Raw genomic sequence first — 56565 nt, 5'->3', positions numbered from 1 at the left:
GCTGGAGGAGACCGGGCTCCGCATCGAAGGGCTCGTCCCCTACACGGTCTTCCAGAACGACATCACGGTGTTCCTGGGCCGCTGGGACGGCGATCCCTCGCGGCTGCCGGTGACCGAGGGCATCATGTTCGCCTTCTTCGACGCCGCGACCACCGCACAGCTGACCATGGCGCCCTGGGCGGCGGAGGTCATCGCCCGGCACCGGGCCGACGCTGCGGTGCCCGCTCCCGCGTCTTTCGTCGGCAGTGGTGGGCAGACCGTGCCAAACGTCCTCGGTGTGCACCTGTATCTGGAGCGCGACGGCAAGGTGCTGCTCGGGCTGCGCCACCCCGACTCGGCCTTCGCGCCGCTGGAGCACCACTTCCTGGCCGGTCACTGCGAGCAGGAGTCGGCCGTCGCCTGTCTGATCCGGGAGGCGAAGGAGGAGGCGGGCCTGGTCCTGGACGCCCGCGACGTCGAGTTCGCGCACGCCGTCCATCTGTCCCAGGGCCCGGGCACACGGCCGCGGATCCAGCTCGTCTTCAGGGCCCGGCGCTGGCAGGGCGAGCCACGTGTGATGGAGCCGGACAAGTGCGTCGGCTGGGACTGGTGGCCCGCCGACGCGCTGCCGGAGCCGACGGTGGCGTACACCCGGGCGGCGATCGAGGGGATCCGCTGCGGGCGGCCGTATACCGAGATGGGCTGGGACTGGGGCTGGGACTGAGCCGGGACCTCTGACGCGCGCTCCGCCAGAGCCCGGGTGCGTACGCCGGCCCCGGGCGGGGACCGTGCTCCGGGCCGAGGATCACGTTCCGGGCCAGGGACCGCGCTCCGGTGCCCCGTGTGCCCCCTCAGCCCCCTTCAGCCCCCTCCGCAGCCCGCTGTCTGCGGGCCGCGACCTTGCGGTACAGGTCGACCGCTTCCGCGCCGCGGCCGAGTTGTTCCAGGCAGTGGGCCTCGTCGTTGCGGCTGGAGAGGGTGTCGGGGTGGTCGGGGCCGAGGACGCGTTCGCGGGCTGTGGCGACGCGGCGGTACTCGGTGAGGGCGTCAGCCCAGCGGCCCAGCCAGCCGAGGCCGACGGCGACCTCACGTCGGCTGACGAGGGTGTCGGGGTGGTCGGCGCCCAGGACGCGTTCGCGGATCGCGCACACGTCGCGGGACTCGGCGAGGGCCTCCTCCCAGCGGCCGAGGCGGCCGAGGTTGACGCCGAGGCCGTGGCGGGCGCGGAGGGTCTCGGAGTGGGCGGGGCCGTGGACGCGGGTGCGGTCGTCGATCAGTTCGCGGTACAGCCGGAGTGCCTCCGCGCTGCGGCCGAGCCGGCCGAGGCTGATGCCGATCTCGTAGCGGGCGGCGAGGGTGTCCGGGTGGTCGGGGCCCAGGGCCTGGGCACGGGCCGCGGCGACCTCGCGGTAGGTCCGCAGCGCCTCCTGCCAGCGACCCAACTGGCCCAGCGCGTAAGCCACTTCGTAGCGGGTGACCAGCGTGTCCGGGTGTTCGGGGCCCAGGACCCGGGCGCGGGCCGCAGCCACCTCGCACGCCATGCGGTACGACTCCTCGTGGCGGCCGAGCCTGCTGAGGTTGAAGGCGAGGTTGTGCCGGCAGCGCAGAGTGTCGGGGTGGTCGGGCCCCATCAGGTTCTCCCGGGCCGCCAGCACCGACACGTACACCTTGTGGGCGTCCTCGTGGCGGCCCAACTGGCCGAGTACGTAGGCCATTTCCTGGCGGACGGCGAGGGTGTCCGGGTGGTCGGCGCCCAGCGCCCGGATGCGGGCGGCGGCAACGTGCTTGTACTCGCGCAGCGCGTCCGCGGCGCGACCGGTGCGGCTGAGGGTGAAGGCGACCTCGTAGCGGCTGGCGAGGGTGTCGGCGTGGTCGGGGCCGAGGAGGCGCTCGCGTTCGGCGGCGACCGCGCGGTGCACCTCGCCGGCCTCGGCCCAGCGGCCGAGCCGCCCCAGGCTGAGGCCGGCGTTGTGCCGTCCGGCCAGCGTGGTGAGTGTCTGCGGGGGCGGGGCGGTCGGTTCCTCGGGAGTGCCGGGCGGCTGGGCGCTGCCGGTCGGCGGGCGGGGGATCCACTCGCCGGTGAGGCCCGCGCCGGCGTCCGGCGGGGTGGCGGGCAGTCCGGCGCCGATCGCCTTGTGGCCGGTGGTGATGCCCCGTGTCCAGGACGGCAGGCGGGGTTCACGCGCGGCCTGTTCGGGCGGCCGGAAGTCGGGCTGGGGCGTGACCACGGTCGGCACGTACGTCGGTGCCGTACGGCCCAGTCCGATCCTGCGGCCCAGCTCGCGCCCGTCGCGCGGGCGCTCCTCGGGGAGCTTGGCCAGCAGGTCGAGGATGACCTTCTCCAGGTAGACGGGCAGCTCGGAGCGGTGGCTGCGCGGCGGACGGGGCGGGGTGTCGCGGTGGCCGAGGAGGATCGCCCAGGGGTCGTCGAGGTCGAACGGCGGTGCTCCCGTGGCGATCTCGTACAGCACGCACCCGAGCGAGTAGAGGTCGCTGCGCTGATCGACCTCGGTGCCGCTGATCTGCTCCGGTGACATGTAGTGGGGAGTGCCCATGGCGATGCCGGTGCCGGTGAGGCGGGAGGTGAAGCCGATGTCGTGGCCGAGGCGGGCGATGCCGAAGTCGCAGATCTTCACTGTGCCGTCGGTGAGCCGCATGATGTTCGCGGGCTTGAGGTCGCGGTGCACGATGCCCTGCTGGTGCGTGTAGGCGAGGGCGGCGGCGACCTGGTCGGCGATCTCGACGACGTCGGCCACGGGCAGCGGATGGTGCTTGTTGTCCTCCAGGAGCTGGCTGAGGTTGCGGCCCTCCAGCAGCTCCATCACGAGGAACAGGATGCCTTCGGACTCGCCGAAGTCGTGGACGACGGTCACTCCGCGGTGCTGGAGCGCGGCGGCCACCCGGGCCTCGCGCCGGAACCGCTCCCGCAGGACGCGGGTGAACGCCTGGTCGCGCTGCGGTCCGAGCGGCTTGAGGCACTTGACGGCGACCTGTCGGCCCAGCGACTCGTCCCGCGCGCGCCACACCTCGCCCATGCCGCCGCGCCCGATCAGATCGAGCAGCCGGTACCGGCCCTGGATCAGCCTGGTGTCCGCCATCCCCTACCGCCGCCCCGTCACCGTCGCGCCCTCCCCTGGCCGGTCCAGTATGGCGGCCTATCACCCGACTTTGTACGGTGCCGGGCGGGCCTCGGGACCCAGCCGGGCCATGGCGCGCAGGATGTGTTTGGGCGGGAGTTGCCAGCGCAGACGTGCGGGAACGCTGCGCAGCAGGGTGCCCGTGGCACGCAACTGGCGGGTGACGACGGCCGGTTGCGGTGCGGGTCTGCCGTACAGCTCGTGGGCGTACGGCGGCAGGGAGGCGTACGCCAGACGCGCCACGCGCCGCCACATCATCTCGCGCGCCGGGACGAGGAGCGGGTGGATCGGCGGGCGGCGCAGGAAGTCGTCCACCTCGCGCGCCTCGGGTCCGGCGGCGAGTTCGGGGCGTACTTTCTCGAAGTAGGCCTCCATGTCCGCCCGGTCGGCGGGGACGGCGTCGGGGTCGAGGCCCACCAGGCGGGCGCTGACGCGGTGTTCGTCGAGGTAGCGGTCGGCCTGGGCGTCGGTGAGCGGGAACCCGGAGCGGCGCAGCGTGTGCAGGTACGAGTCGATCTCGGCGCAGTGCACCCACAGCAGCAGTTCGGGTTCGTCGACCCCGTACCGCTCCCCCGTGTCGGGGTCGGTCGCCGACAGCATGCTGTGGATCTTCCGCACGCGGGCGCCCGCCTTCTCGGCGGCCTCCGTGGTGCCGTACGTCGTCGTGCCCACGAAGCTCGCCGTGCGCATGAGCCGGCCCCAGGCGTCGCGCCGGAAGTCACTGTTCTGGATGACGCCGCGCACCGCGCGCGGGTGCAGGGCCTGGAGGTAGAGGGCGCGGACACCGGCGACCCACATCATGGGATCTCCATGCGCCTGCCATGTCACTGACCCGGGGCCGAACAGCCCTGGATCATCCGTTCGGTCGCCAGTCATACCGGCAGTGTGACCAGGATCGAAAGTTGACACAAGGCAACGTTCGTGACTGCACTCCTGGCCCGCCGGCACATCGACTCCGCTCTGAGAGTGCTACCCAGCGGCCGGCCACTGGTCATCTTCGTCGACACCGAAGCATGCCGGAGCCACGATCCGAAACAACTCGCCAGCCTGGCCGCCCAGCAGTGCCGCCAGTCCCTGACCTGGGACGCACGCACCCGCCGCACCTTCCCCCGCCACGTCGACAGGGCCCCTTGGCAGCTCGAGGTCGCGAAACCGATCCGAGCACCAACGGGCCCTGTTGCCGCTGCGCCGAGCGCCCCTGCTACATGTTGATCATGTGGCCTGCGAGGGCGTGGACGGCTTCCTTTCCACCGGGGCGGCCGGCTCCCCGCGAGGGGCCGACTCGCTCCCTATCGAACAACCTGTTCACAACTCGACAGCGGCGGCATCCGCCACCGCCTGCCGCAGGGGAGCCAGTTGAGGACGAGGAAGGCGCCCATGTCGTTCACCACGTCGGCAGCGGTCCCCCGGGCATCCGCTTCAGCGCCCCGGCGCCGTGATCTATGCCAGCGCAGCCATCATCGACGGCGGGCCGACGCCCCGTCGGCTTCGTGCACTCCGGCCTCGGCGGCACCGAGCCTGAGGGTGTCGAGGCCGGAGGCGGCGACCGGGCCGTGGCCACCGGGCTTGAGGACGGCATCCGGCTGTGCCGCGTGGGCTGCGCCCCACGCCAGGAGGGATCCCGTCATCTCGTACGGATCGGGTCCGGTGAGGGCCGTCGTGGCCAGGGGCCGGCCTTGCCGTCGCGGTCGACCGCGATCACCAGGGAACGGCCGTCGGGGTGCGGCTCGCGCTGCGATCCCGGGATCCGCTCGGACCACCCCGCCAGAGCGGCCCGCACCTTCGCCGCGCGCAGCACGGGTGCCTGAAGTGCGGCGTCGATGGTCAAGGGCTTGGGTCCGGCGAAGAACCGCATGCGATTCTTCCAGCAGCAACTGCGGCGCAGGAGGTGATACCCGGTGGCGCCGGCTGAGCCCCAGGAGAACCTGCCGGCGTCGGGCTATCCCCCGAGAGCCACAGCCTGGCGCCAGGGATGTGGTGCGTCAGACGCGTTGCCAGGCGTCCAGCAGGGCCAGGGCGTTGTTTACCCCCTGATCGAGGAGCTCCTTGGCGAGTTGACTGTCGGTCAAGGCGCGGGAAAGCTGCAGCGTCCCCGCCATCTGGCCGAGGAGGCTGAGCGCCTTCACACGTGCGGAGGACGGGGCCTCGGGCGCCATGCGGGCGGCAATGCCGTCGATGAGGATCAGTACGCCGTCGGTGTACGCCTGCCTGGTTGTGTCGGTGCAGCGCCCGATCTCGTCGAGCAGAGCGGCGTTGGGGCAGCCGTCGCCAAGGCTGTCACGGTGCTGGGGCGACAGGTATCCGCGCACGATCTGCTCGAGTCCGGCACGGCCAGGCGCAGCCCGCGCGACGACACCCTCGGCCTGCGCCTTCAACTGTTCGGCGATTGCTGTGGTGACGAGGTCGTCTTTGGATTCGAAGTGAGCATAGAAGGCCCCATTGGTCAGCCCCGCGTCCTTCATGAGTGTCGAGACCCCGGAGCCGTCGATGCCGTCTTGCTTGAACCGGCGGCCCGCCGTCTCGATGATCCGCCGCCTCGTCTCCGCCTTGTGCTCTTTTCCGTACCGCATCGCAGACACGCCCCTTCGCCGGCCGGAAGGACCGGTTGCCCTCCACCTACCTCCCCAGCCTATGGTATTGCGAACGTAATCCAAAGAGTCGACAACGGCGCCCACCGGCCGCTTCGTCGCCAGTTGACCTCGCCTGCAAGGGCGACGGGCGAGCGTGGGGCTTTCACAGTGAGGGCAGGCACGACCCCAGCACCTGGACTCGCCCTCATCGGCGAGGCTCATGGCGTCGGCAAGCGGGCCGCCGCCGAGTGGAACATCGTTGCACTCCCTGCTGTCCCGGCCGCCCCTGCGGACCGTGGGCCCTGCCCTGCGGAGTCACACCCGAGGGGCGGGTACCGGGAAGAGCATGCAGCTGCTGGTGGCGTGGGCGAGGAGACGGTCCGCCTCGTCGACCAACTGGGCCTGGGCGAGGGCCGTTTGGCGGCCCTCGCTGACGACCGTGCCGATGGCGCGCACCGGGCCCGTGTCCACGGTGACCCGTCGCAGGAATTTCACCGTCAGGTCGAGCGAGGTGTACGCCATGCCCTGCGGGAGAGTGGACTGGACGGCGCAGCCCGCCGCCGAGTCGAGCAGGGTGGCGAAGATGCCGCCGTGCACGCTGCCGATCGGGTTGTAGTGCTCCTCGCCCGGTGTCATCGAGAAGACCGCCCTGCCGGGCTCCACCTCGTCCAGGGTGAAGTCGACGGTGTGGCTGATCGGTGCCCTCGGCAGCCGGCCCTCCTGCACCTCGCGCAGGAAGTCGATGCCGGCCATGCGTCCGGCGGCCTCCGCCGAGATCGCGGGATCGTCCCAGTGATACGTACGCGTTCGACCCACGGTCCAGCGCCCTTCCCTCTGGCTGTCTGCTGACTTTTCCAAGTGAAGCTAGACTTGTGTTCACCTGACTGTCAATGGCGAAGTCAGGTCCCTTACGATGGCGGGATGGAGTGGCTTGAGGCGAGCACGGAGAACTGCCCCGTCCAGCGCACGCTCGACGTGATCGGGGAGAAATGGACGCTGCTCATCCTGCGTGACGCCGTCAACGGCGTCCGCCGCTTCGACGACTTCCACCGCCACATCGGCCTGTCGGAAGCCGTCCTCAGCGACCGTCTCCGTAAGCTGACCTCGGCCGGCATCCTGAAGACCGTCCCCTATCAGGAGCCCGGCAGCCGCTCCCGCAACGAATACCGCCTGACCCGCAAGGGCTGGGACCTGTGGCCCGTCCTGATGGCGCTCAGCCAGTGGGGCGAGGCATACACCCTCGGCTCCGAGGGTCCTCTACTGGACGTCCGCCACACCGACTGCGACGCACCGGTCCGCGTCGTCGTCGAATGTTCCAAGGAACACTCCACCCTCACCCCCCGCGAAGTCACCGCCCGGCTGGGAACCGGCGCCCGCTCCCGGTCGTGAGCCATCGGCCTCGCGGTCGCGGGCCCGACAGCGGTGTGACATCTGCTGACCGCCGCGCACTGTCGTACACGTTGCGGTGATGCAGCTCCGCGCCCTTGGGCCGACCGGTCGTGCCGGAGGTGTAGAGGACCACCGCGATGTCGTCCTCGTCGCGTTCGAGCGTCCGGAACGTCACCGGCTGCTCGGTGACGACCGCTGCGTACGACTCCGGCGTCCCGTCCCCCGCCCACGGCGCGCCACCGGCCTCGATCAGGAAGAACTCGGTACAGCCCTCGGTGGCCTGGAATCCCTACCATGCGGTCTGCCCGATCGGCAGCTCCGCCGTGCCCCACGCGAAGTACGCCTTCGCGTCGGAGTCGGTGAGGTGGTAGGCGACTTCGCGGGCCCTCAGCAGCACGTTCATCGGTACCACCGCCGCCCCGGCCTTGAGAATGCCGAAGTAGACGCTGGTGAAGTGGGGCAGGTTGGGGCAGGACGGCGCGACCTTGCCACCCGGCTGGATACCGCCGAGATGAGCAGGTTCGCGACCCGGTTGGCCGCGGCGTCGAGAGCGCCGTACGTGATGCGGTCGTCACCGAAGACGATCGCGGTGCGCTCCGGGTACCGGGGCGGGGAATCCGTCAGGATGGGGGTGACACGTTACGACTCGGGCTGTGCATCGTCGTTCTCCTGGCTCTCGGGTGGACGATGGCGTGATGGGCCCCGTCCGGACGAAGCCCGGAGGCGGCACGAAGCCGTCGACTTCCCGGCCCGGCAGCGCGGCGGACTCGACGATGATGAGACCGCCCCGCTCGGGCCCATGGATGTCGACGGGAAGGCTGGACTGCGGCCTTGGCGCCGGCCGCCCGCAACAACGTGAGTACGTCGTCGACGGCTGCGGCGACGACGCGCTGTCGACCGGACGCCACGGATCCTCGGCCCGGACGGCGACCCGAAAGTCGACGATCTTGTTCGCGCGCCGCGGTGCGCGCGCGTAGCTGAAGCCGCCGTCGTGGTCGGCCGTCCCGGCCGTCGCCTGCGGGACCGGGACGAGGTCGTGTGCGTCGCGGACCTGCGCGCCGCCGCGGGCCATGTCGGTGTCCGTCCACCGTCCCGATCGTCCCGGTCCGGCTGGCGCGCGGATCTTGCGCCTGCCGCCCCGGACCGCTCGGTCAGATCTTGGTCTTCTCGCGGACCCAGGCGCCGATCTGTGCGATGGCGGCGTCGGTCTCCGGAATGCGGCCGGCTCCGTAGACGTATGAGTGGGCACACCCCGGCAGACTGAACCCACCGGCAGAATGAGCCACCACGAGCTCCTGGCGCGACGGCGCTCAGCTCACCCGGCGGGCCTCATGCGAAACGCAGGGCCGGGGACGCTCTCGATGTCCTCCGCCTGCACGGCGTGGCCCCGTTCGCAGCGGATCTGGGCGTCGACGTGCGCGCCGCATCCGCGGTGTCGGGCCAGTACGGCCGGGCCCTCCGGGTCGGCGCGGTAGCGGTCGCCCCACTGCAGGAGCCCCATCACGGCCGGGACCAGATCCATGCCCTTGGGCGTGATCACGTACTTCGGCCGGCTCCGCGAGCCCGGTTCCTTGTAGGTCTCGGTGGCCAGGATCCCTTCTCCCACGAGCATCCGGAGCCGCACCGCGAGGAGGTTGCGAGGGCAGCCGAGGACGCGTTCGAAGTCGCTGAAGCGGGACGAGCCGTACCAGACCTCGCGCAGGATCAGGATCGTCCACTTCTCACCCACGACCTCAAGGGTCCTTGCGATCGAGCAGTTCGACGTGTCCCGGTCGAGACGGGGGTCCATGCCAGCACTTTGAAGAGCTTCGGTCCTCGCATCCATGGGGGTGATCCTAACCCTAGCTGAGTTTACTTTTCTATACTCAGTCGGTAGCGTCATGACCAGCACATCAACCCGGCCGGTACGCGAGAAACGGGCGCGCAGGGGGACCTGCGCGAAGAATCACATCGACCACCGGAACACCCCCACAGAAAAGGCGGCCGGCATGAAGGCATTCGTCGTCGAGAAGTACGGCAAGGACGGCACGCGCGCCGCAGAGGTACCCGAGCCCACGGTCGGGGACCGCGACGTCCTGGTCAGAGTGAGCGCCGCCAGTATCAATCCGCTGGACAAGATGGTCCGTAACGGGGAGTTCAAGCAGCTCCTGAAGTACAAGCTTCCGTTCGTGCTCGGCCACGACGTGGCCGGCGTCGTGGCGCGGGTCGGCTCCGCCGTACGCGGCTTCAAGGTCGGCGACGAGGTCTACGCCCGTCCGCGCGACCTGCGGGTCGGCGGCTTCGCGGAGTTCATCGCGATCGACATGGACGACGTCGCGCACAAGCCGGCCTCCCTCACCCTCCCAGAGGCAGCCGCAGTGCCGCTGGTGGCCCTGGCCGCCTGGCAGGTTCTCGTCGACCGTGCCCACGTTGAGCCGGGTCAGAAGGTGCTCATCCATGCCGGTGCCGGTGGCCTCGGCTCGACCGTCATCCAGCTCGCCAAGCACCTCGGCGCCACCGTGGCGACGACCACGAACACCGACACCGAGAAGTTGGTCAGGAGCCTCGGCGCCGACATCGTCGTCGACTACACCAAGGAAGACTTCTCGAAGGTGCTGTCCGGCTACGACCTGGTGCTGGACTCCCTGGGCGGAGCGAACCTCGAGAAGTCGCTGACCGTGCTGAAGCCCGGCGGCCTGGCCATCAGTGTCGTCGGCCCGCCGGACGCCGGCTTCGCCAAGCAGCTCGGCGCCCCGTCCTTCATGGGTCTGGTCATGAACACGCTCAGTCGCAAGATCCGTAAGCAGGCCAAAGCACTGGGCGTGCGGTACCAGTTCTTCTTCATGCAGGCCAACGGCTCTCAGCTGCGCAAACTCGGCGCCCTCTACGACAGCGGGAAACTCCGCCCGATCATCGACAGCACCTTCCCGTTCGACCAGACACTCGAGGCGATGGCGCACGTCGAGCAGGGCCGCACGAAGGCCGGCAAGGTCGTGGTCTCGATGGTGCCCGACAACGACTGAGACCGTGCCGGCCACAGACCCTCCGTCCGGCACGGTCACCGGAGGGGCGACGACGCCGGCGAGCAATGGCGACTACGGTCGCGGAGAGACGCCACTGTCGGCGTCTCGGTGCCATTCCGTACGCCCTATGGCTCGCGACACAGCGCGCCACGCGCCTCTACGCCGACCCGAGCCGTGGTCAAGCCCCCGCCCCCGTTGCATGTCGGGATTGATCACTGCGGACGGACCGCCACGCCTGCGTGAGCCCGCCCAGGCAGAGAGACGAGGATTTCCCGGGTCAGGCCCGCGGGGCCCGCGCTCCCGACTCGTTGAAGCGCGCCCCTCCTGCACGACCAGCCCCTTGCGCGAGGCAACGTCCTGCTCACGGCGGACATGCTCAGGCCGACAGCGTCCGTCCGCCGAGCGACGCACGTTGCCAGTCGGGAGTGCGGTCCTTGTCGACCAGGGCCGCACGGACGCCCTCCAGGAAGTCCGGCGTGCGGATGGTCGTGCGCGTGAGGGCGAGTTCGTGGCCGAGGCACTCGCGCAACGTGTGCTGCCTGCCCCGGGCCAGCAGCGCGTGAGTGATCTCCAAACTCTGCGGCGAGGCGGACTCCAGGGCGACCAGCGCGGCTGCCGCCCAGGGGGTGTCGAGGTGGCGCAAGCGTTTCTCGATCTCGCCGAGGGTCGGCGCGCCGAACGCCCAGTCCACGTCCCCACGTACCTCCGCCAGCCTGCTCGCCCCTACCGGGGAGCGGTCGGCGAGGCGATTGAGGACGACGTCCACCGGGTCGCCGGGGTGGTCGGCCAAGGCCTCCCCCACCGCGTCGAGCCCGTCCGCGGGGACGAAGTGCGTGGCCAACCCCGTGTACAGGGCGTCGGCCGCGTCCAGCCGGTTCCCTGTCAGCCCCAAGTACATGCCGATCGCGCCGGGCAACCGCGGCAGAAAGTAGCTGGCCCCGACGTCCGGGAAGAACCCGATCCCGGTCTCGGGCATCGCCAGCACCGCGCGCTCGGTGACGACGCGGAAGCTGCCGTGGACGGACAGACCGAGACCGCCGCCCATGCACAGGCCGTCGATGAGCGACACGACCGGCACGGGATACTCGGCGATCCGGGCGTTGAGCCGGTACTCGGAGGCGAAGAACCGCTCACTGGCCTCGGCATCCCCGGCGAGACTGTGCTCGCGGATCGTACGGATGTCTCCACCGGCGCAGAACGCCTTCGTGCTGGTACTGGCAAGCACCACAGCGGACAGCGGTGTGTGCGCCCACTCAGCGAGCACACGGTCGATGGCGACGACCATGCCTGCCGTCAGGGCGTTGAGCGCCTTGGGCCGGTTCAGCAGGATCCGGCCGACGCCCCGGTGAACGTCGGCGAGAATCTCGCCCGCAGCGGTGTCACTCATGGGTCAGCACCTCGTACTCCACGTGGACCTGGCTGTCGTGGCCATCACGTTCCTCACTCTCCGACTGTCTGGCGTGGATCTGCGCGTAGAGATGCTGGATCTCGTCCACGGTGGGTACGACGGGGTTGTTGGCGGGGGGTCCGGACGCGAGCGCCTGCTCGGCCATGAGGGGCAACCGACGGAACCACTCGTCGTTGTCGATGCCGTGAGCTTGAGGGGTGGGCACCTCAAGATCCTGGCACAGGCGGACTCGGCGCAGTACGCCGGTCGGCCCGCGCTGGGCGGGCCGCAACGCGTCGGTGGACGAGAACGAAGACAACGACAAGATGCTCAGCAGGAACACCCTCGAGCTCTTCCGAGGAGCCTGGCTGCAGGATCCCGGGGTGGACTTCACCGACCCCGCGATCAGCCTCGTGAACGCCGATCTGACCGGCCTGCCGCCCACGACCGTCCACTACGGGGAGTACGAGCCCCTCGCCGACGACGTCGCCCAGGTCGGTCGCCGCCTCGCGGACTTCAAGGTCACTTCCGAGGTCCACCCGCTGCCCGAAGGGCAGCACTCGTTCGTCCTGGGCGCGGGGCGCGTACCCGAGGTGGACGAGGCGATCCAGCAGATGGGTCAATGGCTCCGTAACTACCTCGGCGCGTGAGCAGAAGCTGCGCCTGACGGCGGGCCTGTTGACCTCCGGGCCGCCGCACCACCGCCATGCCGGTGACCGGTCCGCCGGTCCCCGGCAGCTTGCTCGACCATGCCGGCCGGCATGCGGTACGTGTGTCCGACACCGTTCCGCACGCAGCCCCACCACCGTCCCTCGATGCCACAAAGGAGTGCGCGATGGGAACGTACGAGGATGTCTTCCGCGCCAGTACCGAGGACCCGGAAAGCTTCTGGCTGAAGGCGGCAGAGGGCATCGACTGGTATGTCACTCCGCAACGCGCTTTGGACTCCTCGGGCGCACCGTTCTACCGCTGGTTTCCCGACGGGCGGCTCAACGTCTGTTTCAACGCCCTCGACCGGCACATCGAAGCCGGCCGGGGCGAACAACCCGCGCTCGTCCATGACTCCCCCGTGACCGACACCCGCCGCACCTACACCTACGCGCAGCTGAGGAACGAGGTCGCGGCCTTCGCCGGAGCGCTCGCACAGCTCGGCGTGGGACACGGCGACCGCGTAGTGATCTACATGCCGATGGTCCCCGAGGCCGCCGTCGCGATGCTGGCCTGCGCACGGATCGGCGCGGTCCACTCGGTCGTCTTCGGCGGGTTCGCCCCGCACGAACTCGCCCTGCGCATCGACGACGCCGCCCCCAAGGTGGTCGTCTCCGCCTCCTGCGGCATCGAGGGCAAGCGGGTCATCGCATACAAGCCCCTCCTCGACCGGGCCATCGAACTCGCCGTCCACAAGCCGGAGAAGAGCGTGATCCTGCAACGCCCGCAGGAGCCGGCCGCGCTGGGGCCGGACGATCTCGACTGGGCCGATCTGGTCGCCGCCGCGCCGCCGGCCGACTGCGTTCCCGTCGCCGCCACCGATCCCCTGTACATCCTCTACACGTCCGGAACGACCGGAAAACCCAAGGGAGTCGTACGTGACTGCGGCGGCCACGCGGTCGCCCTGCACTGGTCGATGGGCGCCGTGTACGACGTGGGCCCGGGCGAGACGATGTTCACCGGCTCCGACGTCGGCTGGGTCGTCGGGCACTCGTACATCGTCTACGCGCCCCTGCTGGCGGGCGCGACGACGGTCCTGTACGAGGGCAAGCCGGTCGGCACCCCGGACGCGGGCCAGTTCTGGCGCGTCGCCGCCGAGTACCGGGTCAAGACCATGTTCACGGCGCCCACCGCCTTCCGGGCGATCAGGAAGGAGGACCCGAAGGGGGCGCTCACCGCCGGCTACGACCTCTCCCACCTGCGCTATCTCTTCCTGGCCGGTGAGCGCCTCGACCCCGAGACGTATCACTGGGCGAGCGAGCTGCTGGGCGTCCCGGTGATCGACCACTGGTGGCAGACCGAGACCGGCTGGCCCATCGTCGCCAACCCGGTCGGCATCGAAGCCGCTCCCCTCAAGCCCGGCTCCCCGACCCGCCCGCTGCCGGGCTGGGACGTCCGCGTCCTCGACCCCTCGGGCGAGCCGGTGCCCGCGGGCGTCGACGGGGCGATCGTCGTGAGGCTTCCTTTGCCGCCCGGCGCACTCCCCACGCTCTGGAACGACGACGACCGCTACGTCGCCTCCTACCTCTCCGCCTACGACGGCTACTACCTCACCGGCGACAGCGGACACCTCGACGACGACGGCTACGTCTTCGTCATGGGCCGCACCGACGACGTCATCAACGTCGCCGGACACCGGCTGTCCACCGGCAGCATGGAAGAGGCCCTGGCCGCCCACCCCGACGTCGCCGAATGCGCCGTCATCGGCGTCGCCGACGAACTCAAGGGACAGATCCCGCGCGGCTTCGTCGTCCTCAAAGCAGGCAGCAACCGCGACCCGAGCGAGGTCGAGGCCGAACTCGTCCAACTCGTACGCGAGCGCATCGGCGCCGTCGCCTCCCTCAAAGACGTCACGGTCGTCGCCGCCCTGCCCAAGACGCGCTCAGGAAAGATCCTGCGCAAGACCATGCGCGGCATCGCCGACGGCCGCGACGAACCCATCCCGTCCACGGTGGACGATCCCGGCGTCATCGAAATCCTGCGCCCGGTCCTCCGCCGCGCCGGTCACACCCCGTGAACGGCTGACAGCGCCCTGGCCGACGGTGGGCGAGCGCGTCCACCGGACTCCGCGCGGCACGGCCCGTCGGCCAGGCTGGGGATACCTTCTGATTATGGGAACCGACGCCCATGTCTTCCTCAGCGATCTCGCTCGCCGGATCAAGGAGAAGACCGGCCTCTTGCGGTGAACCCGCGCCGGCCGCCCGCGCTCCGGTGCGGGCCTTCGCCTTCTGCCACCGCGCCATACGGCCCCCTCCCGGCAGCGGCAATCCCGCGCGGCAGAAGACTCACCCGGCGCTACGAGGTTCACGGCGCCGGTACGGCACCGATCTGCTGCATCACCCCGAGGAGATCGGGCTGGCCCCGTTCGCCGACGATCCGGCCGTCGGCCAGGTAGTAGATGTTCATGGCCTGCACCGAGATCTTGTTGCCGCTCGCCGGTATCCCGAAGAATTCACCGTCGTGGGTTCCCCGCATGGTGAACCGCGCGGCCACGGTGTCGCCTTCGGTGACCGTCTCCTCCAGCGTCCACTGGACGTCGGGGAAGGCGCTGCGCATCATCCCGATGACTTCCATGTACCCATCGGGCCCCCGCAGTGGTTCCGGGTGGCTTGGCGCGTGGAACACCGCGTCCGGAGAAATGACCTCGCGGGCGAGATCCTCGTTGGCCGTGTTGATGAACTCGACGAAACGGTTCATCACTGACTCGGTGGACTGCGATGGCATCTTGCTGTGCCTCTCCAGAGACGTTTGGGCGGGTACCTGCGAGCGTAACATCGAATCGATGTTCACATCGATTCGATGTTCGCGTGCGAAGATGGACTCATGCTGGAACTCGCGATACTCGGCTTCCTCGCCGAGGGACCCCTGCCTGGACACGAGCTGCGCCGCCGCATCTCACAGCTGACCGGCTATACGCGGCCGGTCAGTGACGGCAGCCTGTATCCGGCGATCAATCGCCTGACCAGGGCGGGCTTGATCGAGCGGCGCGCAGACCCGGCCGCGGGGGCGGCCCGGTACGTGCTCAGCCTGACCGCGGCCGGACGGGCCGACATGCTTCAGCGCCTGCGCAAGCCCGCCGACCACGAGATCACCGACTTCACCCGGTTCTACGTCGTCCTGGCCTTCCTCTCCCACCTGCCCGACGTGGCCGAACAGCACGCGGTGCTGCGCAGACGGCTGGAGTTCCTGGAAGAACCGGCGAGCTTCTTCTACGACAACGAGCGGCCCCTGCGTGCCGAGGAGATCGCCGACCCCTACCGGCGGGGCATGCTGCTCACCGCCCGCGCCACCAGCCGCGCCGAACGGACCTGGCTGCGCGAGACCCTCGGGGAGGAACCGCCCGCATTCGACAACTAAAAATCCTCGTCACATCAAATGTGACCAGGATGGATATTGACACTAGGGAACGTTCGTGACCTGCCCTGATGCCAACTAGGTTCAGCAGCCGGATGCCCGTAATCAGAGAGATAGTTGGCACTTTGGTACATCGCAGGTCACGGGGTGTTTCGCTGGGAGCAAGGCCCATACGTGCCTTGGGTCGATCGACGGAGAAGTTCCTGACCCCGGACCAGGCCACATGCAGCGGCAGATCGACGACGCCCTGAGAGGGGGCGCGAGTTCGTCCAACGCTTTTGGGAGGCGGCTGCGGTAGCGACCTCACAGTATGCGTCCGGTGCAGGAGGCTTTTCCGTCTCCGACGTCCTGCATGAGGTGACCTTTCTGGAAGCCGCGCGAGTCCGAGGACAAGCGGGCTTCGGCTCAGGTAGCCAGGCAGAAGCGCATCTCGGGCTCACCGCTGTCGCGCGGTCGGGTCGTCGACCTCACCATCTGCCGGGAGATGGCCGTACTACTGATACGGCATCTCATCGGACCGGGCACTTCCGCGATACATACCGCCGCCGAATGGAGTGCCGCCGAGTCGACCGCGCAGGACGAAGTCAGCTTGCACGGCTACGCCGGACTGGAGCAGCTTTTGGTCCACTACCGGTGTTTGCCCGGAAGACGAGACCACAACGCTGATGTACCCCTCTGGCAGCCCGGTCACGGCGTACTCTCCCTCCGCGTTTGTCGTAGTCCGAACCAACTGCCGGCCGCGCGTGTCGATGACAGTTACTGCGGCATGGCGCACGGGTCGCTGCTGCTTTCGATGCTGGCGGGTCTAGGTGCGTTTTGACTGTCCGATCGGTACGCGTAGGCTCCACGAGGTATTGATGTTCCGATCGGTACAGTAACGAACGTGTGCAATGGCGGCTGAGCCCGCCCGCCGAGATCCTCGGCACCACCAAACGCCGCCTGCGCGCCGGGCGGTGGCCGTGACGGTAGCGCCCTGATCAGCCGGGACACCGACACTCCTCACGACCGCGGCACCCGTCCCTCTGTACTCGCTGACGCAATCGCCTGATCAACGTACCGACTGGAACGTCAACACTGTGCGACCCTACGCGTACCGACCGGTACAGTCCGGGGCATGCCCCGACCAGTCAATGTCGAAAAGCGCGCCGAGTTGCTGCGGGAAGTGGTGGCGCACCTTCAAGATCACGGACTCGCGCAGATGTCGCTGAGCCCGCTCGCCGAATCCATCGGCACCACCAAGCGCATGCTTCTGTACTACTTCGGCAGTCGTGAGAATCTACTGGCGCAGGCACTGAACGCCAACCGCCCCGATGCCCGTGCGATGTTCGACGACGTCCACGACACCGCAGGCCTGCGTCGGGCCGCCCGCACGTTGTGGGAGGCGATGACCGTCGGGGAGCAGTCCGGACCAATTCGCATGCTCTTGCAGCTGTTGAGCCTGGCCGTCACGGACCCGCAGCAGTACGGCGAGCTGGCCGCCGACACCGTTGAGGTCGTGATCGGGCCGATCGCCGACGCGTACGTCCGGCTGGGCCACCCACCGGAGCAGGCACGAGCCGCAGCCACGCTGCTCGTTTCGGGCCTGCGCGGATTGTGCCAGGATCGCCTGGTGACCCACGACGTCGTCCGCACCGACGCGGCAGCCGATCGTCTCATCGACGGAGCCACCTCAGCGCCTGGCTGACCCACGGCGCTGATCACCCACCGCTCCCGAAACTCGTCTCCCGTCGGAAGCGGATAAAGGCAGACTTCGGCATGCCGACATGCCGACATGCCGACATGCCGACGTGGACGCCATGAGTGCCGCGGCGGGTGCAGCTCAGTTCGCATCATTCGGCTCGGGTCGCGAGGTCGTGCCCGACCCGGTGGCCATGTCTTCGGGGGCCGCCGCCGCGGAACCCTCGTGCCGCGGCGGAGCGATCACGAGACGGGACGGTGCGGCGACGAACCACGCCTCGGGTGCCGGGGCTTTCTCGCGGCCCCCGTTGGCGATGACGACGGCGATGCAGGGCAGGCCGATACCAAGGACCAGCGCGACAAGCGCAACGGACCGTTCGACGTTCCACAGAGTGGCAGCCAGGATCACCGACACCGTACGCACCGACATGGCGATGACGTAGCGTCGCTGCCGGGCGCGGACGTCCTCGTTCAGCCCCTTCCGCGCCGCGGTGATCCGGAAGACCTGGACGTTGTTCTGCTTGCTGATCACGCTTCATCGCCTGCCTGTCTTGGCACTTCCTGGTCACTGGGGATCCTGTGCTGCGCACGGTGCCGAAAGGCCGACGCGCAGCCGCGACTACCTGAAAGACCCGGCACGCTTCAACCCGCGTCTCGCGCAGGAGAACGTCGTCGACGAAGAAAGTGCCGATAACGGAGGCACTTCATCGAGACGGTCGAGCGCATAGCTATGGGTTGAGCTTGCTGTCGACGAGGACATACCTGCTGTACGTATTGACAGCATCGCCGCCGCATCTGTGACAGCAGTCCCCTCGAAGGTCCTCGTCACATGCCAACGCGCTGTCTGGTCGGCGTGATGTCAAGGTGAAGAGAGTCGTGGTCACCACGGGGCGGGCCGGGTTGACCGAACTCGCCGTCCCCTCCGCGATGGGCAGCGAAGACAGGAGTTGCAGGTTGGTGTGGCTCTCCGTGCCCGGTACTGCTGTGTAGACCACGAGCCGCTGCGACTGCTCTGGGTCCACGAGCGTCTGGCAGTGCAGTTCAAGCGCCCCGACCTGTGAGTGCAGAAAGCGTTTGGAGGCGCAGTGGGGCCCCAGGAAGACGTGCTCGTGCCACAGTGCGGCGAATTCGGGGCTCTCCTGCTTGAGTGCGTCGACGAGCTTCGCGGCACGGGACTTCTCGCCATGGTGTGTGTAGGCACCATGGAGGTCCGCTGCCATCAGACGGCTCTGCGCGGCGTGGTCGCTCTCGGGATGTACGAGCCGGGAGGCCGGGTCGGTGAACCAGCGGTAGTGGGCGCTGCGCGCCAAGCCCGTGTAGGCGGTCTCGTCGCCCAGCAGCGCGACCACGGGCCGCGTTTGCTTCAGGGTTTCGCCAAGGTGGTTCATCAGCTGGGCGGGGGTGTTTTCCAGGCGGTCCAGGATGCGCATCATCTGTATGCGGCGATCCGGCGGGACCACCGGGTCGGCATGACGATGCGGGAGCTGGAGCGCAAGTACAACGTCGCCTGGCGGAGGGTGCGTAAGGCCCTGGACTCGGCCTGGCCGGAGTCACGCAAGCCGCTGCCGCCGCGGCCGTCGGCGCTGGATCCGTACAAGGCGGTGATCGACGAGATCCTGCGGGCGGACCTGCACGCGCCGCGCAAGCAGCGGCACACGGTCACCCGGATCTTCCACCGGCTGCTTGAGGAACATGGCGCCGACGTGTCCTATCCGATGGTCAGGCGCTATGTCGCCGACCTGAAGCCGCGGATCGCGGTGGAGGCGGGCAAAGCACCCATCGAGGCGTTCATCCCGCAGCCCCACCCGCCCGGCATGGAGGCGGAGAAGGACAGCGCCGCCATCGCCTCTAACGAGTCGTTCGGCGGCTGGACGAAGACCTTCACCGATCCGCGGCTCTGCGCGGCCATCGTCGACCGCCTGACCTTCAACGGCACCATCATCGAGACCGGCACCGACTCCTGCCGGCTCGCCAGCACCCGGGCTCGAGCCGAAGAGCCCGCCAAGGCCAGCTGATCTCTGCACATGCCGCCTCGACGGCCCTTGGCCTTCAATCTTTTTCTGATCTCGAAGGGGCAGATCAAACCGCGCCGGCCGGGAAAACGAGGGTTATGGGAGCGTTGGTGGAACGGGTCACTGTGACTGTTCCACGAACGGAGCCCCCAGAGGGCTGTGGGACGTGCGAGGAGGAGACCTCAAGCGGGCAGTTTCGTGTCGATGACGAAGCTGATTTCGATGACCTGGCCGGGCAAGGTCAGTTCAGTGATGCCCAAAACCGTGCTGGCCGGGCGGTGGTCGCCGAAGTACCCCAGGTTGCCCTCCGCCGTCGCCGCGGCATTCTGCCGCAGGTTCACCACGTACAGGGTCTGCGAAACGACCTGGTTCCGGGTGGCGCCGTAGTGGTCCAGGACCTTGTCCATGTTGGCGTAGGTCTGCTTGAGCTGGGCGGCGAAGTCGCCCGCGTAGAGGAACTCGCCTGCCTCATCGAACGAGAGCTGTCCAGAGACGTGGATCAGCTCGCCGGACTTGATCGCCTGTGAGTAGCCGAAGTCCCTCTCAGCCGGCACGTTGTAGTTGAAGACATCAATGGTGGCCACGGTGCTCGCCCTTCCGCATTGCTCTCTTGCAGTTACTCGGAAACTCTAGGAGAGTCACGGTTGACCTGGAAGAACGCACTTTTCGGTGACTGAGGAACCTGATGGTGACCAAGCAACTACTCAAGGGCCTGCCCGAGGACGCTGACCTGCGGCGCGCAGACTCCCTGGCGCGGGAGATCTTCTCGGATGTCGCCAACAAGTGGGCGCTCCTGATCATCGAGGCGCTCGGCGAGCGCACCCTGCGCTTCAGTGAGCTGCGGAACGAGGTCGAGGGCGTCAGCCACAAGATGCTCACCCAGAACCTGCGCATGCTGGAGCGCAACGGCCTGGTCGAGCGAAGGGTGTACCCCACCGTGCCGCCACGGGTCGAGTACACCCTCACCGAGCCGGGCCGGGCCTTGCGCACCGCGGTCGACGCCATATGCGGCTGGACCCACCAGCACCTCGGTCACATCGAGAGTGCACGCAGCCGTTTCGACGCCTGACGGGCACGCCCACCCTCGCGTTGCGCGAGTCGGCCGTAGTAGTCGGCTGACATGTCGCACAGTGCCGCGACTTCCTCGCGGCGCAGTCCACCCGTGCGCCTGCGACGTCCGCGGGGCAGACCCACGTCCTCAGGCCGTAGTGCCTCTCGGCGCGCCCGCAGGAACGCCGCCAGTGCTGCTCGGTCTGCCATAGCTTCTCTATCTCATTCATACGGGGCCATGCTGACTTCTATGTGTCTGTCCGATTAGTGATCACTGATGCGATGTGGGACCGGATCGAGCCGCTGATGCCGGCCGATCCGGTTCGTGGACGGCGGTGGGCTGACCACCGCCGCACGCTCGAGGCCATCGCGTGGAAGTACCGCACCAACTCGCCCTGGCGGGACCTCCCGGAGGAGCTCGGCTCGTTCCAGACCGCTCACAAACGGCTGATCAGGTGGGCCGCCTCAGGCGTCCGGCGAAGCCACGCAGGGAACCAGTTTGGCAGGATTCATCACGCACAAGAGGCGTTCGATGCCGCGCGCGGACACATCGGCACACAGCAGCACCTTCGCGTTGCCGTCCTCCGGGACCAGGATGGCGGGCCCGCCGTTGGCCTCGACCCATCGGACATCCCTCCGCGGCCAGAAGCGCGGGGCGAAGGCGGCCTACCGCCCCGCCCTGACGACGGGCGCGGCGTGGGAGCCCGCGCTGGCGGGGATGCCCGCCCCGGGCCTGGTGGAATCGGGTGCCCGCGACCCGGCCTGACAGATCGAGTTCGGCGCCGGGCTCGGCCACGCTCCGGGACGACCGCTCACTCGTGTCGGAGGCCCTCCGGCCGCGTCGACCGCCACAGTGTGGGAAGGGACAGCAGGGTCACGCCGACGGCGGCGGTCACGCCGATGCCGGCCATGGCCGGCAGGGTGCTCCAGTCGTAGACCAGGGGTTTGCCGATGAGACCGAGCAGTGCGCCGCCGAGGAGCGTCCCGACCAGCTCCGCGACGAGCAGCCCCAGCGCGACGGGCAGTGCGGTCTGCCAGAGGACGGATGCGCCGAGCGTGCGCCGCCCGGTACCGAAGGCGACCAGCACGGCCATGATGCGTGCACGGTCTCGGAGTTGTTCCAGCGCGCCGAGCAGCATGCTCGCGGCGATCAGCATCAGGACGGCCGTCACCCCGGCCAGCAAGGCCCGCTTGATCCCGTCGAGGGCCGGATTGCCCTGAGGCTGTCCGGGGAAGTCGACAGTGAAGGAAGGGCCCAGCCGGGCGGCCGCGGTACGGATGCGGTCCTGCACGTCCCTGCTTGCGGCCGTGTAGGTGAGGTCGACCGTGCTGACAGCGTGTGCGATCGCGTTCGGCCCTGCTGCCCTGGGGGTGGCGAGCAGCATGCTCTCGGGGAAGTCGACTGCTGGATCGGCGCTCTTTGCGTGAGTGGTGGCTGTGATGCGCGGTACCTTCCATTCGGGGCCGTCAGCGCCGATGCGCAGCCTCATGCCCGCCTTCCACGTGGTCATGTCGTCCGCTCCGTGCGGCCCGGCCGGAGTGACGAGGAAGGCGTCCCCGTCGGAACAGGCGGGCACCACGGCCAGTCTGCGCAACCCGGCGCAGTCGGCTATGCGGACCGTCTGCGGGAACGCGCCGTCGGGCGTACTCACGGACAACTCCCCAAAACCGACGGCCTGCCGCACACCGGGAGTCGAGGCGAACACCGGGGCGTACCGCTCCTCGCCCCCCTTGCCGTCATCGAGGCGGGCGAAACCGATGTGTGTGCGGGGCGAGGAGGAACCGCCCGCCGCCTGTGGGGTGTGGTCCGCAGATTGCTGGGTGATCCCGGTGAAGAGGGTCTGCAGCGCCACGGCACCGGCCACGGCGACCGCGATCCCGTTGACCGAGCGGGTGGCAGCCTCGCCGTGCAACTGCATCCTCCGTACCGCCAGTTGCCAGGACAGCGGACCGAAGCCGCCGATCAGCCCGGTGAGGCGTTCCACGATCCAAGGCAGCACGGCGGTGACCCCGACGAGCAGCGCGAGCATGCCGGTGATCACCTGCACGACGGTGGTGACGTCCTGCAGGTCGGGTGCGTTACGCACGGACGTCCGCAGCAGGACCAGTCCCAGCAGGGGAAGCGCGATACGCCACCACAGGCGCCGGGTGGACCCGCCGGACCTGCGGACGACTCCGAGGGGCTCCACGGCCACCTTGTTCATCGCCATCCGCGTGACGACGAGGGAGAGTGCCAGGACGGCGACGACCGTGAGGGCCGCCAGTAGAGGCTGTGGAGTGAGATCCTCGGTGAAGACGCCCAGCCCCTGTACCTCCACCAGCCCGACGAACTGACGGCCCGCCATGAACAGGATCGCGCCCAGCACGATACCGGCCAGTGTGCTGAGCAGCGTCTCGCCCGCGGCGATGCCGGCCGTCATCCGACGGTCCGCGCCGACCAGCCGCAGGGCGGCCAGCCGCCGGTCCCGGTGCTCACCGCCGAACCGGACGGCCGCGGCGATGAAGACGCCGACCGGGGCGAGCAGCACGACGATCCCCGCGATGCTGAGCAGGGCGAGTTCGAGGGAGAGGGGCTTCTTCGGGTAGACCTTCCCGAAGTGGTCCAGTCGCCGCGTGCCCGCGACGCCGTTCACCATGTGATCTCCGCCCAGGTAGAAGACGTACTCGCCGGGGTCGAGCAGGCCCGGGTCGCCTACCTCGCCCACGACGGTGTGGGCGAGGCGCTCGCGCAGCAGCTCGCTGCCCGGTGCGGCCAGCAGCTTGTGCAGTGCTGGTGACACGACCATCTCTCCGGGGCGTGGATAACGCCGGAGTCCGGGCGGAAGCGGTGCGCCGGACCCCTCCGGCTGCACCATGCGCCCACGGATCTTCTTGTCCCTGAACACGGTGTCGATATCACTGATCAGCACAGTGCCCGCCGAGGGTTTGATGGTGCGGTCGTCGAGGTTGACGTCGATGCGGTGGTGAATGCGCTCGTCCCGGTCGTGCCTGGCGGTGGGTACCGACGCGGCGAGCAACAGCACGGCGACTCCGAGCCCGACCCCGACGGCCGTGAGGGTGGTGCGGATCTTGCCCTCCCGGCCACCGGTCAGGGCGAGCCGGGCACCGAGGCCGAGCGCGCGAAGCGCTCCGAAACGCCGTCCACCGCCCAGCACTCTCGCGGTCACGACATGGCGCTCATCTTGCGGAGCTGGGCTCACTGTCTTCCTCTCGTACGGGCGCGGGGCGCCGTCCGTACGGCCCGGCGGCTAGGGGGGAGGGGTGCCGATCACAATCGGCCGTACAGAAGGGGGCGGCATGGCGTGGAACCCGCCAGCCGGCACGCCGCACTATACACCGTAGGTATAGTCGGCGCATACTTGTACCGCAGCAACCATGGTGCACCGTGTCACAACGTCATGCGGTGGTAACCGGTCACCGGCGCGGAGCGTACGGATGGTCGCCCGCTGGATCAGGGGCGTGAGCGGAGCGGTTCCCGCCGCTGAGCCGTGGGGAGGCCGGCTTCGACCGCCGTCCACGAACCGGATCGGCCGCCATCAGCGGCTCGATCCGGTCCCACATCGCATCAGTGATCACTAATCGGACAGACACATCCGATCAACTGATGAACCCACCAAAGAGACACGCTCTAGACTAGTGGTCTTCCCAGTGCCGCGTGACGGTGGTCGCGGTGACGTCATTGGCGTAGACGAGTGCCACGCGGTGGTTGTACTGGATGGTGTACATCTTCTTGCTGCCGATGACGACCGTTCCGGATGAGGCGAAGTAGTCGTCGGTGGCCGTCGCCGGCTGGGTGGCGACGTAGGCCTGGCCCGCCGGGACCGAGTACATGCTCAACGGTGCTTGCGTCGACGCGCCCAGGCCGGCGGGGTACTCGGACTTGTCCGGGTAGCTGGATCCGTAGACGGCCACGGGTGTGGTGCCTGCGGGCTTGATGATCTTCACGCCGTAGACGGGCCGGGTGTTCTTACCTCCGGGGTTGTGAAACCAGACCTTGGCGCCGCTGTACCAGACGGCAGTCCAGTCGCCCTGAACCTCGGCGACGACGAACTGCTGACCGGCCTGTGCGGTGCTGCCCCAGTCGTTGATTCGATTCGTGCCGGCAGCGGTCCCGTGGATCGCCTGGTCGCCGAAGAGAGGCGCGTCCGCGTCGGGAGCGATGCGACCCGGCCTTCGCCGACAATGTGCAGACGGTCCAGGTCTGCCCGTCCGACGATCCGACGGGCGCCACGACAGCCTGCACGGACAAGCAGCAAGCGTCGAACTTCGTCTACTTGTCGTGGAGTAGTTGCCCGCGTGGAAGGCGATGTTCTTCGTGGGCACCATCTGCGTCACCGCGCCGTCCGAGGACCGCATCACATAGTGCGTCGAGGCGACGTTCTTCGGGTCTGCGAGTCCCGCGACCCCGGAGTCGTAGGAACCCTCCAGGTCGTGGATCACGATGGTGTCGATCCGTATGCGGTTGGCGGGCCGGTTCGAGACCTGGCCGCCGGCCGGAGAGCCGGCGACAAACGTGCAGGCCACGGTCGACGGACATTCAGTGTCGATGTCTGTCGTGGCCTTGAGGTGCAACTGGTCGATCTGCGCGTCTGCAGTCCGCACCGAAGGACTGGCTTTCAGCTGGACCTGCTGACCGTCGTCGGTGACATCGGCAGCTCCGCTGCGGATGGTGCCGTAGACGCGGTTCGTGAAGCGAACGGCGCCCTGCCTCTGGGTCGACTGGCTGTAGCGGGCCACGGCGCCGTACCACTGCGACGGGTCTGCCGGCGTGCCGTCAGTTACCTGCTTCGCATAGGAGGCAAGTAGCGCCGCACCGCCTCGAATGTTCTCTGCGGGGTCCTTCCGCAGTGTCTCCGGGCTCTGTCCGGTGAGTTTCGCGGCAGCCTGCAGCGTGTGCAGGGCCGGATTCGAGGCGAGGGAGGCAAGGTCACTGCGTCCCGCGGCACCCGCGTCACCTCCGGCGAGCATGGCCGGGGTGACGTCGGTGAGGTGCATGGGCCCAAAGCCGCCGTCGGTGCTGGGCTGTGCGCCGTGTGACTGCCACCCTGACTCCTGGTAGGCCACGCCGAGCAGGACGCTGACGGGAACGTGGTACTCAGCGGCTGCCGCCATGAAGTCCTGCTGCCGGGGGTCGCCGTGGGAGTCGCCGGCACCCTCGGCCAGCGCAGTGAACGGCAGCGTAGCAAGGCTCCCTGCTACCAGCGCGCCGATCGCAAGGGCGACCGAGGGACGGAGCCGCACTCTTCTCTTGTGCAAGATGCTGATCCTTATGCGGTTGAAAACCTTTCGAAGAAGTCACCACCGGGCGGTCGAGCAGCCCAATCGCTGGAACGGTCCGGAGGCGCCGATGCCAACATGACAGGCCAGCCAGGCGAGTTGTGACACCGATGCTACGGATCGGAACGCCTTGCGGTGCCGGGACTTCGACCCGCCGACCCAGCAGCACAGATGGCCGGCCACCCCTCAGCGATCGGGCCAGTCGGGGCGATCACTTCCCCTCCGGCGGATGCTGTACTGCTGCAGCAGTGTGTCCGCCGCAACCAGCGCCTGCTCGGCGGTGCGCACTCCGGTCATGACACACAGCGTGTACTTCGCGTCCTCCAGAGCCCGGCTGGTCCGGCCCGTGGGACAGACGTCGTACTCGATCCGCGCTTGCGCGAACCGGGCAAGCGCAATACGCACTTCCTTCTCCACAGGAACGATCACTGCGGTTCCCTCTCCCTCTTGCAGCACAATCCTTCAGGCACCGTTATTCCTCCGGCATGTTGGCCAACCGCACGCCAACTCCCCAACAGAGGGCGCAAAAATGGAGCCTGCCTTCACACGCACTGATTCGGCGAGACGGCCGCTCACTTGGCCGCCCTCACACAAGGACCACCCAGAGCACCTGTTTGTGACACCACGGCGGGAGGAACGAACTTTCACGCGCTGACCGCTCGCCAACACAGTGTCACACCTGGGACAGGCACTCGGTCTCTATGGTCGGGCTGCGCCGGTCGGAGCTCAAAGTCCCTTCCTGACCACGGATTTACTGTGGCACGACCGATACTCGACGGCAGAGACACACGGGACAACATCTCATGGTGCGTTTCATGGATAAATCAAAGGTCCAATCCAGGCGCGGGACTTTCGCGAGACGCATCTGGTTCCAGAGGCTGCCCGACCAGCCGACGATAACGACCCCCCACCTCCGGCACTCCGAGGCCTTCCTCAACGCCGAACGTGCACGCCTTGCCGCCCAGCCGGGTCTTGGATTTGCCGGGCTACTGGTAGTCGTTCCACTGGCCGCACTGCTCGCCTTCGGACCGGACGGCGCCGAGAGCGCAGTGGTCATCCTCTCGCCACTGATGACGTTCGCACTGCCGGTTCTCTCCATGGTCGCGTTCTGGTGGGAGGACTGGCCGGGTTCGACCCTGCGCCCTGGTTGGTCGGCCCTTGTGGACACGCTTCTCATTGCAGCGGCGGGTGTGGCCCTGGCGGCCGTCGGCCAGATGATCGTGGGCCATTTCGACGTGTCCGGTCTCTTCGACTCCACCCCGGAACTCGGCAGCGCACCGTTGTACCCCGCCGCAATACCGCTGGGACTCACGGTCTTCACCGCGATGCTGCAACTCACCCTCGTGGGCGAGGGCTGGCCGTTCAAACGACTGCCCAGGCTGGTCGCGGGTTTCGCAGCGCTGGCACTCTCCTGGGGACTGGCTCTCCTCGTGCAGTACACGGCGTACAAATTTCACGCGCCGACGGGCTCCGGCCTGATCAGTCAGGATGGTCCCTTCTCGCACGAGGACCTCAGTGCCGTGTTCGCACTGTGCGGGGCGTGGCAGGTTTGGTTCTTCATCGTTTGGCGTGGCTGGCCGTTGAACAAACTCGACCGGCGATGGCTTCGGATCACTCTGGGGAATCTGCTCGTTTTCGCCGGAACGGCGTTCAGCTTCGCACTGCTCGACGGTTTTTTCGGCGTGGCGGCACGTACCATCCTTGCCACCGTTACCAGTTTCAGCGCAGCCGGGCTGCTGGTGGCCATGCTCTTCGAGGGAGTCTTCCGCTCCCGGATGTCCGCGGCGTGGGAGCGGGCGACGACTCTCTTTGTCTCGGTGATTGTGGGTGCCGGGCTCTTCGGCGGGCTGATCACCTATGCGGGCACGCTCACCTGGACAACCTCGAGCGCCGAGGGATGGGTGTCGCATGTCTGCGTGAACGCCCTGGGCGCGGGCGTGCTTTTGCATGTGGGTGTCAGCCGCCGTTGGCCTCTGAAGGGTACGACTGCGCCTGTGCAGTGACCGGCTGCACAGAACCGCAGCTCACCGTGACATCATCGTTTCGGCCTTGATCGACTACGGTGTTGTTATGCTCCCGTACGGGAGTCAAGGTGAGCGGACAGGGTCGTATGCAACTGCGCGGTCGGCACCGCGAGTGCAATGCGCTTGAAGAGCTGGCGTCGAAAGTCGAGGCCGGACAGAGCTCAGCTCTTGTCCTACGCGGTGAGGCCGGCATAGGAAAGTCCGCTCTGCTCGATCATCTGGCCGGGCACGTCGCCGGATACCGCGTCGCCCGCAGTGCGGGTGCCGAGTCGGAGATGGAACTGCCGTTCGCAGGCCTGCACCAGTTGTGCGCGCCGTTCCTCGGTCACGCCGACTCCCTTCCGCTCCCGCAGCGAGAAGCGCTGACCACGGCGTTCGGGGTCAGCACCGGCCCACCACCGGACCGGTTCCTGGTCGGTCTCGCCGTGCTCGGACTGCTGACCGAGGTGGCCGCCGAAAAGCCGCTGTTCTGCCTGGTGGACGACGCGCAGTGGCTCGACCGGGTATCCGCACAGACTCTGGCCTTCGTGACACGGCGGATGCTCGCCGAACCCCTCGCACTGGTGTTCGCCACGCGTGAACTGAAGGCACGCGACGAGTTCGCCGGACTGCCTGAACTGACGATCGACGGCCTCGACAACAGCGACGCCCTCGTGCTTCTGGCTTCGGAGGCCGGCGGTCTCCTGGACGAACGAGTCCGCGACCGAATCCTCGCAGAAGCCCGCGGCATCCCCCTCGCGCTTCTGGAACTTCCGCACAGCCGGGAAGAGACGGAACCCCTTGACGGTTTCGGCCTGCCGGACCCCGGACCGGTGACCGGCCGCATCGAGCGGAGCTACCTCGAGCGGGTCCGCTCGCTCCCGCCCGCGACGCAGCGACTGCTGCTGGCAGCCGCCGCCGAACCGATCGGGGACGTGACACTCCTCAGACGCGCAGCGGCGCTCCTGGACATCGATCCTGAAGCGGCAGGCCCGGCAGTGGCAGCGGGGCTGTTCGACATCGGCGCTCTGGTGCGTTTCAAGCATCCGCTTCTGCGCTCGGCAATCTACCGGTCGGCCGGACTCGCGGAGCTGCGAGAGATCCACCGTGTCCTGGCAGAGGTGACCGACCCCGTCCACGATCCGGACCGTCGTGCATGGCACCTGGCACGATCGACTGTGCGGCCCGACGAGGCGATCGCCGCCGAACTGGAGTCATCCGCCGTGCGGGCGGTGGCGCGCGGCGGCACCGCCGCGGCCGCGGCGTTTCTCGCACACGCGGCTGTATTGACTCCGCAGCCCCGGCGGAAAGCGACGCGTGCCCTCGCGGCAGCGCAAGCGAAGCTTCGGGCCGGTGCACCAGCCGCGGCGCGTGATCTGCTGGCCCTCGCCGAGAGCGGGGTCCTGGACGAGATCGGTCGCGCTCGCGTGCACCTCACCCACGCTCAGATCGCCTTCGTCGGCAGCCGCGGCGCCGAAGCGCTCCCCCTCCTGCTGGCCGCCGCGCAGCGCTTGGTCCCGCTCGACGTCGGACTGGCTCGCGAGACGTTTCTGGACACCGTGTCAGCGGCTATGTTCGCAGGGCGGCTCGCTGTTGGGGCTACGGTGCGAGAGGTGGCGGAAGCGGCGCACAGGACGTCACCGTCCAACACACGGCCGCCACGCAACGCCGACCTTCTCATGGACGCCTTGGCCACCCGGTTCACCAGTGGGTACCGCGACGCCGTCGTCGGCGCGCGTGACGCGGTGAGCGCGCTCCGCCGGGAGACCGATCCCGAGCAGGTCCTGCGCTGGTCATGGTTGGCCTCCGCCCTCGCTGCCGAGATATGGGACGACGAAGGTTGGACTGAGCTGGCAACACTCCACGTGCGGACCACCCGCACCGTCGGCGCGCTGACAGAGTTGCCCCTCGCGCTCAACTCGCGGGTAGTCGTCCACACGTTCGCCGGTGAACTGGACGCGGCGGCACTACTCATCGCGGAGAGCCTCAGTGTCCAGGAGGCCGCCGGCGGCAACAGCTTCACGCCCTACGGAACGCTTACCCTCGCCGCCTGGCAAGGAAGGGAGCGCGAGGCCGCCATGCTTGTCAGGACCAGCCTGGACGACGCCATGAGTCGCGGTGAGGGCGTCGGCGTGTCCGTCGCCCACCGGGCCGCAGCCGTGCTCTACAACGGTTTGGGCCTATACGAGGAGGCATTCGACTCCGCCCGTCAGGCGAGCGCGCACCCGCAGGATCTCGCCGTGCACAACTGGGGATTGACTGAGCTGGTGGAGGCCGCAGTGCGCAGCGGTCACCGTGAGGCGGCCGAGGCCGCACTGGCCGAACTGACCCGGGCCACCGAAGCCGCGGGCACGGACTGGGCCTTGGGGGTTCAGGCACGCTCGCAGGCTCTGCTCGGCCAGGAGGACTCTGCCGAAGAGCTCTACCGCGAGGCTATCGAGCGACTCGAACGTACTCGGGTCAGGACGGATCTGGCACGGGCACACCTGGTGTACGGCGAATGGCTGCGCCGGCAGAACCGCCGCGTCGACGCCCGCGAGCAACTTCGCGTGGCGCACACCCTCTTCAGTCAGTTCGGCGCCGGCGCGTTCGCCGAGCGCTCCGTGCGTGAACTACGGGCCGCCGGCGAGACCGTGACCCGGCGGACCGGTGCCGCCGCGGCGACGCTGACCCCCCAGGAAACGCAGATCGCGCAGCTGGCCCGTGCGGGGCTCACCAACACCGAGATCGGCGCACAGCTGTTCCTCAGCCCGCACACCGTGGAATGGCACCTGCGCAAGGTGTACGCCAAACTCAACATCACTTCTCGCCGGCTCCTGCACACGGCGCTCTGACCGGCACGCCGCCCCGGACCCACTGATCTCGGCAGTGATGGAGCCGCTGGCCACCGACGCGAGACCAACAGTCCAGCGACTTGACGGACCAGCACCAGGGACTCTCCACGGGGTGACCACGAAGCCACCTACGGCCTGTCAAGGGCGCGACCAGGTGCCTCTCTGCGGGAACCTGATGTCAGCCGCCCTTCAAGGGGGAAATCGCTGACTCAGTCCGGTCGACACTGCAAACGCCCCGGGTCTCTAGGAAAAGGGACGGTAATCAATCCATGGGGTAGACCAGAAACGGCGCCGATGAGTCCGAACACGTTCTTACGCGGCCTGCACCCCGGCCGGCCTCGTGGCTCGACCTGTCGGGCCGGTCTCCGTCAGGAGGGCCTGCTCCAGGCGGGCCAGGTCGCCTCCCTGTGCCGCCGCGAGGAAGGCCTGCACAAGACGGCGATGGCTGATGGAATCCACCGGTTGCCGGTGACGCTTCGCACCGAGTCGCCGCTGTGCGCGAGTGACCTGCTGCCTGGCGTTGACGACGCTGAGATGCAGAAGGTCGGCAATCCGCTCGTACGGATAACCGAACCCCTCCCGGAGGACGAAGGCTGTGCGCTGCGGAGGTGTCAACGTCTCCAGAAGCAGAGAGACCGCTCGCTCCACGGTGTCTTGCTGCTCGGCTCCTGATTCCGGGCTGGGGCCCGGGTCAAATGCCTCCAGAAGCCAAGGGGTGGCGCTGCGTTCCCGGCGTCTGTACGCTGATTGGACCGAGTTGATCGCCAGCCTGACGGTGATCGTCCGCAGCAGCGCCTGAGGACGTCGCACGGCCGTTCGATCGGTGCACTGCAGTCGCAGCCATGCCTCCTGGACCACCTCTTCGGCCTCGCTCTCGTTGTCGAGGATGCGATAGGCGATCTTGAGGAGTGCCGGCCGATTCCGCAGGTATATGGACGCCGCATCCTCCAGATCATCAATGGTCGAGGGCGATGCGTGACCGCCGGCCATCGGCAATTGTCCGGCTTCGAGCAGGTACCTGTCCATGGTCGGATCCTCCGGTGGGTGGGTCGGCAACCTGGAAATTCGAGCTGCGACCAACCTCGCGCCGACACGGCGTAGCCCGCGCCTTCAAGACTCCGTGGGACCCCGTGGGGGACTGCGTGGTGATGCCGTGGTGGGTCCGTGGCCACCCCACTCGGCCTGGGCTTGGACAGGCCCTACGCCGAGCGCGGGCGACGTGTCGAACACGGTCAACGTGTGGCCGTCAGACCTTCCGGCCGCACCGAAGAGATCTCTTTGCGGGAGGAGATACCCAATTTCGCGAACACCTTGCGCAAATGCCAATCGACCGTATGAGGGCTGAGGAACAGTCGGGCGCCGATCTCCGGGTTGGTGAAACCCTCCTTGGCAAGCCGCGCGATCTCGACTTCTTTTGGCGTGAGGATCGCCGGCGCGACTGAGGCTCGTTTGCGCACCTTCGCTCCCGCAGCCTGGAGCTCACGTCGTGCGCGCTCCGCGAATGCCTCGGCACCCGCCTCGCTGAGCATCTCGTGCGCTTCGCTCAGCCTTTCACGAGCGTCCGCTGGTCGGCCTTCACTTCGCAGCCACTCACCGTACCTGAGTCGGGCGCGGGCGCTGTCCATCCGGGCCTGCGTCCTGTCGAGCAGCTCGATGGCTTCTCGGTGCAGATCCTCGGCTGCCCTTCCGTCGCTCACCAGGGCACGGGTAGCGGCCGAAATACCGAGTGCCCAGGTGGTTTTGCTGGCCTGGGCCATCTCTTCGATCATCCGCGCGGCTTCGGCCGCCCTGGTTGTTCGCCCCAACCGTACGGCGGCTTCGACGAATTCCACCCTGGACTGGAGGGACAAGCCGAGTTCCTGCGGGTTCTCGCATCCACGTTCTGCGCACGCGTAGGCCTCTTCGTATCGCCCAAGGCCGTTGTAGAGCACCGCCAAGGCCCATTGCGTGGCTGTCGTCACCTTCCCCTCGTCCTGCAGGAGACGGTCTTGCGTGAGCGCTTCGATCGCCTGATGGGTCGTGGACTCCCGCCCCTTGAAAGGTTCCAGAACCAGTGCGCCGTAGTGCGCGAAGAAAGTGCTGCCCGTCGCCTCACCGATCGCGTTCGCCTCAGCGACAAGGGAATCGGCGCCCCGCAGGTTGCCGGCGAATGCCCGATTCGACAGACGGAGCAGGAGGGATGACGGCAGAAAAGCGAGGGCTCCTGTGTCGCGGCCCATGTCGACCAGCCGGGCGGAGAGCTCTGACCAGGCGTCGAAGTCCCACGTCGTGTGTGCCATACGGCACACGAGCGGGAGCCACCCAAGACCGTCCTCCGGCGCGACCTCCTCCGTGCGGAAGGCGGCCACGGCCTCCATGAGAACCGGCGCACCAGCGGCGTAACCTTCGGTGATCACCCGTGCGACACCCTGCAAGAGGAGATCCTCACGGGTCGCGGGGTGAGTCAAGGACGGTGCGCTCAGCACCGCTTCTGCAACGTCGCGGACGCCCCCCGCGGCCAGTCGGCCTGCGGTCAATGCCGCGTAGAGGGCGTCCCGGTAGGTCTCACGGGCGAGCTTGGCGTCGAATGACTGGAGCCGCTCGGCAGCTTTGAGCAGCAGCGGTAGTCCGGCACTGGCACTCTGGGAGACAGACATGATCTGCCCGCGGAGCAGCATGGCTTGCGCGGACCTGACGTCGTCGAGGCGGCTCAGTTCCGCCGCGTCGACCAGCTCCCGCGCAACGTCGAAAGCGCCTGCTCGATACTTGGCCTGCGCCGCAGCCAACGCCCGGGGCCCCCAGCGTGCGGGGTCCGAGGTCAGTTCGGTGGCTCGCTGGAGGAAGGCTGCCGCCGTGGCGATTCCGCCGCGCAGTTGCGCGCGCCCGGCCGATCTCTCCAATTCGGCGGCCACGGCTTCGTCCGGCCCCGTCGTCGCGCTCGCCAGGTGCCAGACACGGCGTTCCGGATCGAATTGCGCGTCGATCGAGTCCGCCAGGGCCTTGTGGACCCGTCGCCGTTGTTCGAAGTCGGCGGCGCGATACGCCGCAGACCGAACCAACGGGTGGCGGAAGCGAACCCACGTACCGAATGAGATGAGTCCGGACGTTTCGGCGCTGGCCTCGGCAGTGCTCACAGCGATTCCGAGACGTTCAGCAGCCCGCCGCAGCAAGGACACATCACCGACCGGCTCTGCAGCGGCGATGAGCAGCAGTTGTTGCGTTTCCGCCGGGAGCGACTGGACGCGACGAAGGAAACCGTCCTCGATCTGGCTGGACAGTGGGCGGCGTTCGAGCCCGGCGAGCCCTCCTGCCAATTCGACTGCGGTCAGGCTCCTCGGCAGCTCCAGAAGTGCCAGCGGGTTGCCGTGCGCCTCGGCCACGATGCGGTCCCGCACCCGCCGGTCGAGCGGACCGGTGATCACCGATTCGAGGAGCCTGCGGGAATCACTGTCGCTCAACCCGCGCACGTGCAGCTCTCGCATGTCGGTGAAAGCCTCGCGAGGGCCGGACTCGCGGACGGCGAAAACGAGCAGAACCGATTCGGCAAGCAGCCGACGAGCGACGAACTCCAGCGTCTGGGCCGACACGCGGTCCAGCCATTGCGCGTCATCCACGAGACAGACGAGCGGCTCGTCACCGGCAGCGCCGGCAAGCAGACTGAGAGTGGCCAACCCCACCAGAAAACGATCAGGCGCGTCACCGGCCCGCATCCCGAAAGCCGCGCGCAGCGCGTTCTGCTGCGGTTCGGGAAGATCATCGAGGTGGGACAGCAGCGGAGCGCAGAGTTGGTGCAGTCCAGCGTAGGAGAGCTCCATTTCGGACTGGACGCCGGCCGCCCGGACGACGCGGCAACCGACGGCACGCTCGATCAGGTAGTTCAGCAGCTCGGTCTTCCCGACGCCTGCCTCACCACGCACCACCAGGACCCCGCTCTGCCCGGCCCTGGCTTCTGCCAAGAGGTGGTCGAGAAATCGGCACTCGTTCCGGCGCCCGACGAGCCCGGCCCGCGCTCCGTCTCTCCCCATGGCAGCCTCCCGGCTGTCACCATACCCTCGGCCTCGTGTACGCGCTGTCTCAAAATCTATCCCTACTCACACGACAGGACCACGAGTGTTCGCGAGCCGTATCCATCAGCTCTGGCCTGCGGTCGCCTCCATCGATCAGCTCGCCCTCCCCACGATCAGGGTGGTTCCGAGCCGCGGCCGACGGGAGGCCGGTGGTCGACCACCGCCCCCTGCGTCTCCTCGAGCAGAAGAGCCGAAACCAGAACTGGTCAGCCGCGAGTGGACCTCGGCAGCAGGACACCATCGACGTACAGGTCGACGTGCTCGTTGTAGAACGCAGTCAGCCCCGCGATGCGGTTGGCGTGAATGGTCGGAAAGTCGTAGCCCCAGGCGATGTCCTCATGGGAGGCCCTGTCGCTGTCGAAGGACCAGTAACTGCTCGTCGTCCCCTTGTAGGGACATCGGGTCACGGTGTCTGAATGCCGCAGTCGGGTCCAGTCGACGCAGTTGCGATCAAGGTAGTAACGGGTGGGGAGGCCCGTTTCGAACAGTTTCACACAATTGGGGGCATCCGCCAGCACCACACCATCCAGCTCCACCCGAACGCTGCTGGTGGAACGCAGGGCGTCCACACGGGAGTAGGGGCTCCTGGGATGAACGAAGACGGACTCGTCTTCCTCGAACCACGCGTCCAGGGCCTCCCACTCGAAGCGTACGGTGTCATGCAAGGGTCCCGGGGCGCCCTCGCCCCAGAGCCAGGCCGCGCCTGCGCGGACGTGAGGGCCTACCCGCAGAGTGTGTCGGTGCGCCGGTCCGGCACCGAGCTGTTCCGTGTGGTTGTCGTCTTGGAGCACGCCGTCCACAAGGTCCTCGAGCGGGATGCTGAACTGAGGGTAGGCCTGCCATTCCCACACGTACAGGGCACGGCGGGTGTCGAAGGCGACGTGGCCACCGATCGTGCCGCGGATACGGCGGGGCACGGGCTCGACGTGCCCGATCGGAACGATCAGGCTTGGATGCAGAACACTCTCGGTTGCCATGGTGATCACCTTGATTGATTCGCTGGCTGTGCGCCTTCCGGAGAAAGGGCCACACATCCACTCAGTTGATGCTCTGGGGTGGGCCTGGTGGTGCGTCACCAGGTTGTTGTCACATGGTGTCCCAGCTCGATGCAATCTGCTGAGTCACGTTTGCGGAGTCGAGGTCAGGCGGTGGGTCGCGGGGCGCGGAGGTGGGCGCGCTGCTTGAGTTCCTCTTCGTCGACGAGTTCGAGCATGGGCTTGCCCGGCGCGCACATCATGGTGACCACGAACTCGGTCGTCTCGTCCGCCAGGGCGTTGCCGTCCTGGTAATGGATCGCGTCACCGCCCGGCTCCCAGAACGTGCCGCCCGCCTCGACGACACGCTCCGGCTCCCCCTCCAGCTCGAAACGGACCGCACCCTTGGTGACATACCCGAACGCCGGACCGGAGTGACGATGCGGCGGAGTGCCCGGGTCCCCCGGCTCCCAGTGCACATGAATGGTCATGGCCGAGGCACCCTCGGGAACGGTGATCGGCGCGGCATCCTGAAGCAGCTTCGCCGCCCTGGTCCAACTCGGCCCGTCCTCGCCGCCATCCCCATGACCGTGCCCATGCCCGTGAGTTATCCGACACTGAGAAACACCCTCCAGTATGTCCACGAGCGGACGCCATGCCGTCCGCCCCAAGCGTGACCGCATAGTCCTCGCGACAACGGCTCGTATATCCAGACCGAGCGATGCCCAGATCTGTGACAGCGGAGCCGACGGGCTCCAGCCGATCGCGGGCTCGACGTCAGAACACGCGCATTGGCGTTGCGGTCAGAGCACCGCTTGGCTCTTCGGAGGTGGAAGGCGTCCGACGGCCAGTTCAATGTCACAACTGCGGGACGTGATTGGTCTTCACAAGTATGAGTCAAGCCTTGCAGTCGAAGACCGACATTGATGAGCCCGTCACCTTGATCAAGAACTACACAGTGCCAGCGGGGGAAGCCGAGTACTTCATCGACGTGTACCGGGAGAACGCCCGGATCATGTCGACCCAACCTGGTTTTCTTCGCTCCCGCCTGCACAGGGCGCTCGTCGACGCGCCGGAGGTGCGGTTCGTGCACATCGCCGAATGGAGTTCGGGCACCGCGCTCGACAGAGCCACCGCCAACCCCGAGTGGCTCGCCTCGCTACGGCGTATGTTCGACGATCCCGGTCTTCACATCACCTCAGAACCCGCCGGCTATCGCGTCGTGGTCGAACTTCAACCCTCCTGACTTCGGCCGCAGGGCGGTGAGTTGAGTTAGTCGTAACCATTCAAGGGTCGACGGGGCTCGGCCACCGCCAGCCGGCGCCCTTCCACGGCGTCGTCACGCACACGATGGTGTCTCGAGACCGGGCCGCCGCTCATCCCAGTGCGGGGACTTGTTCCTCGTCCGGTTGAGGGGCCGCGCCGTACGTGCTCCCCCGGAGATAGCGGAGCAGGTCTTCGTCGGTGTCCCCCGCGTCGAGTTCCCGCACGGCCTCCTCGACCGCCTGGTGGAGGAGCGGCGAACCCACCCTCAGTACGTCGTGTGCGACGGCGGTGAGTTCGGTTTCGACGCTCCGACGGTCGTGCAGCGAGGTGTGCGTGGTGATCAGGCCGCGGTCCCGCAGACGCGCCACGAGACGGCTGGTGGCGGACTGGCTCAGCCCTATCCCGTTGGCCAGGTCGTTGAGGTACAGCAAGCCCGTCCCCGCCCGCGTGCCCTCCCACAAGGCGCGAAGGGCGTAGAACTCGCTGACCCCCAGGCCCAGATGTTGATGAAGGTGTCGCTCGATCCGGGTCTCGATCCGGCGATGGACAAGGGTCAGTGTGTTCCACTGCGTGATCAACGTGGCATCGTCACTCACCGAGGATGGCCTCCATGCTGTCCGCAGCGCCCGACCGCTTCTGCCGGAACGACGTCCCAGCAGGAGGAAGCGGCGTTGAGCCGCCGCCGCTTGCCTGTACCGAGTAGACAGGCCAGCGGCCATCGTTGTGACAGCCATGTTCCCTACGCCGCTTGTCTGGCCGATGGGTGACCCGGACGAAGCGATCGAGGAGCCGGCGGCAGGCGGTGCACGTGGCCGTCGGGGGCGAGCAGTTGTATGAGGCCTCCCAGGTCACCGGTGCCGGCCGCGGTCCGGAAAGCGGCGACGAGGCGACGGTGCGACTCAGCAGGGACCGGTCGCTCGCGGCCGGATTCCAGGCGGACTTGCGCGCGGTGGACCATTACCCGTGCGTTCGGGGCGCTGATCCGAAGCAACCTCGCAAGATCGGCATAGGCGTAGTCGAAGCTCTTCCGCAGTAGGTAGGCGGCCAGACCGTCCGGCGTCAGCCTCGCCATGAGCAGGGCCAATGCCGCCTCGACGGTCGCGGCTTGCTCAGCGCGCAGCACGGGATCCTGGGCGGTCCGGTCGCCGAGGTCGGCCAGCTGCGACTCGGCCGGGATTTCGTGGCGGTGCCACGCGGACTGAATCACGTTGATCGCCAGACGAGTCGTTGCCGTGGTCAGGAACGCGGCCGGATTCTCGATCGACGGGCGGTGGGTGAGCTGCCAGCGCAGCCACACCTCCTGGACCACGTCCTCGGCTCCCGAGACGTCGCCGAGGATTTGGTAGGCGATGCGGAACAGCCGTGTCCGCTGGGCGAGAAAGTCGTCGAGGGCAAGGTCCAGGTCGTCGTCCTCGGCTGACTGGGCGACAGGCGGTTCGGCGAGCGTCGTCGCCTCCGTGCTGGGCGCGGACATCGAGGACTCCTCTTCGTGGGCGGCGCCCATCCAGGGCATTGGTTCCACCCTCGGTCCGCAGCACTGCTCACCGCGCCCTTGGTGCCCGTGGTCGAGTCCGTAGGGACCCCATGGGGTCCCCTGGGGAAACCGGAGGACCCGGGACAACCCCGGGGCCCGCGACCTCAGCCGGTTTGCGCCGCGCTCACGTCTGTCGTGTCCCTGGCCGGGGCGCTCGCGAGGGCAGCCGACAGCGCGCGTCGTGAGTTGATCCCGAGCTTCGTGTACACCTTCCGCAGGTGCCACTCCACGGTGTGTGGGCTGATGAACAGCTCCGCGCCGATCTTCGCGTTCGTCATGCCGCGGGCGGCGAGAGTCGCGATCTGCGACTCCTGTGGGGTCAGGGCGCTCGCCGGCTTTGTTTCCCGCGCCCGGACGTGCTCGCCGGTGGCGATCAGCTCGCGGCGGGCCCGCTCGGCGAACGCGTTCGCCCGCATTCCGTCGAACATCTCGTGCGCCGTGCGAAGGTGCTCTCGGGCCAGCGAACGGCGGCGTGTCCGGCGCAGCCACTCGCCGTACAGCAGGTGGGTGCGTGCCAACTCCACCTTGACGGCCACGCGGTCGCGGCCGAGCTCCTCGATCGCGATCCGGTACAGACCATCGGCCTCGTCCCCGTCGGTTAGGAGAGCATGGCTGCGTGCGGTGACGCCACGGGCCCAGCCGGTATCGGCGACGCGGGTGAGTTCGACCAGCCGGGCAAGCGAGGCACGGGCCTGGCCGAGCTCGCCGCACCGGGTCGCGGCCTCGACGTGTTCGACCAGCGACAGGCCGGTGAAGTTGAACCCGTCGTGGTCGATGCCCGAGCGAGCGGCCACCAGAGCCTGGTCGTAGCGCGCCAGGCCGTTGAACAGCACGCCTTGGACGTAGCCCGAGACGCCCAGGAGGCCCACCTCGCCGTGCAGTGAGGCGGTCGCCTTGGCGTCTTCGATGAGGCTGATGGCAGCGTCCTCGTCGCCTCGCCACCCAGACAGAACAAGCGTCGCGTATTTGTGCGGGGCGTGGCCCGTCGCGGCGGCGAGCGCGTCGGCTTCGTCCATCATCCGGGCCGCCTCGGCGAAGTCGCCGGTGTGGATGTGCACCCCGCCTGCGTAGACCAGTGCCGGTGGCAGCGCGCCGAGCGCTCCGATGTCACGAGCCAGGCGCACCGCACGAGTCGCGAGCATGTCCCACGCGGTCAGGTCCCAGGCGTGGTGAATGAACGCCTCCAGTGCGACCGGGGCCAGGAGAAGCCAACGCATCGTCGCCTCCCGGGTGCCGACGTCCTCGTGTACAAGAGGTTCCAGCGCGCGGCGCAGCGCCGCTCCACCGGTCTCGTAATCGCCTGTGAGGAGCGTGGCTACACCGTCCAGGAGCAGGTCGGCGGCCTCGGAGCCCGAGGAGGGTGCCCCGGACCCGCGGGCCGCGATCGCCGCGGCGCGGGCGCCCGTCGGACCGTGGAGCCTGCCTGCGAAGATGGTCGCGCTGATCGCCTCGAGGTAGGTCTCCCGTGCCAGTGGCGAGTCGGCGGCAGCAAACTGTGCGGCGGCGTCACGGAGCAGAGGTGCCGCCTCGTCGCTGCGGTGGCGGGCGAAGAGGATCCTGGCACGCAGGCGCGCCAGGCGGGCGCGGTCCAAGGGGCTGAGGGGACACATTTCGGCCAGCGTCGCCAGTTCCGTGGCGCGGTCGGGCGCGGCGGCCGAGAAGTACGCCTCGGCGGCCGCGAGGGCTCGGCGCCCCCGCTGCCAGGGGTCCGGCGTCACCTCGGCCGCGCGCTCCAGAAGTACCGCCTCGGCGGCCATGCCGCCGCGCTGACGCGCTCGGCCGGCGGCCTGCTCCAGCCCCGCGGCGACCTCCTCGTCCGGCCCGTCGGCGGCCTGCGCGGCATGCCAGGCACGTCGGTCGGGGTCCAGGACCGGGTCCGTGGCCTCGGCCAGCGCCCGGTGCACCGCCCGGCGTTCCTCGGGCTCGGCTCCGTGGTAGACCGCCGAACGGACCAGGGGGTGCCGAAACCGGACGGACTCACCGAACTCGATCAGGCCGGCCGCCTTGGCCGGTCCGGCATAGGGAGTGATCTTGAGAGAGGCGGCGGCGCGGACCAGCAGGCGCGCGTCACCCACCGGTTCCGCCGCGGCGATCAGGAGCAGTGTCCGGGTCTCCGGGGGCAGCGAAACGAGTCGGCTGGCGAAGTCGCGTTCGACCCGGCTCACGACCGGCCCCTGGACACTCGGAGAACTCGATGAGTCCAGGCCGTAGGCCAGCTCCGCAGCGCTGCGACCGCGGGAGAATTCGAGCAGCGCGAGCGGGTTGCCGTGCATCTCGGCCACGAACCGGTCGCGGATCCGCTTCTCCAGCCGTCCACCGACGGCGGCTTCCAGGAGCTCTCCGGCCGCGGCGCTGTCGAGACCGGCGAGCCGTAGCGCCGGCAGACCACTGAGTGCGGCCTGCCCCTCGGGGTCCCGTACCGCGAAGGCCATCGCGACCGCCTCGGCGAGCAGTCGCCGGGCCACGAACTCCAGGGTCTGCAGGGACACTTGGTCCAGCCACTGAGCGTCGTCGACCAGGACGAGCACCGGTCGGGTCTCCGAGGCCCGGGTGAGCAGGGTAAGCACGGCGAGGCCGACCAGGAAGCGGTCGGGCGGGTCGCCGGCCGCCATCCCGAACGCTACGCGGAGGGCGTCTCGCTGGGGCCCCGGTAGCTCTTCGAGCTCGTCCAGGAACGGCGCACACAGCTGATGCAGGCTCGCGTACGGCAGTTCCATGTCGGCCTCGATGCCGCGCGCCCAGGTCACCTTCACCCGTGACGCCTGCGCGGCCACGTACTCGAGGAGCACCGACTTTCCGATGCCGGCTTCGCCGCGGACCACGAGGACTCGGGAGCCACCTTCGCGCAGGCCGACCAGCAGGTCGTCGAGCGCCGCACACTCCCGATGCCGGCCGACCAGGTCGGGAAGGGGGCTGGCGATCATGCGACGCGGCTCCTTCGAGGAATCCGAGGGGGGAGTCATACACAACGTTTGTTCGGAACGAGCCTTGCAACGATACCTGAGGGGGTTCCCGCCGCGTGTGTCGGGTTGCTGTGATTGACTCCACGTCAAGAAATTCCCCTGATGCTGTCACACACGGTGCCACTATCCGGTCGACCACTGCCCATGATGTCGTCTGTCCGCTGTCGCAGGAGGTCCCATGTCTTCGCTCGGTCACCAGCTCGCCACGTCCGTCCTCGTGGTGGGGGCGGGCAAGTCAGGGCTCCGAGCGGCCATCGAGGTCGCCGAGGCCGGTGTCGCGGTCATCGCGGTACTCAAGCGCCCGGCTGACGATATCCACACTGTTACTGGATTCAGTGGTTCCGAGGGAGTACCCGCGATCCCCAGTGCCAGCCCCGGGCGCAGTGACGCGTGCGAGCGGCATGCGGCCGACACGTTGCGTGAGGGCCACCTGTTGGCCGACCCGCGCACCGCCCAGGTCGTGGCCCACTACGCCGCTCAGGGATTCCATGACATGGGGCGCTACGGCATGCGTTTCGACCGCCAGGGCGACGGCGGGCCCGCCCGGCGTCAGCTTGGCGACGGCATGTACCGCCACGCCGCGTTCACCGGCGAGTACACCGGCCTGGAGGTGCAGCGAGCGCTCCGCGACCGCGCCAAGCAGCTCGCCATTCCCGTTTTGCCTGGCGTGTACGTCACCCGGCTGCTGGTCGACGACGGGATGGTGTTCGGTGCCTACGGATTCGACGTCGTCGATGGCTCGCGCTACCTCGTGCACGCCGATGCCGTGATCCTCGCGACCGGAGGGCACACGCGCGTCTGGCGGCGTACGTCCTCGCGTCGCAACGAGAACACCGGCGACTCCTTCCGCCTCGCCGTCGAAGCCGGTGCCCGGTTGCGCGACCCGGAGCTGGTGCAGTTCCACCCCGCCGGGCTGATCACGCCGGAGAACGCGGCCGGCATGCTCGTCAGCGAGGCGGCACGCGGCGAGGGCGGTGTCCTGCTCAACAACCTCGGTGAGCGGTTCATGACGCGCTACGACGCCGAGCGCATGGAGCTTTCCAGCCGGGACAGGGTCGCGCTGGCGTCCTATACCGAGATCAGGGAGGGACGCGGCACCCAGGCCGGCGGCGTCTGGCTCGACCTGTCCCACCTGCCGCGCGAGACGGTCCTGACACGGCTGCCGCGGGTGCACCAGACCCTGTTGGACCTGCAGATGCTCGACATCACCCGCGACCCGATCGAGGTCGCGCCGACCGCCCAGTACTCCTTGGGCGGCGTCTGGGTCCGGCCCGAGGACCACAGCACGGATGTCGACGGGCTCTTTGTGATCGGAGAGGCGGCGAGCGGTCCGCATGGCGCGAACCGGTTGGAGGAGAACTCGCTGATCGAACTACTCGTCTACGGCCGGATCGCCGGCCGGGCCGCCGCGGAGTACTCGGCCGGGCTTACCAGCCAGCAGCGGTCGCCGGCAGCGATTCGCGCCGCGGAGGCGGACGTGAGCCGACTTCTGGCCGCCGACGGCGACCAGGGCGTCCGCGCGTTGCAACGGTCGGTGCGCCACCTGATGACGGAGCGCGCCGGTGTCGTGCGGGACGCGGCCGGGCTCACCGCCGGACTCGCCGGACTCGACGAGATCGAGGCCCGCATGGCGGACGTGGGTGTGCACGTCGACGTCGGCGGCTTCCAGGACCTCGCGTACGCCTATGACCTCAGGTCCACCGTTCTCGCCGCTCGCGCGACACTGGAGTGCGCCCTGGAACGGCGGGAGACGCGGGGCTGTCACCACCGGTCCGACTACCCCGATGCCGACCCGGACCTGAAGGTCAACATGGTGTGGTCCCCGACGACCGGGGTGCGCCGCGAACCCGTCCCGCCCATCCCCACTCACATCGCCGAGCTGATGTACGACGTCTCGGCCGATGCCGAGTTGCTCGAATAGGAGCCGGTCATGAGGGCCGCCGCCATCGGGGATGTCGTCGAGTTCACTGGTGCCGACGTGCACCAGGTGCCGGGCCGGTCACGTCCGCAGCGGCATACGACCGGGCCGGTGGCGCGGCCCATATGTATCGGGCGGAGCAGGCCGTAGCGGGCAAGGCGCGCAGAGTGGAGGGCACCAGGTGCAGCATGTGCGTCACGTGCGCGATGCGGGCCGGTCCTCACCGGCACCACATTTTCGCCGTACCTACGACAGCACCGCCGTCGCCAGGTTCGGCGACGGCGGTGCTGTCGTAGGCGGTTGGCGCGTCAGCATCATGCTGTGCCGCTGGACATCGCCTCCGGCGCAACCCGCAATCCGGGGTGGCCGCGAACGGCACGCGGCGCTCGACGTGCAGGGATTCCTGCCGCATCGAGCTCTCCTCCCCGGACGGGGGCTCGGGGAGGAGAGCGCTGAGTCAGGCGGTGGGTCGCGGGGCGCGGAGGTGGGCGCGCTGCTTGAGTTCCTCTTCGTCGACGAGTTCGAGCATGGGCTTGCCCGGCGCGCACATCATGGTGACCACGAACTCGGTCGTCTCGTCCGCCAGGGCGTTGCCGTCCTGGTAATGGATCGCGTCACCGCCCGGCTCCCAGAACGTGCCGCCCGCCTCGACGACACGCTCCGGCTCCCCCTCCAGCTCGAAACGGACCGCACCCTTGGTGACGTACCCGAACGCCGGACCGGAGTGACGATGCGGCGGAGTGCCCGGGTCCCCCGGCTCCCAGTGCACATGAATGGTCATGGCCGAGGCACCCTCGGGAACGGTGATCGGCGCGGCGTCCTGAAGCAGCTTCGCCGCCCTGGTCCAACTCGGCCCGTCCTCGCCGCCGTCCCCATGACCGTGCCCATGCCCGTGATGCGCATTCTCTGACATTGTTTCGCACCTTCCATGATGTCCACCACGTCGTGGGCTGTGAAGTAGCCGAAGACATGGTTGTGAAAGTTGGTGGCTCATCCCGTTGTTCCATATGACCGGGGACGCGGCAGATCTGTGACAGCGGGGAACGGGGCCGAAGTCACGGCTTCCCGGGACCCGGTGATGTCACAGAACGGACGTCTGCCCTGTCTTAACCAACGGTCGGTCGGCGATGCACTTTTCCGCTGGCAGTGGCATTCGACGGTTCTGACCAGCCGGTGACGCGAGTGGGCAGCATCGGCATCACGCCCATCACCCCTGCACCCGAAATGGGAAACCCGTGAACAGCGAAGAAGTGTCGCATGTCAGCCAGGCAACGGCAGCACGGATCGAAACGCTCGACAGCCTTCGCGAGCACCTTCAATGGGCGATCGAACTGGAACACGCCACCCTGCCGCCCTATCTCTGTGCGCTCTACTCTCTCGACCCGCAGCGCAACCCGGACGCTGCTCAAGCAATCGGCAGCGTCTTCGTCGAGGAGATGATCCACCTGGCACTGGCGGCGAACCTGCTCAACGCGGTCGGCGGGGAGCCTCGGCTGGATCCGGCAACGCTGCTGCAGCGTCATCCTCGCCCTCTCCCCCATGGCGACCGTTCCCTGCGGTTGTCGCTCGTTCCGTTCGGGACGGAGGCACTCGAGATGTTCCTCCGTCTGGAACAGCCGGCGGCGCCCAGCGCTCCGCCGGAAGGTGACGACTACGAGACGATCGGTCAGTTCTATGACGCGATCGAAGAAGGGCTGCGTCACCTGTGCGCTGAACTCGGGGAGACGGAAGTCTTCTGCGGTGACGGGGCGCGCCAGGTGACGGCTGGTCCCTTCGCCCATACCGGCGGCACCTTGACCGCGGTCACGGACCTCGCTTCGGCGCTCGCGGCTCTGGAGGAAATCGTCGAACAAGGTGAGGGGACGGCACGTGGCGAGGTCTGGGACGGCGACCGGGACATCTTCCATCCCGACCGCGATGAGGTTTCTCATTACTACCGGTTCCAGGAACTGAAGCTCGGACGCCGCTATCTGCGCGGTGACACACCGCAGTCCGGACCCACGGGTGAGGCCGTCGTGATCGACTCGGACGGCGTCCTGCCGATGCGCCCCAACCCCCTGCTGGCAGACCATCCCCTGGGCAGCCCCATCCGGAAAGCGCAGGAGAAGTTCAACCGGACGTACTGCCAACTGCTCCAGCAGCTCGAACAGGCTTTCAACGGCAGTCCGCAGCTGCTCGGAGCCGCAACGGGCACGATGTACGCACTCAAGGCGGAGGCGCAGAATCTAATGACGATGCCCGATGGAGACGACACGACGGCCGGCCCGACATTCGAGTACGTCGAAACCCAGTCCTGAGACTGAGAGATCTGACTGCTGCCGCGTTCCGGGAGTAGGCGAACCGCATCCGACTGAGCGCCTGCTCCCGACTCCGTAACGGCCGCAGGGCTCGCCGGGCGTCTCGGACATCACTCGGCCGCTTCACGATGCCGATCTGTTCCTGGTCATCTCGGCCACCCAGTTCCCCTGTGCGTACGGCAATGTGGTCGCCGCATCGCGGCGACGGTGTCGGTTCAGCCAGTCCCGTTGCGGTCCTGCCTGCGGGCCGCCGGCGACACGGCGGTCCGGCATGCCGGATGCTCGTTCACCGACCGGTCGCCATGGGCCGCGCCAAGCCCGCGAGATAGTCGTCGAACGTCAACGGGCCCTCGTCGTAGTCCCCGTGAGGCAGCAGACCCCCTCCCGACATGGCTTTGCCGACCTTGCCCGGGAGCGACACAGGAACGACGATCCGGTGCCGTCCCTGGGCGCGCACGATACGGCGCGCCATGTCCACCATGCCCAGTTGCTGGGGTCCGGCGATTTCCCGTGCCATTCCCGCCGGGTCCTGCGTCACGTGGTCGACGAGCCTTTTTGCGACATCTCGGGCGGCGACGGGGCGAGTCAGCATGTTCGGCATCAGGACCACCGGTGACCGGTTGTCCAGCAGCGGCTCAGGGAACTCGAAGAACTGGGTGGCGCGGAGCACTGTCCATGGCAGATCTCCGTCGCGGACCAGTTCCTCCTGCGCGCGTTTGCCCATGTAGTACCCGAAGTCCACCTCGTCGCTGCCGACGATCGACAGGGTGATCACATGCTTGACCCCCGTTCGCCGGGCGACGGAGAGCAGATTGCCGGTGGTCCGGGAGAAGAAGTCGACTGCGACCTTCGCTCTCGTCGTGACGACGTTCGCAACGTTGATCACCACGTCACAGCCGGACAACCGGTCCTGCAACCCGACACCGGTGGTCAGATCCACGCCCTGCGAGCGGGCGAGGGTCACTGGCTGATGTCCCGCCGCTCGCAGCTCGGCTACGACGAACTTCCCCACCAGGCCGGTTCCTCCGGCGACAGCGACCTGCATGCGCTTCCTCCTCGTACCTGTCGGTGGTTCCGACCACGGCCCTACAGACGCCCTATAGACAAGGCAGACGCTGATCCCGTGACAGGGCATGACTCGAGGCCGAGGTGCACCCGGCCGGTACGAACAGATGGCCGATCGCATGCGCGACCGGCCACCCGACAGTGCCGTCCTCAGAAAGCCGTCCGCTCAGGCGGTCGCCTGCGCCGCCTCGTTGATCAGGCGGGCGACATCACCGGGGTGCGAGACACTGACCGCGTGGGAGGCGTTGAGGCTCACGAACGTGGCCTTCGCACGCTCAGCCATGAAGATCTGCGCCTGCGGCGGAATGTTCCGGTCCTCGGTGGCCACGAGAACCCATGACGGAAGGTCCTTCCACGCAGGGGCCGAGGCGCCCTCCGCCAGCGCGGCATCGGTCACGGGACGTTGGGTGGCGGCCATGACCGCAGCCGTCTCGTCGGGGACGTCGGCGGCGAACTGGTGGTGGAACTTGCTCTGCTCGATATAGAGATCCGCGACCTGCCTGCCGTCGGGCAGCGTGACCGGCACGGGGCGCAGCGTCTCTCCGAGAGTGCTGCCGGGGAACTTGCCCGACAGGGTGACCGCGCTCTCGCCCTCGTCGGGCAGGAAGGCCGCGACGAAGACGAGCGCCTTGACGTTGTTCAGTCCCGTCGCGGCGTTGCTGATGACCGACCCGCCGTAGGAGTGGCCGACGAGGACGACCGGGCCGTCGATGGAGGCCACGAGTTGCCTGACGTGATCGGCGTCGACGGCCAGTCCACGCAGCGGGTTGCTGGCAGCCACCACCGGATAGTCGTGGGACTGGAGCCTTTCGACGACGCCGTTCCAGCTGGAGGAGTCCGCGAAGGCGCCGTGGACGAGGACGATGGTGGGTTTCAGTGCACTCACGAGAGTGGCCTTTCCTTTGCTGGCGCAGCATGTCCGGCACACCTGGGCTGCCGCGGGGGCGTCACCGCCCGATGGGTGTCAGTTGGTTCCCAGGGCCTTGCGCAGAACGTGGATGGCCTGCTCGATCGCCGCGCTCGAGGCCTGGGTTCCGCGGACCGTGTTCAGCATCATGAAGTCGTGCAGGCTGGCGTTGTAGCGGATGCTCGTGGTCGGCACGCCGGCCTGGACGAGCTTGCGGGCGTACGCTTCGCCCTCGTCACGCAGTACGTCGTTCTCGTCGACGATGACGAGCGCCGGCGGCAGACCCTGGAGGTCTTCCAGTGTGGCGCGCAGGGGCGACGCGGTGATCTGGGCGCGCTCGGCCGGGTCGGTGGTGTAGGCGTCCCAGAACCATTCCATGGCCTTCGCCGTCAGGTGCGGGCCATGGGCGAAGGTCTGGTAGCTCTCGGTGTCCTGGGCCGCATCGGTGACGGGGTAGTACAGCGACTGGTGCAGGAAGGTCACGTCACCGCGCTGCTTGGCCATGTGGGTGAGGGCCGCGGTCATGTTGCCGCCGACGGAGTCACCGGCGACGACGAGGCGGGACCCGTCGAGGGATTCCTCGCTCCCCTTCGTGGTGATCCACTGGGCGGTGGCGTAGGCCTGCTCGATGGCGACGGGGTACTTCGCCTCGGGTGAACGGTCGTATTCGACGAAGACCAGGGCCGCCTTGGCCCCCACCGCCAGTTCGCGCACCAGACGGTCGTGTGTACCGGCGTTGCCCAGAATCCAGCCGCCGCCGTGCACGTACAGGATCACGGGCAGGACACCGCTGCTGCCGACAGGCTTGACGATGCGCACCCTCACGTCACCCACACGGGCGGGGACGGTGATCCACTTCTCGTCCACGTCGAGCTTCTCGATGGGCTGGGACTGCACGTCATCGAGCAGCTTGCGGGCACCGTCGACACCGAGCTCGTACAGCAGCGGCGGTTTGGCGGCCGCGTCGGCGAACTCCTGCGCGGCGGGCTCGAGAATGATGTCACTCACAGTGTGCTCCTTCAGAGATGGTGGGGTTTCACAGGACGTCCACACCATCAGACCGGGCCAGGAGCCGATGTGTGACACACCAAGAAAAGGGACCAAGGTGGGTGAATCACGGTGCGGCTGTGCCGTGCTCGGGGGCGTCGTCGGCGAACGCTGTCACAAATCGAGGGCGGTCCCGGTCAGTGCGTTGTAACGGTCCCACACCCGAGGAGAACACGCCGTGGACGCACGTATCAACTACTTCGGCAACGCCCTTGCGGGCAAGGTCATGAGGCACCTGAACTCGGTCGCCAGTGTGGTGAACTCGGCGCTTCCGACAGCCACCGTGGAGCTGGTGAACCTCCGTGCCAGCCAGATCAACGGCTGCGGTTTCTGCACCGACATGCACACCAAGGACGCCCTCGCCGCGGGCGAGGACCAGCAGCGTCTGAACCTCGTGGCCGCGTGGCGTGAGGCCACCGTCTTCACCGACGCCGAGCGCGCGGCGCTGGAGCTGGCCGAGCAGGGCACCCGCACCGCGGACGCCGCGAACGGTGTGTCGGACGAGGCATGGGCGAACGCCGCGAAGCACTACGACGAGGACCAGCTCGCCGCGCTGATCTCTCTGATCGCCGTCATCAACGCCTACAACCGCATCAACATCATCAACCAGCAGCCCGCGGGCGGTTACAAGCCCGGCATGTTCGGCTGAGACGTCCGCTCGGGGCACACCGGGCACCCGCCCCCCGTCTCCTGGTCGTCCTGGCCTCGACCAGGAGACGGACGGCGCGCCGTCGCCACCCCACTCGTACCGGAATCCAGAGGCCTCTCATGCCAGATCGCCCCGCACTCGCCCCTCTGCGACGAGTCAGAACCGACGTGCTGGAAGTCGCCTACCACGAGACGGGTCCCACTGACGGCGACACTGTGCTGCTCCTGAACGGTTTCCCCTACGACGTGCACAGCTACGTCGACGTGGCCCCGCTACTCGCCAAGGACGGTTTCCGGGTCGTCGTCCCCTACCTGCGGGGACACGGGCCTACCGCGTTCCTGTCCGAAGTGTCCCCGCGTTCGGGTCAGCAGGCCGCCCTAGGAGCCGACGTCATCGCGCTCATGGACGCTCTGGGCGTCGAGTGGGCTTACGTGGCCGGATACGACTGGGGCGGACGGGCCGCCAACATCGCCGCGGCCCTGTGGCCCGAGCGGATCCTGGGTCTGGTCTCGGTCAACAGCTATCTCATCCAGGACATCGGTGCGGCGATGACCCCCGTGGCCCCCGAACTGGAGGCCGGGTTCTGGTACTTCTACTACTTCCTCACCGAGCGAGGCGAGGCCGGTCTGGCCGCCGACCCCACAGGTGTCGCCCGGGTCATCTGGAAGCGGAACTCCCCCCGGTGGCCGTTCGAGGAAGAAGATCTGGCGCGGGCCGCCGAGGCCTTCCGGAATCCCGACTACACCGACGTCGTCATCCATTCGTACCGGCACCGGCTCGGCTTCGCGCCGGGCGCAGAGGCGTACGTGGACCTCGAGAGGCGTCTCGCCGAGCTGCCCGCGATCACGGTTCCCACCGTCACCCTCGACGGCCTGGCCGACGGTAACTTCCCGGCGACGGACGGCTCGTCCAGCGCTCACCACTTCACCGGTCCCCGGTTGCACCGGCAGGTGCCGGACGCCGGTCACAATCTCCCGCAGGAACGCCCAGAGGCGTTCGCGGCCGCCGTGCGTGATGTGCGCGCCCTGCGGCAGGAACACGCCGGCCGCGACGGCTTCGCCGACTGACGCCGGGACGCGACATGACGTCATCTCCGTCTCCATCTTCGTCCTCCTCCTCGTCTGCGGACGACCGGGGTCCCCTCCGTGTCGGCAGTGCCCGCGGCCGGTGGACCCTGCTGGCCACCGTTCTGGGATCCAGCGTGGTCACGCTCGGCTCCACCGTGACCAACGTCGCGCTGCCGCGCATCGGCGCCGACTTCGACGCCGACCTCGGCGTTCTGCAGTGGATCGCCAACGCCTACATGCTCACTCTGGCGGCCCTGATCCTGCTGGGCGGCTCGCTGGGCGACCGTTTCGGACGGCGTCGCGTCTTCGTGGTGGGCATCGTGTGGTTCGCGGTGGCATCCCTGCTGTGCGGTCTGGCTCCCGACACCACCACGCTGATCACCGCGCGAGCGCTGCAGGGCGTCGGCGGGGCCCTGATCACCCCCGGCTCACTGGCGATCATCGAGGCCTCGTTCCATCCGGACGACCGGCCCCGGGCGATCGGCCTGTGGTCGGGATTCGGCGGAATCGGCGCGGCCCTCGGGCCGTTTGTGGGCGGTTGGCTGGTGGACGGTCCCGGCTGGCGCTGGACCTTCCTGCTCAGCGCTGTGCCGGCGCTTCTGTGCCTGCCCGTGGCGCTACGTCATGTCCCGGAGTCCGTGGGCACGCCCCGGCGGGACAGTCCCGCAGTCGGCGCCGGTGGCAGAGAGCGGCTCGGCTTCGACATCCCCGGCGCCGTGCTGGGCGCTGTGACGCTCGCCCTGGCCACCTACGCACTGACCGAGGCCCGGGACGGTGGACCGGTGGTCCTGGCCGCGGCTGTGGGAAGCGCCGTGGCGGCCTTCGCGTTCCTTGTGGTGGAGGGACGCAGCAACGACCCGATGATGCCGTTGTCGATCTTCTCGTCCCGGCAGTTCCGCTCCGTCAACCTGATCACGCTGTGCGTGTACGCGGGCACGGGCGGGTTCTTCTTCCTGACCGCCCTGCAGTTGCAGATCGTCGTCGGGTACTCGGCGTTGGCAGCCGGCGCGGCCATGCTGCCCAATACGGTGCTGATGGTGCTGTTCTCGTCCCACTCCGGCATGCTCGCCCAACGGCTGGGGCCGCGGATCCCCCTCACCGTCGGCCCGCTGGTGTGCGGGGCCGGCATGCTGATGATGCTGCGGGTCGGCCCCGGCACGTCCTACCTCCACGATGTCCTGCCCGCCCTGATGGTGATGGGCACCGGCATGGTCATCATGGTCGCCCCGCTGAGCGTCACCCTGCTGTCGTCGGTGGAGGCCGCGAACGCCGGGCTGGCGAGTGGCATCAACAACGCCGCGGCCCGCGCCTCCGGCCTGGTCTCCGTGGCAGCGCTGCCGCTGCTGGTGGGGATGGGGCCGGATGCCTACCGATCAGGCGCCGCCTTCGACACGTCGTTCAGCCGGGCCATGCCGCTGTGTGCGGGCCTGTTGGCCATCGGCGCGTTGGTGGCCTTCGGCACGTTGCGGCAGGCCGACACGGCCCCTCATCCGTTGCACGGGCGGGCGCACGGCTGGCTGATGGAGCCCCCGCTGGTGTCCCGGTTCGCCCATCACCACGTCGTCGACTGACGTCTCGTCCTGGGGCGCCCCGTGTCACATCGATGGGTGTTCATCGGTCTCACTGTTGAGAGGACCGCTGTTCAGCGGCCCGCGCCGGCGCCTCACCGCGTGTGCGTCGCAGGAAAGGAATCGCGACATGTCGTACCCGTATCCGGAGCAGAAGTACTGGGGAGAGGACGGCGAGGTCAGCGCCGTCTACCGGCCTGCCACCACACCGCCGGCCATCGGCGAGAGCGGAACCGGGAAGGACGCCACCCACTATCTGGCGACCACTGACACCACGCGGGGTGAGTTCGGCCTGTACCGGGTGGAGATGAGGCCGAGGGCGGGCGGACCCAAGAAGCACTTCCACAAGCGGATCTCGGAGTCGTTCTACATCCTGGACGGCACGGTGCGTGTGTTCGACGGCGTGCAATGGGTCGACGCGCGCAAGGGTGATTTCCTGCATGTACCCCAGGGCGGTCTGCACGCCTTCCGCAACGACTCCGACGCCCCGGCCGACATGCTGCTGCTGTTCACACCGGGCGCACCACGTGAGGAGTACTTCGAGCAGGTGTCGCAGCTGGCGCACGCCTCGGAGGAGGAGCGTGCCGCGTTCTTCGACAGGCACGACTCGTACTTCGTCGAGTAGCAGTGTGATCAGCGGCCTCGATCCCGAGCCTCTCACAGAGGTTCAGATGGGAGTCGTCGTGGCAGGTGCCGCCGGCCTCATCGCCGCGAGGACCTTCTCCGGGCTCCGCGACCACGGGGTGGGGATCGTGCAGGTCGCCGTGTCGCCGTATGCCGCTGTTCCGGGGTTCTTGCGTTCGTCGGCGTCGTGCCCGCTGAGCGGACGTCCTCCGGGCCGAGCACGACTTGGACCACCACAGGTTTGACCCAGTAGCTCAACGTACGTTGCCCCCACCAGGGCGGCGGCACCTGTCGCCGCCCGTGCCTGCCGGCCGGCCGTCTGTGCGACACCGACCCTTTCCGCAGCCGGCATTCCCCTCTTCTCCACGCCGCGACAGGAAGGCTGCCATGAGTGATCCGTCCCGGCCCACTGAGTCCTCTGCGATCAGTGAGCTCGACCAGATACCCGACCGTGACCGCGAGGAGACCGCCGAATGGCAGGCCTCCCTCGACGCTGTGGTGCGGAACGCCGGGCCGGAGCGGGCGGTGTACCTGATGCGACGGGTGCACGAGTTCGCGGCGCGGTCCGGGATGTCCCTGCCGGGGCTGCTGTCCTCGGACTACATCAACACCGTCCCGGCCTCAGCTCAGCCGGAGTTCGACGGGGACCTGGAGATGGAATCCAGGATCACCGCGCTCAACCGGTGGAACGCGGCGGCGATGGTCACCCGCGGTTCGCGTCTGGGACTGGGCGGCCACATCTCCACCTACGCGTCTGCGGCCTGGCTCTACGAGATCGGGTTCAACCACTTCTTCCGGGGCAAGGACGGTGACGGCTCGGGCGATCAGCTGTTCCTGCAGGGGCATGCCTCGCCGGGCATCTACGCCCGGGTCTTTCTCGAGGGGCGCCTGAGCACGGAGCAACTGAACGCTTTCCGCAGGGAGGCCGGCGGCCACGGCCTGCCGTCCTACCCGCACCCGCGCCGGCTGCCATGGCTGTGGGAGTTCCCGACGGTGTCGATGGGGCTGGGTCCGCTCGGCGCGATCTACCAGGCCCGGTTCAACCGCTACCTCCAGGCTCGCGGCATCAAGGACACCTCCGCCTCACGGGTGTGGGCGTTCCTGGGCGACGGGGAGATGGACGAGCCGGAGTCGATCACCGCTCTCACGCTGGCGTCCCGCGAGGGCCTGGACAATCTCACCTTCGTGGTCAACTGCAACCTGCAGCGCCTGGACGGGCCGGTCCGGTCGAATTCCAAGATCGTTCAGGAGTTGGAGGCCCGGTTCCGCGGCAGCGGCTGGAACGTGGTCAAGACTCTGTGGGGCGAAGCCTGGGACCCGCTGTTGAACCAGGACACCACCGGCGACCTGGTGCGGCGCCTGGGCGAGGTGCCCGACGCGCAGATGCAGACGCTCGCCGCGCGGGACGCCGCCTACATCCGCAAGAACTTCTTCACCGGCGATGCCCTGTCCGCCATCTCCGCCTCTCTGAGCGACGCCCAGGTCGTCGAGCTGTTCGAGAACTCCCGCGGCGGCCACGAGCCGTTGAAGGTGTACGCCGCCTACCGGGCCGCCGTGGAGCACCGGGGCGGGCCGACGGTGGTCCTCGCCCAGACGGTCAAGGGCCACACGCTCGGCTCGGCTTTCGAGTCCCGCAACGCCAACCACCAGATGAAGAAGCTCACGATGGAGCAGTTCCGCGAGATGCGCGACCTGCTGGAGCTTCCCATCCCCGACAGTGCGCTCGCCGGTGAGCAGGTCCCGTTCTGGCACCCCGGCAAGGACGCGCCGGAGGTGCGGTACCTGCACGAGCGGCGGGCGGCGCTGGGCGGCCCCCTCCCCGTTCGCCGGGTGATCGCCAAACCGCTGCCGGAGCCGGCCGCCAAGCCCTTCGAGGCGCTGGAGAAGGGCTTCGGCCATCAGGAGGTCGCTACCACGATGGCGCTGGTCCGCCTGGTCAAGGACCTGATGCGGGATCAGCGGACCGGGGCGCGCTGGGTGCCGATCATCCCCGACGAGGCCCGTACGTTCGGCATGGAGTCGATGTTCCCCACAGCGGGGATCTACTCACCGCTGGGCCAGAACTACGACCCGGTCGACGCCGACCAACTGCTCTACTACAAGGAGAGCAAGACCGGGCAGCTGATCATCGAGGGCATCACCGAAGCGGGTTCCGTGGCCGAGTTCGCCGCCGCGGCGACCTCGTACGCCACGCACGGTGAGCCGATGATCCCGTTCTACATCTTCTACGCGATGTTCGGGTTCCAGCGCACCGGCGACCAGTTCTGGGCGCTCGGTGACCAGATGGGCCGCGGCTTCGTCGTCGGCGGTACCGCCGGACGCACCACCATGACCGGCGAGGGGCTGCAACACGGCGACGGGCACTCGCACTTGCTGGCCTCCACCAACCCGGCGGTGATCGGTTACGACCCGGCGTTCGCCTTCGAGATCGCGGTGATCGTCCGGGACGGTCTGCGCCGGATGTACGGCGAGCAGCCGGAGAACGTCTTCTACTACCTGACCGTGTACAACGAGCCCAAGCACCAGCCGGCCATGCCGGCGGTACCGGGTATCGAGGAGGGCATCGTCCGGGGCATCTACCGGTTCCGGCCCGCCGAGCCCACCGCGACCGGCCCCCGGCTCCAACTGCTGTCCTCCGGTACTGCCATCCACTGGGCACTCCGAGCCCAGGAACTCCTCGCCTCCGACTGGAACGTACAGGCCGACGTGTGGTCGGTGACGTCCTGGACCGAGTTGCGCCGCGACGCGATGAACGCCGACGCCGCCCGCATGCGCGGCGAGGAGCGCACCCCGTACGTCACCCGGGCGCTGGCCGGTGCGCCGGGCCCGGTGCTGGCCGTCAGCGACTGGATGCGGCAGGTGCCCGACCAGATCAGCCAGTGGGTCGAGCAGGACTACTACTCCCTGGGCACCGACGGTTTCGGTCTCTCCGACACCCGTGCGGACGTGCGCCGCCACTTCCAGGTGGACGCCGAGTCCATCGTGGTGACGGCGCTGTACCGGCTGGCCAGGACCCGGCAGGTCACCCCGGAGACCGTCGCGCAGGCCCGCGCGCGCTACGGCCTCGACCAGTGAACGGCGAGGTGCCGCAACCCGGGCCTGCGTGACACGACGCGCCGCACATGATGCGCCCGGTGCCATGTCACACATACCTCCCCCGTCCTGTCACTACTGGTACGGAAACCCCAATAATCGAGGAGGAACCATCATGAAGGTCGTAGTTGTCGGCGGAACCGGTCTCATCGGCTCCAAGGTGGTCGGCAAGCTCACCGAGCACGGCCACGAGGCGGTTCCGGCCGCGCCCAACACCGGGGTCAACACTCTGACGGGTGAGGGCCTGGCCGAGGTTCTGCAGGGCGCTCAGGTAGTGGTGGACGTGTCCAACTCCCCCTCGTTCGAGGACGACGCGGTCATGGAGTTCTTCCGCACCTCCACCACGAATCTGCTCAAGGCGGAGAAGGAGGCCGGTGTCACGCACCACGTCGCACTGTCCGTGGTGGGCACTGAGCGGCTCCAGGAGAGCGGTTACTTCCGCGCCAAGCAGGCGCAGGAGGAGCTGATCAGGGAGTCCGGAGTTCCGTTCTCCATCGTGCACGCCACCCAGTTCTTCGAGTTCATGAAGGGCATCGCGGACTCCGCCACTCAGGACGACAACACGGTGCACCTTGCCCCCATCGCGATCCAGCCCATCTACTCCGACGACGTCGCCGCCGCGGTCGGCCGCACTGCCGTCGGTGAGCCGGTGGGCGGTGTCGTCGAGGTCGCCGGACCTGACACGTTCCAGCTGGACGAGCTGATCCGTAAGGGCCTGGCCGCCAAGAACGACCCGCGCACGGTCGTCTCCGATCCCAAGGCCCCCTACTTCGGCGCCCAGTTGGAGGAGAAGACGCTGCTGCCCGGTCCGGACGCGCGCCTCGGCGAGACGCGATTCAGCGACTGGATCGCGCAGCAGGGGAAGTAGAACCGGAGAACGGCCAGGGATCGGGATCCGCTCCCGCGCGACTGGACCGCACGACGGCCGGTACCGAGACACTTGTCCGGTACCGGCCGTTGTGGTGTGCCCATCCAGGTCGGCAGGGTCCTCGCCGTCCCCGACCTGTGACGGGGCCCGCTCGCGAAGGGCCGGCGCCGGGCACACAGGGGATCGGGGGGGGGGGGGGGGGGGGGGGGGGGCGGGGGGGGGGGGGGGGGGGGGGGGGGGGGGTGTTCTGCATTGCCGGAAGAGGAGAGAAGAAAAAAAAAAAAAAGAGGGGGGGGGGAA

At 68.3% G+C, this 56565-nt stretch carries 50 protein-coding genes and 4 pseudogenes (1 of these 54 running past the window's edge); 21 read left to right on the top strand and 33 right to left on the bottom strand.

What is annotated here, in order from left to right:
* Positions 1–703, top strand: the 3' portion of a protein-coding gene (locus AC067M_RS30585; RefSeq protein WP_478700267.1) for an NUDIX hydrolase. 179 nt of this gene lie to the left of the window's left edge; the window shows 703 of its 882 coding nt (coding positions 180–882); its start codon lies beyond the left edge, outside the window; the stop codon is at positions 701–703.
* 127 nt (positions 704–830) lie between these two features.
* Here the strand turns inward: AC067M_RS30585 and AC067M_RS30580 are convergent, their stop codons facing one another.
* The 6 genes from AC067M_RS30580 to AC067M_RS30555 all read right to left on the bottom strand — a co-directional run bounded on the left by AC067M_RS30580 (position 831) and on the right by AC067M_RS30555 (position 6502).
* A complete protein-coding gene (locus AC067M_RS30580) occupies positions 831–3077 on the bottom strand; it encodes a serine/threonine-protein kinase (protein ID WP_478700266.1) in 2247 nt (748 codons plus the stop codon).
* Between the two features lie 60 nt (positions 3078–3137).
* Positions 3138–3992, bottom strand: a complete 855-nt coding sequence (locus AC067M_RS30575; protein WP_478700265.1) for an oxygenase MpaB family protein — start codon at positions 3990–3992, stop codon at positions 3138–3140.
* 581 nt (positions 3993–4573) lie between these two features.
* Positions 4574–4744 (bottom strand): hypothetical protein, encoded by a 171-nt coding sequence (locus tag AC067M_RS30570; RefSeq protein WP_478700264.1) that lies wholly within the window; start codon positions 4742–4744, stop codon positions 4574–4576.
* Positions 4741–4971, bottom strand: a complete 231-nt coding sequence (locus AC067M_RS30565) for a hypothetical protein (RefSeq protein WP_478700263.1) — start codon at positions 4969–4971, stop codon at positions 4741–4743. Before AC067M_RS30565 ends, AC067M_RS30570 begins: the two co-directional genes overlap by 4 nt.
* Before the next feature lie 127 nt (positions 4972–5098).
* Entirely contained in the window at positions 5099–5686 is a 588-nt protein-coding gene (locus AC067M_RS30560; RefSeq protein WP_478700262.1) for a TetR/AcrR family transcriptional regulator, read from the bottom strand.
* Positions 5687–6001: 315 nt separating this feature from the next.
* Positions 6002–6502, bottom strand: a complete 501-nt coding sequence (locus AC067M_RS30555) for a PaaI family thioesterase (protein ID WP_478700261.1) — start codon at positions 6500–6502, stop codon at positions 6002–6004.
* 105 nt (positions 6503–6607) lie between these two features.
* On the opposite strand from AC067M_RS30555, the gene AC067M_RS30550 reads away from it, so the two are divergent.
* Positions 6608–7075: a winged helix-turn-helix transcriptional regulator gene (locus tag AC067M_RS30550; RefSeq protein ID WP_478700260.1), complete on the top strand. Its 468-nt coding sequence runs from the start codon at positions 6608–6610 to the stop codon at positions 7073–7075.
* On the opposite strand, the gene AC067M_RS30545 is transcribed toward AC067M_RS30550, so the two are convergent.
* The 4 genes from AC067M_RS30545 to AC067M_RS30530 all read right to left on the bottom strand — a co-directional run bounded on the left by AC067M_RS30545 (position 7035) and on the right by AC067M_RS30530 (position 8864).
* Complete coding sequence (locus AC067M_RS30545) at positions 7035–7208, bottom strand: AMP-binding protein (protein WP_478700330.1); 174 nt, start codon at positions 7206–7208, stop codon at positions 7035–7037. The two genes, AC067M_RS30550 and AC067M_RS30545, sit on opposite strands and share 41 nt — an antisense overlap.
* Before the next feature lie 156 nt (positions 7209–7364).
* Entirely contained in the window at positions 7365–7538 is a 174-nt protein-coding gene (locus AC067M_RS30540; RefSeq protein ID WP_478700329.1) for an AMP-binding protein, read from the bottom strand.
* Between the two features lie 688 nt (positions 7539–8226).
* Positions 8227–8361 (bottom strand): hypothetical protein, encoded by a 135-nt coding sequence (locus AC067M_RS30535; RefSeq protein WP_478700259.1) that lies wholly within the window; start codon positions 8359–8361, stop codon positions 8227–8229.
* 29 nt (positions 8362–8390) lie between these two features.
* A complete protein-coding gene (locus AC067M_RS30530) occupies positions 8391–8864 on the bottom strand; it encodes a winged helix-turn-helix transcriptional regulator (protein WP_478700258.1) in 474 nt (157 codons plus the stop codon).
* Between the two features lie 199 nt (positions 8865–9063).
* Between AC067M_RS30530 and AC067M_RS30525 the strand changes: the two genes are divergently transcribed.
* A complete protein-coding gene (locus tag AC067M_RS30525; protein ID WP_478700257.1) occupies positions 9064–10077 on the top strand; it encodes an NADP-dependent oxidoreductase in 1014 nt (337 codons plus the stop codon).
* 376 nt (positions 10078–10453) lie between these two features.
* On the opposite strand, the gene AC067M_RS30520 is transcribed toward AC067M_RS30525, so the two are convergent.
* Positions 10454–11464: an enoyl-CoA hydratase/isomerase family protein gene (locus AC067M_RS30520; RefSeq protein ID WP_478700256.1), complete on the bottom strand. Its 1011-nt coding sequence runs from the start codon at positions 11462–11464 to the stop codon at positions 10454–10456.
* Entirely contained in the window at positions 11457–11783 is a 327-nt protein-coding gene (locus AC067M_RS30515) for a hypothetical protein (RefSeq protein WP_478700255.1), read from the bottom strand. Before AC067M_RS30515 ends, AC067M_RS30520 begins: the two co-directional genes overlap by 8 nt.
* On the opposite strand from AC067M_RS30515, the gene AC067M_RS30510 reads away from it, so the two are divergent.
* Together AC067M_RS30510 and AC067M_RS30505 are read left to right on the top strand one after the other, a co-directional pair.
* Positions 11764–12114, top strand: coding sequence for an alpha/beta hydrolase (locus tag AC067M_RS30510; protein WP_478700254.1), 351 nt, complete (start codon positions 11764–11766; stop codon positions 12112–12114). The genes AC067M_RS30515 and AC067M_RS30510 overlap by 20 nt on opposite strands.
* 185 nt (positions 12115–12299) lie before the next feature.
* Entirely contained in the window at positions 12300–14189 is a 1890-nt protein-coding gene (locus AC067M_RS30505; RefSeq protein WP_478700253.1) for a propionyl-CoA synthetase, read from the top strand.
* Between the two features lie 287 nt (positions 14190–14476).
* Here AC067M_RS30505 and AC067M_RS30500 read toward each other — a convergent pair whose 3' ends face one another.
* A complete protein-coding gene (locus AC067M_RS30500; RefSeq protein ID WP_478700252.1) occupies positions 14477–14869 on the bottom strand; it encodes an ester cyclase in 393 nt (130 codons plus the stop codon).
* 126 nt (positions 14870–14995) lie between these two features.
* Between AC067M_RS30500 and AC067M_RS30495 the strand changes: the two genes are divergently transcribed.
* Positions 14996–15529, top strand: a complete 534-nt coding sequence (locus AC067M_RS30495) for a PadR family transcriptional regulator (protein ID WP_478700251.1) — start codon at positions 14996–14998, stop codon at positions 15527–15529.
* A 490-nt stretch (positions 15530–16019) separates the two neighbouring features.
* Here AC067M_RS30495 and AC067M_RS30490 read toward each other — a convergent pair whose 3' ends face one another.
* Positions 16020–16301: a carboxypeptidase-like regulatory domain-containing protein gene (locus AC067M_RS30490; protein WP_478700250.1), complete on the bottom strand. Its 282-nt coding sequence runs from the start codon at positions 16299–16301 to the stop codon at positions 16020–16022.
* A 339-nt stretch (positions 16302–16640) separates the two neighbouring features.
* Between AC067M_RS30490 and AC067M_RS30485 the strand changes: the two genes are divergently transcribed.
* The gene (locus AC067M_RS30485; protein ID WP_355736085.1) at positions 16641–17210 is read left to right on the top strand and encodes a TetR/AcrR family transcriptional regulator; all 570 of its coding nucleotides are present in this window, start codon (positions 16641–16643) and stop codon (positions 17208–17210) included.
* A gap of 135 nt (positions 17211–17345) precedes the next feature.
* Here AC067M_RS30485 and AC067M_RS30480 read toward each other — a convergent pair whose 3' ends face one another.
* Together AC067M_RS30480 and AC067M_RS30475 are read right to left on the bottom strand one after the other, a co-directional pair.
* Complete coding sequence (locus AC067M_RS30480) at positions 17346–17735, bottom strand: DUF3099 domain-containing protein (protein ID WP_478700249.1); 390 nt, start codon at positions 17733–17735, stop codon at positions 17346–17348.
* A gap of 196 nt (positions 17736–17931) precedes the next feature.
* Entirely contained in the window at positions 17932–18636 is a 705-nt protein-coding gene (locus tag AC067M_RS30475) for an MmyB family transcriptional regulator (protein WP_478700248.1), read from the bottom strand.
* Positions 18637–19026: 390 nt separating this feature from the next.
* Here AC067M_RS30475 and AC067M_RS30470 point away from each other — a divergent pair.
* Positions 19027–19218 (top strand): annotated as a pseudogene (locus AC067M_RS30470) (ATP-binding protein); the annotation flags it as partial.
* Between the two features lie 179 nt (positions 19219–19397).
* Here the strand turns inward: AC067M_RS30470 and AC067M_RS30465 are convergent.
* Positions 19398–19799, bottom strand: coding sequence for a RidA family protein (locus tag AC067M_RS30465; protein ID WP_478700247.1), 402 nt, complete (start codon positions 19797–19799; stop codon positions 19398–19400).
* A 101-nt stretch (positions 19800–19900) separates the two neighbouring features.
* On the opposite strand from AC067M_RS30465, the gene AC067M_RS30460 reads away from it, so the two are divergent.
* Positions 19901–20284 carry a winged helix-turn-helix transcriptional regulator gene (locus tag AC067M_RS30460; protein ID WP_478700246.1) on the top strand — a complete coding sequence of 128 codons (384 nt, stop codon included), beginning with the start codon at positions 19901–19903 and terminating at the stop codon, positions 20282–20284.
* A gap of 11 nt (positions 20285–20295) precedes the next feature.
* On the opposite strand, the pseudogene AC067M_RS30455 reads toward AC067M_RS30460, so the two are convergent.
* Positions 20296–20475: pseudogene (locus tag AC067M_RS30455) on the bottom strand (transcriptional regulator); the annotation flags it as partial.
* A 72-nt stretch (positions 20476–20547) separates the two neighbouring features.
* On the opposite strand from AC067M_RS30455, the pseudogene AC067M_RS30450 reads away from it, so the two are divergent.
* Positions 20548–20679: pseudogene (locus AC067M_RS30450) on the top strand (transposase); the annotation flags it as partial.
* A gap of 51 nt (positions 20680–20730) precedes the next feature.
* Here the strand turns inward: AC067M_RS30450 and AC067M_RS30445 are convergent.
* The 4 genes and pseudogenes from AC067M_RS30445 to AC067M_RS30430 all read right to left on the bottom strand — a co-directional run.
* Positions 20731–20931, bottom strand: a pseudogene (locus AC067M_RS30445) (RNA polymerase subunit sigma-24); the annotation flags it as partial.
* A gap of 146 nt (positions 20932–21077) precedes the next feature.
* Complete coding sequence (locus tag AC067M_RS30440; protein ID WP_478700245.1) at positions 21078–23432, bottom strand: FtsX-like permease family protein; 2355 nt, start codon at positions 23430–23432, stop codon at positions 21078–21080.
* A 466-nt stretch (positions 23433–23898) separates the two neighbouring features.
* Positions 23899–25521 carry an N-acetylmuramoyl-L-alanine amidase gene (locus AC067M_RS30435; protein ID WP_478700244.1) on the bottom strand — a complete coding sequence of 541 codons (1623 nt, stop codon included), beginning with the start codon at positions 25519–25521 and terminating at the stop codon, positions 23899–23901.
* Positions 25522–25728: 207 nt separating this feature from the next.
* A complete protein-coding gene (locus tag AC067M_RS30430) occupies positions 25729–25971 on the bottom strand; it encodes a DUF5133 domain-containing protein (RefSeq protein WP_307679666.1) in 243 nt (80 codons plus the stop codon).
* A 374-nt stretch (positions 25972–26345) separates the two neighbouring features.
* Here AC067M_RS30430 and AC067M_RS30425 point away from each other — a divergent pair, with 374 nt between their 5' ends.
* Positions 26346–27545 (top strand): hypothetical protein, encoded by a 1200-nt coding sequence (locus AC067M_RS30425; RefSeq protein ID WP_478700243.1) that lies wholly within the window; start codon positions 26346–26348, stop codon positions 27543–27545.
* Between the two features lie 107 nt (positions 27546–27652).
* On the top strand, positions 27653–30379 hold the full coding sequence (locus AC067M_RS30420) for an AAA family ATPase (protein WP_478700242.1): 2727 nt from the start codon (positions 27653–27655) through the stop codon (positions 30377–30379).
* Between the two features lie 312 nt (positions 30380–30691).
* Here AC067M_RS30420 and AC067M_RS30415 read toward each other — a convergent pair whose 3' ends face one another.
* The 4 genes from AC067M_RS30415 to AC067M_RS30400 all read right to left on the bottom strand — a co-directional run bounded on the left by AC067M_RS30415 (position 30692) and on the right by AC067M_RS30400 (position 36010).
* Positions 30692–31405 carry a sigma-70 family RNA polymerase sigma factor gene (locus AC067M_RS30415; RefSeq protein WP_478700241.1) on the bottom strand — a complete coding sequence of 238 codons (714 nt, stop codon included), beginning with the start codon at positions 31403–31405 and terminating at the stop codon, positions 30692–30694.
* A 206-nt stretch (positions 31406–31611) separates the two neighbouring features.
* Entirely contained in the window at positions 31612–34383 is a 2772-nt protein-coding gene (locus AC067M_RS30410; protein WP_478700240.1) for a helix-turn-helix transcriptional regulator, read from the bottom strand.
* A gap of 248 nt (positions 34384–34631) precedes the next feature.
* Positions 34632–35402: a DUF427 domain-containing protein gene (locus tag AC067M_RS30405; RefSeq protein ID WP_478700239.1), complete on the bottom strand. Its 771-nt coding sequence runs from the start codon at positions 35400–35402 to the stop codon at positions 34632–34634.
* A gap of 164 nt (positions 35403–35566) precedes the next feature.
* The gene (locus AC067M_RS30400; protein ID WP_478700328.1) at positions 35567–36010 is read right to left on the bottom strand and encodes a cupin domain-containing protein; all 444 of its coding nucleotides are present in this window, start codon (positions 36008–36010) and stop codon (positions 35567–35569) included.
* Positions 36011–36303: 293 nt separating this feature from the next.
* Here AC067M_RS30400 and AC067M_RS30395 point away from each other — a divergent pair, with 293 nt between their 5' ends.
* Positions 36304–36645 carry an antibiotic biosynthesis monooxygenase family protein gene (locus AC067M_RS30395; protein ID WP_366881485.1) on the top strand — a complete coding sequence of 114 codons (342 nt, stop codon included), beginning with the start codon at positions 36304–36306 and terminating at the stop codon, positions 36643–36645.
* Between the two features lie 130 nt (positions 36646–36775).
* Here AC067M_RS30395 and AC067M_RS30390 read toward each other — a convergent pair whose 3' ends face one another.
* The 3 genes from AC067M_RS30390 to AC067M_RS30380 all read right to left on the bottom strand — a co-directional run bounded on the left by AC067M_RS30390 (position 36776) and on the right by AC067M_RS30380 (position 41123).
* A complete protein-coding gene (locus AC067M_RS30390; protein ID WP_099938085.1) occupies positions 36776–37261 on the bottom strand; it encodes a MarR family winged helix-turn-helix transcriptional regulator in 486 nt (161 codons plus the stop codon).
* A gap of 143 nt (positions 37262–37404) precedes the next feature.
* Positions 37405–38139, bottom strand: coding sequence for a sigma factor (locus tag AC067M_RS30385; RefSeq protein ID WP_478700238.1), 735 nt, complete (start codon positions 38137–38139; stop codon positions 37405–37407).
* Positions 38140–38303: 164 nt separating this feature from the next.
* Positions 38304–41123 (bottom strand): helix-turn-helix transcriptional regulator, encoded by a 2820-nt coding sequence (locus AC067M_RS30380; RefSeq protein WP_478700237.1) that lies wholly within the window; start codon positions 41121–41123, stop codon positions 38304–38306.
* Between the two features lie 217 nt (positions 41124–41340).
* On the opposite strand from AC067M_RS30380, the gene AC067M_RS30375 reads away from it, so the two are divergent.
* Positions 41341–43083 (top strand): FAD-binding protein, encoded by a 1743-nt coding sequence (locus tag AC067M_RS30375; protein ID WP_478700236.1) that lies wholly within the window; start codon positions 41341–41343, stop codon positions 43081–43083.
* A 454-nt stretch (positions 43084–43537) separates the two neighbouring features.
* Here AC067M_RS30375 and AC067M_RS30370 read toward each other — a convergent pair whose 3' ends face one another.
* Positions 43538–43993, bottom strand: coding sequence for a cupin domain-containing protein (locus tag AC067M_RS30370; RefSeq protein WP_466072067.1), 456 nt, complete (start codon positions 43991–43993; stop codon positions 43538–43540).
* A gap of 322 nt (positions 43994–44315) precedes the next feature.
* Between AC067M_RS30370 and AC067M_RS30365 the strand changes: the two genes are divergently transcribed.
* Complete coding sequence (locus AC067M_RS30365; protein ID WP_356949737.1) at positions 44316–45377, top strand: ferritin-like domain-containing protein; 1062 nt, start codon at positions 44316–44318, stop codon at positions 45375–45377.
* Positions 45378–45663: 286 nt separating this feature from the next.
* Here AC067M_RS30365 and AC067M_RS30360 read toward each other — a convergent pair whose 3' ends face one another.
* The 3 genes from AC067M_RS30360 to AC067M_RS30350 form a co-directional block, all read right to left on the bottom strand.
* Positions 45664–46422: an SDR family oxidoreductase gene (locus AC067M_RS30360; RefSeq protein ID WP_478700235.1), complete on the bottom strand. Its 759-nt coding sequence runs from the start codon at positions 46420–46422 to the stop codon at positions 45664–45666.
* Positions 46423–46608: 186 nt separating this feature from the next.
* Complete coding sequence (locus AC067M_RS30355; RefSeq protein WP_478700234.1) at positions 46609–47328, bottom strand: alpha/beta fold hydrolase; 720 nt, start codon at positions 47326–47328, stop codon at positions 46609–46611.
* Positions 47329–47406: 78 nt separating this feature from the next.
* Positions 47407–48357 carry an alpha/beta hydrolase gene (locus tag AC067M_RS30350; RefSeq protein WP_307074964.1) on the bottom strand — a complete coding sequence of 317 codons (951 nt, stop codon included), beginning with the start codon at positions 48355–48357 and terminating at the stop codon, positions 47407–47409.
* Positions 48358–48574: 217 nt separating this feature from the next.
* On the opposite strand from AC067M_RS30350, the gene AC067M_RS30345 reads away from it, so the two are divergent.
* The 6 genes from AC067M_RS30345 to AC067M_RS30320 all read left to right on the top strand — a co-directional run bounded on the left by AC067M_RS30345 (position 48575) and on the right by AC067M_RS30320 (position 56265).
* Entirely contained in the window at positions 48575–49045 is a 471-nt protein-coding gene (locus AC067M_RS30345) for a carboxymuconolactone decarboxylase family protein (RefSeq protein WP_356949733.1), read from the top strand.
* A gap of 167 nt (positions 49046–49212) precedes the next feature.
* Positions 49213–50112 (top strand): alpha/beta fold hydrolase, encoded by a 900-nt coding sequence (locus tag AC067M_RS30340; protein ID WP_478700233.1) that lies wholly within the window; start codon positions 49213–49215, stop codon positions 50110–50112.
* Positions 50113–50126: 14 nt separating this feature from the next.
* Positions 50127–51683: an MFS transporter gene (locus tag AC067M_RS30335; RefSeq protein ID WP_478700232.1), complete on the top strand. Its 1557-nt coding sequence runs from the start codon at positions 50127–50129 to the stop codon at positions 51681–51683.
* Between the two features lie 127 nt (positions 51684–51810).
* Positions 51811–52305, top strand: coding sequence for a cupin domain-containing protein (locus tag AC067M_RS30330; protein WP_478700231.1), 495 nt, complete (start codon positions 51811–51813; stop codon positions 52303–52305).
* Positions 52306–52691: 386 nt separating this feature from the next.
* The gene (gene aceE, locus AC067M_RS30325; RefSeq protein ID WP_478700230.1) at positions 52692–55379 is read left to right on the top strand and encodes a pyruvate dehydrogenase (acetyl-transferring), homodimeric type; all 2688 of its coding nucleotides are present in this window, start codon (positions 52692–52694) and stop codon (positions 55377–55379) included.
* A 133-nt stretch (positions 55380–55512) separates the two neighbouring features.
* Positions 55513–56265 carry an SDR family oxidoreductase gene (locus AC067M_RS30320; protein ID WP_478700229.1) on the top strand — a complete coding sequence of 251 codons (753 nt, stop codon included), beginning with the start codon at positions 55513–55515 and terminating at the stop codon, positions 56263–56265.
* The last annotated feature ends 300 nt before the right edge of the window (positions 56266–56565 follow it).

The sequence above is a fragment of the Streptomyces sp. NPDC043427 genome (assembly GCF_056436655.1).
Note: the sequence above shows the minus strand (reverse complement) of the source record. Positions and strands in the feature narration are given on the sequence as shown.

What these genes read in the sequence shown, in the direction of transcription:
- AC067M_RS30580 (WP_478700266.1), bottom strand. Translation starts at nt 3,077, where the DNA reads ATGGCGGACACCAGGCTGATCCAGGGCCGGTACCGGCTGCTCGATCTG.
- AC067M_RS30575 (WP_478700265.1), bottom strand. Translation starts at nt 3,992, where the DNA reads ATGACTGGCGACCGAACGGATGATCCAGGGCTGTTCGGCCCCGGGTCA.
- AC067M_RS30570 (WP_478700264.1), bottom strand. Translation starts at nt 4,744, where the DNA reads ATGACGGGATCCCTCCTGGCGTGGGGCGCAGCCCACGCGGCACAGCCG.
- AC067M_RS30565 (WP_478700263.1), bottom strand. Translation starts at nt 4,971, where the DNA reads ATGCGGTTCTTCGCCGGACCCAAGCCCTTGACCATCGACGCCGCACTT.
- AC067M_RS30560 (WP_478700262.1), bottom strand. Translation starts at nt 5,686, where the DNA reads ATGCGGTACGGAAAAGAGCACAAGGCGGAGACGAGGCGGCGGATCATC.
- AC067M_RS30550 (WP_478700260.1), top strand. Translation starts at nt 6,608, where the DNA reads ATGGAGTGGCTTGAGGCGAGCACGGAGAACTGCCCCGTCCAGCGCACG.
- AC067M_RS30530 (WP_478700258.1), bottom strand. Translation starts at nt 8,864, where the DNA reads ATGGACCCCCGTCTCGACCGGGACACGTCGAACTGCTCGATCGCAAGG.
- AC067M_RS30525 (WP_478700257.1), top strand. Translation starts at nt 9,064, where the DNA reads ATGAAGGCATTCGTCGTCGAGAAGTACGGCAAGGACGGCACGCGCGCC.
- AC067M_RS30520 (WP_478700256.1), bottom strand. Translation starts at nt 11,464, where the DNA reads ATGAGTGACACCGCTGCGGGCGAGATTCTCGCCGACGTTCACCGGGGC.
- AC067M_RS30505 (WP_478700253.1), top strand. Translation starts at nt 12,300, where the DNA reads ATGGGAACGTACGAGGATGTCTTCCGCGCCAGTACCGAGGACCCGGAA.
- AC067M_RS30500 (WP_478700252.1), bottom strand. Translation starts at nt 14,869, where the DNA reads ATGAACCGTTTCGTCGAGTTCATCAACACGGCCAACGAGGATCTCGCC.
- AC067M_RS30495 (WP_478700251.1), top strand. Translation starts at nt 14,996, where the DNA reads ATGCTGGAACTCGCGATACTCGGCTTCCTCGCCGAGGGACCCCTGCCT.
- AC067M_RS30485 (WP_355736085.1), top strand. Translation starts at nt 16,641, where the DNA reads ATGCCCCGACCAGTCAATGTCGAAAAGCGCGCCGAGTTGCTGCGGGAA.
- AC067M_RS30475 (WP_478700248.1), bottom strand. Translation starts at nt 18,636, where the DNA reads ATGATGCGCATCCTGGACCGCCTGGAAAACACCCCCGCCCAGCTGATG.
- AC067M_RS30460 (WP_478700246.1), top strand. Translation starts at nt 19,901, where the DNA reads ATGGTGACCAAGCAACTACTCAAGGGCCTGCCCGAGGACGCTGACCTG.
- AC067M_RS30425 (WP_478700243.1), top strand. Translation starts at nt 26,346, where the DNA reads ATGGTGCGTTTCATGGATAAATCAAAGGTCCAATCCAGGCGCGGGACT.
- AC067M_RS30420 (WP_478700242.1), top strand. Translation starts at nt 27,653, where the DNA reads ATGCAACTGCGCGGTCGGCACCGCGAGTGCAATGCGCTTGAAGAGCTG.
- AC067M_RS30415 (WP_478700241.1), bottom strand. Translation starts at nt 31,405, where the DNA reads ATGGACAGGTACCTGCTCGAAGCCGGACAATTGCCGATGGCCGGCGGT.
- AC067M_RS30410 (WP_478700240.1), bottom strand. Translation starts at nt 34,383, where the DNA reads ATGGGGAGAGACGGAGCGCGGGCCGGGCTCGTCGGGCGCCGGAACGAG.
- AC067M_RS30405 (WP_478700239.1), bottom strand. Translation starts at nt 35,402, where the DNA reads ATGGCAACCGAGAGTGTTCTGCATCCAAGCCTGATCGTTCCGATCGGG.
- AC067M_RS30385 (WP_478700238.1), bottom strand. Translation starts at nt 38,139, where the DNA reads ATGTCCGCGCCCAGCACGGAGGCGACGACGCTCGCCGAACCGCCTGTC.
- AC067M_RS30380 (WP_478700237.1), bottom strand. Translation starts at nt 41,123, where the DNA reads ATGATCGCCAGCCCCCTTCCCGACCTGGTCGGCCGGCATCGGGAGTGT.
- AC067M_RS30375 (WP_478700236.1), top strand. Translation starts at nt 41,341, where the DNA reads ATGTCTTCGCTCGGTCACCAGCTCGCCACGTCCGTCCTCGTGGTGGGG.
- AC067M_RS30370 (WP_466072067.1), bottom strand. Translation starts at nt 43,993, where the DNA reads ATGTCAGAGAATGCGCATCACGGGCATGGGCACGGTCATGGGGACGGC.
- AC067M_RS30360 (WP_478700235.1), bottom strand. Translation starts at nt 46,422, where the DNA reads ATGCAGGTCGCTGTCGCCGGAGGAACCGGCCTGGTGGGGAAGTTCGTC.
- AC067M_RS30335 (WP_478700232.1), top strand. Translation starts at nt 50,127, where the DNA reads ATGACGTCATCTCCGTCTCCATCTTCGTCCTCCTCCTCGTCTGCGGAC.
- AC067M_RS30330 (WP_478700231.1), top strand. Translation starts at nt 51,811, where the DNA reads ATGTCGTACCCGTATCCGGAGCAGAAGTACTGGGGAGAGGACGGCGAG.
- aceE (WP_478700230.1), top strand. Translation starts at nt 52,692, where the DNA reads ATGAGTGATCCGTCCCGGCCCACTGAGTCCTCTGCGATCAGTGAGCTC.
- AC067M_RS30320 (WP_478700229.1), top strand. Translation starts at nt 55,513, where the DNA reads ATGAAGGTCGTAGTTGTCGGCGGAACCGGTCTCATCGGCTCCAAGGTG.